Raw genomic sequence first — 56060 nt, forward strand, 5'->3', positions numbered from 1 at the left:
GTCGAATGCCATCTTGCGCCGGACGCGCGAGCTGGTCGATGCACGCAATTCCATGGCCTTCATTGCCGTGCATGACGGGCTGACCGGCCTGCACAACCGTACCTTCCTGACCGACCATTTCGATACGTTCATCAGTGGTGCGCAGCGAAGGCGTGAGCGGGTCGCCGTAGTGCAGTTCGACCTCGACCGGTTCAAGCAGATCAACGACACGCTCGGCCACGCCGCTGGCGATTATGTGCTGGTGGTGGCCGCGCAGCGCATGCGCGATTCCTGCCGGACGTCGGATCTCAACGTGCGTCTCGGAGGCGACGAATTCGTTGTCGTCCTCAACGACGCCGGCAGCACCGCGGACATCGATATCGTCGCCAGACGCATGCTGGCCAAACTCAATGAGCCGGTCATCTTCCAAGGCACGACGATCCATCCAGGCGTAAGTGCCGGGATTGCGGTCTACCCCGTCGACGCCGACAATGCGCAGGACCTGCTCGTCCATGCCGATCTGGCACTCTATTCAGCCAAGAGGCAGGGCGGCGGCAGTTTGTCGTTCTTCTCCGATGAGCTGAGGCGCGAACTTGATAATCGCAAGCAGCTCGAACTCGACATCAGGATCGCCATCTCTGAGAAGGCGTTCGAAGTCTATTTCCAGCCGCAGGTGTCGCTGTCGGATGGCGCTATCAGTGGCATCGAGGCTTTGGTTCGCTGGAGGCATGCCGAGCGCGGCATGATCGCGCCGGGCGAGTTCATTCCGATCGCAGAAAAATGCGGCTTGATGCCCGAGATCGGCCGCATCGTTATTGCCAAGGCGATCGACGAAGCAGCCGAATGGAACCGCGCAGGCATCGCCTTCGGACGGATCGCCGTCAATGTGTCCGGCTCGGAGCTGCGCGAGACAGATTTCGAAGTCTTCCTGTTCGGTACGCTGGAGAGGGCTGGCCTGCCCGCGCACAAACTATCGCTGGAGATCGTCGAATCCGTTATTCTCGATGACGAGAAGACCGGTATCGCGGCAAAGCTGCGGCACATCCGCGCCGCCGGCATCCATCTTGAGCTCGATGATTTCGGCACCGGCTACGCATCGCTCAGCCATGTCAATCCAAACGAGATCGACCGGCTGAAGATCGATCGCCGTTTCGTCCAGAACATCAACGAGAACAGCGGCAACACCAAGATCGTGCGTGCCCTCACCGAGCTCGCCCGCGGTCTCGGCATCTCGATCGTCGCCGAGGGCGCCGAAACCGAAGCGGAGCTCGATTCGCTGATGGCGATCGGCTGCGACCAGGTGCAAGGCTATTCCATCGCTTTCCCGATGCCACCGGACAGGGTGCGCGAATGGCTGGTGGCCCGGGCGCCCAAGAAGGCCAGGCTGACGGTGCTGCAGGGCAGCCGGGCGTAGATCCGTCATGGTTCGGGCTTGCGAACCGACCTGATGAGCCGAGGCGGAAGGTCATCCTCATCACCGGGAAATGCTGCCAGCAATTGTCCAATGTTGGGCACACGCGCCAGTTTTTCGTAGTCCTGAAATGACAAAATGACCGCCTGCTTGCGGCCGCGCCGCGTGATGGCCGCCGGTTCTCCCGCGACGACCTGATCGAGCAGCGCCGAGAGTGTAGTCCTGGCATCCTTCAGCGAAATTTCGCGCATAGCGTTTTCCTAGCCTAATTCTAACCTTCGACATTGGCCCGCAGCGCGGCCAGCACCTGTGCAAACTCCGCCAACCTGTCGTCGGATAATCCCTTCCGCAGCCGCTTGTCGAAGGCTAACGCGGCGGTGCGCAATTTCAGGAACAGCGCTTCTCCGGCTTGGGTCAGCTCCACCTGGTGAACCCGGCGATTTTCGGGATCGCGGCGCCGTATCAGCAGGCCTTGCGTCTCCATGGCGTTGAGATGATGGGTCAGTGTTGCGCCCCGAATACCGATCATGCCGGCGAGCTCGCGTTGGTTGGCCAGCTCCCGCGACTTGACCGACAGCAAAGTCACCCAGACCGGCAGCGTGCCCCCCGCCTCGACCAGGGCAGCGTCGAAAGCCTGCGCGACCAGCTTGGCGGTGCGGGCGAGATTCATCCCGATCGGCGGGCGGTCAAAGGGCGTCATGATCCGACACTAGAACAAGGGCAAAGCCTATGGAACCGGCTCGAGCTTATGCGTTGACATCTAATCATTTGATATCTATCCATATGGTTAGCGGTGGGCAAGAGAGGAAATGCGGTCATGCAATATGTCTACATCATCGTCCTCGGCCTTCACGTCATGGCGGGTGTGTTCTGGGCCGGCACCACCATCGCGGTTGCCCGCGAACCGGAGATCCGGGCGGAACGTTTCTTCCGGCCGCAAATGGGCGCGGCCGGCGTGGTTTTCCTCACGGGTTTGCTGCTCTGGTATTTCTTCCACAACGGCTCCTTCGGCTCGATGGAGAAGGTCCTGGCGCTGGGCATCTTGACTGCCTTGATTGCCGCCGGGGTCCAGGGCGCACTGGTGGGTTCCGCCAGCAGGCAGTTGGCCGGCGCTGATGCGGCGACGCAAACCCAGTTGCGCGCGAAGATGACAAAAGGCGAACGCATCGCCGGCGGGCTGCTGGTCATCACCGTGTTCTGCATGGCTACCGCCAGGATGTTTTGAGCGGCCTGCCGCAATCGCAAGATCGTACGGTGTCCGGCCGCAAGCCGGCGGCGTGCGCGGCGCGCAGAACGAGCCGAAGTACCGTGGTGGCTCTCCGTACGGAGGTTCGGCTGCGCGCCACCAATCAATCCAAAATATTCCTCAGATTCGCAAGCCGAACCTGATGCCGTCATAGATGGCGGCGTGGATGTTGCGCGAGGCTACTGCATCGCCGATGCGGAAGAGCACGAAACCGGCGTGAGGATTGCGCACGGGAAAGATGTCGCCGCCATTGACCAGCTTTTCGTAGTCGATCGCGCCGGCGTTCTTCGACAGCGGCTTCAGCGCCAGATAGAGATCGTCGAGCGGCAGCGTGCCGTGCTCGACCACCACCTGGTCGACGCGGCGCTCTCCGCGCCAGCCATCAGCGAAGTCGGAGGCGAGCTCGGCGATCAGCTGGTTGCCCTCGCGCCGCACCGAACGCAGCCGTGTGTTGATGGTCACCGTGACACCCTTTTCCTGGAAGGCGCGCATGTAAGGCACATGGTTCATGCCGCCCATTTCCGGCGCGAAGAAGCGCTCTGGTGAAACCAGCTCCAGCCTGGCGCCGCTGTTGGCGATCAGTTCGGCAGCACCCATGCCCTGATGGCCGCCATTGTCGTCATAGAGCAGCACGTTCTCGGCCGGCTTGACGCTGCCGGCCATGATGTCCCAGCTCGAGGTGACGAGATCGTCGCCCGCAGTCAGAGGCGGGTTCTGCGGCAGGCCGCCGGTGGCGATCACCACCACGTCCGGCGACAGCGCCAGCACGTCGTCCTTCTCCGCCCAGGTGTCGTAGCGGATCTCGACGCCGAGCCGGTCCAGCTCGGCCAACCGCCAGTCGATGATGCCGATCAATTCCTTGCGGCGCGGGTTCTGCGTTGCCAGCCGCACTTGGCCGCCGGCCTGGCTCGATGCTTCCAGCACCGTTACCTGGTGCCCGCGCTCGGCGGCGACCCGCGCTGCCTCCAGCCCGCCGGCGCCGGCGCCGACCACGACCACCTTTCGCTTCGGTCCCTCGGTTTTCGGGATGATATGCGGGATATCAGCCTCGCGGCCCGTTGCCGCATTGTGGATGCACAGCGCCTCACCGCCCTCATAGATGCGGTCGAGGCAGTAGGTTGCACCGACGCAAGGACGTATCTCGTGCTCGCGGCCCTCCATCACTTTTTTGACGATGTGCGGGTCGGCGATATGGGCGCGCGTCATGCCGACCATGTCGAGCTTGCCGGTGGCGATGGCGTAACGCGCGGTGGCGACGTCGGAAATCCGCGCAGCATGGAAGGTCGGGAATTTCGTCGCCGCCCTCACCTCGCCGGCGAAGTCGAGATGCGGCGACGACCGCATGCCGGTCACCGGAATGACTTTTGTCAGCGCGGCATCAGTCTCGATCGAGCCACGGATGATGTTGAGGAAATCGACCTTGCCGGAGCCGGCCAGCCGCCTGGCGATTTCGACGCCTTCCTGTTTCGACAGGCCTTTCTCGAAATCCTCGTCGGCGACCATGCGGATGCCGACGACGAACTTTTCGCCGACCGCGGCACGCACCGCATCGAGCACCATTCCGGTGAAGCGCAGCCGGTTGTCGAGCGAGCCGCCGAAATCGTCGTCGCGCTGGTTGGTGGCCGGCGACCAGAAGCCGTCCATCAGGTGGCCGTAGGCCTCGAATTCGATGCCGTCGAGGCCGGCAGCCTGGCAGCGCTGGGCGGCCGCCGCGTAGTCGGCGACGATGCGCTCGATATCCCAGTCCTCGATAATCTTGGGAAAGGCGCGATGCGCCGGTTCGCGCACCGGCGAAGCCGACAGCACCGGCAGCCAGTCGGCCTTGTTCCAGCCGGTGCGGCGGCCGAGATGGGTGATCTGGATCATCACCTTGCAGTCATGCTCGTGGCAGGCATCGGTAAGCTCGGCGAGCCACGGCACGATGCGGTCGTCATAGACATGCAGATTGCCGAAGGCGGCCGGGCTGTCGCGCGAGACGATCGCCGAGCCGGCGGTCATGGTCAGCGCCATGCCGCCCTTGGCCTTTTCGGCATGGTAGAGCCGGTACCGCTCCTTTGGCATGCCGTCCTCAGAATAGGCCGGCTCATGGCTGGTCGACATCACCCGGTTCTTCAGCGTCAGATGCTTGAGCTGATAGGGCTGGAGGAGCGGGTCGTTGTTAGTCATCGTCTTCCTGCTGTTTCAAATTGTGCTAATGAGCGGCAAATTTTTGTTTTTACGCATGTCGCTATCCCAAAATCGCTGCGCAGTTTTGGGCGACATGCAGCAAGGAACCTGCTCATGACCGATACGAAAAACCTCACCCAGCTCGGCACCAACGTCGAGGCGCCACAGAGCCCTGAAGCGGCAGTCCTGGAAACCGTGCCATTTTCGCGCGGCGACGGCCCGCCGGCCATCGTTCGCTTCACCTGCCCGGAATTCACTTCGCTCTGCCCGGTCACCGGCCAGCCGGACTTCGCCCATATCGTCGTCGACTACGCACCCGATGCGCTGCTGGTGGAATCGAAGTCGCTCAAGCTGTTCATGACCTCGTTTCGCAACCATGGCGCGTTCCACGAAGAATGCACCGTCATGATCGGCCGCCGCATCATCGCCGCGACCAAGCCATTGTGGTTGCGCATCGGCGGCTACTGGTATCCGCGCGGCGGCATTCCGATCGACGTGTTCTGGCAGACGGGCGCCCCGCCGGAAGGTGTGTGGCTGCCCGACACCGGCGTCGCCCCCTATCGCGGGCGCGGGTGAGCCTGAGTTTCTGAGGAAAATACGTTGCATCAGTTGAGCGGGAGCCGCCGGTAGCGGCCGGGATTGTTCGGGTCGCTGAAATGGCCCATCGGCCCGTGTTCGGCGAAGTGGCCCGCCCAGCGTTTCATCGCAGCCGGATCGAGTTCGACGCCCAGCCCGTCACCCTCCGGCACGCGCACCGTATTGCCCGTCTGGCGGAAAGGACCGTCCTTGATGACATCGCCGATCTGCCAGCGAAACAGCGACTGCGATGCTTCGGTGATCCACGGTGTCGCCGCCACGACGTGCAGATAAGCCGATGTCATGATGCCGAGATCGTTCGAATAGCACCAGAACCCCTTGCCCATCGCCTCACAGGCGGCGATGAATTTCAGAGTTTTCGACAATCCGCCGAGTGCTGCGAAATTGCAGACGAAGTAATCCGGCGCACCGAGCGCGACTGCCCGTCTGAGATCCGGGATGTGCGTGGAGAACGGAATGCGCGAATGCTGGCGCAGCGCTGCCATCTCCTCGAAGGTCGCGACCGGATCCTCGTAATTGCGGATGTTGAACGGCTCGATCTCGCGCAGTACCCAGCGCGCTGTGGTCAGCGACCACTGCATGTTGGAATCGAGTTTGATCTGCGCCTTATCGCCAAGCGCCTCGCGCAGCATGCGCACTGTCCTGATCTCGAGCTCGGGATCGCCCATGATCAGCTTGCCCTCGAAGATCGTCGAGCCGTGCTGTTCTCGCATGCCGAGACAATAGTCGACGATCGCTTCGGCGGTCATCTCGCCGCCGGCTCCGCCTTGAGCGGGGCGAAAGGCGAAATATTCCGAAAACGGAATGTCCTTGCGCACCGCGCCGCCGAGCAGCTTATAGAGCGGCATGCCGAAGACCTTGCCTCTTATATCCCAGAGCGCCAGTTCGATGGCGCCGAACGCCACCGTGGCTGCGTTCTCGCCGGTGTTGGCGGTGATCTGCCAGGGCGGCACACAGCGCGCCTCGCAGTCGGCGATGTCGAGCGGATCGGCGCCAATCAGCGCCGGCGCGATCTCGGCCTTGATCACCTCGCCGAAATGCCACCATGGCGCCTCGCCCAGTCCGACCACGCCTTCGTCCGTCTCGACCTCGATGATCGATTTCGAGGCGCCGCCGTAGAGACCAGCCGTCCACCAGAACGGAGCATCGAGCGGGACGTTGACGTGGGTGACGCGGATGTTGCTGATCTTCATCGGTTCCGTTCTCACTCACACTGGTATTGGCTGAGCGCCCATTCGCCTGTCACCGAGAGCAGGTCCGATATCTTCCAGTCGCCGTCGACCTTTTTGAGCTTCCATTCCAGTCGGTGCGGATTGCCGGAGGCGACGAAAGCGACAACGACCTTGGCCTGGTCGCCCTTGACCGCTTCGATGGTCTTCAGGCTCTTGTCGATCTCCGCCTCGTCGTATTCGGCATTGTCGAGCGCCATGTTGGGATCGAGGCACTCGCCCTGCCCCGACTTCCGCAGCGCATCGCTCTTGTCGAGCACCGACTTCGCCGGATCGGTGAAATGGCCCCGCTGAGCCGGATCGACCTCGAGCCCGGCATGCTCGTAGAACGGCCTCACCACCGCCGTCGGCGAGCCAGGCTGCACGGGTGCGGCCGGTGCGTTTTCTGCCGGCGGCTCTGCCGGCGGAGGTGCCGCGTTGTCGGCCGGCGCGTCTGCGGGCGACGCGCCCAACAGGCCCTGAGCGGCGGCGCTGCTCAATCCGGCCAGCAGGCACGCAGTCGCCAGAACCCAGGGACGGCAGCGGAGCACGGCATCACTCCGGGGTCTGCCCGGCCAGACATTCGAGCGCACTCAGCGTCCAGCCGCTGGTCTTCGAGGTGATGTCGGCGACCTTCCACTGGCCATCGATCTTCCTGAGTGACCAGACCATTTCGCGTTTGGAATCATCGCCTTCCGGGAAAAGGCTGAACGTCGCCGTCACCTCGGCGCTGTCGCCATCCAGCGTTTCGGCCAGCGTCAGCGTCTTGGCCACGGTCTTCTCGTCATAGTCCTGCGCATCGAGACCAGGGGCGAAGTCGATGCAGGGAACTTCATCCGGATGGTTCTTTGCCGCGTTGTCGTTCAGTTCGAACAGTTTCGTCACCGGCGCGGTGAAGCGGTCGCGATATTGCGCATCGGCCTCGAATTTGACCGACGGGACATAGAAGAACTTCACGGCGTTGGCAGCAGGGCCGGCAAACGCGGCCGCCGGCAAGGCCATCGAAAGCGCGGCAACAAAAAGTGGCAGTTTCATGCGTGTCCCCGATTGTTCACTGACGGAAGCTATCAGTACCACGCATCTTGCCTGTCGGCTTTCTTGCGGTCCATGAAATCCTGCAACGCGTCCTCTGCTGGCAACTCAGGCGTTCAGCCAGACGTTCTGGAGATCCATCTCGAAGGTTTGGTGGACAGCGTAGTTCTTCACCTTCTCGTTCATGTGGCTGAACAGCTTCTGCCAAAACGGCTGAATGATGACGCCCGAATCCTGGAGGATCTGCTCGATGTCCTTCATGACCTCGCGGCGCTTTTCCACGTCGATGAGCGAGAGAGCCTGCTTGAGCTTGGCGTCGAAATCAGGATTCGAGTAGCCGGTTTCGTTCCAGGCCTCGCCGGTGCGATAGCCCAGCGCCAACACCTGGACGCCAAGCGGGCGCATGTACCAAATGGTCATGGAATAAGGATATTTGGTCCAGTCGTTCCAGAAAGTCGAACCCGGCAGCACGGTGCGCTTCACCTTGATCCCGGCGTCGCGCAACTGGCCGGCAATAGCGTCGCCGGTATTCTTTTGCCAATCGTCCTCGACGGTGATCAGTTCATGCTCGAAGTCGGCCTGCTTGGCCTCGGCCATCAGCTTCTTGGCGCCCGCGGCGTCACGTGTCTTCTTGGGCAGCGCGAAGTATTCCGGATGAATCGGGCTGACGTGATGGTTTTCACCAACAGTCCCTCGCCCGGCATAGCCAAGTTCGAGCACCGCCTGGTTGTCGACGGCCATTTGCAGGGCGTTGCGGACGCGCTTGTCATCGTAGGGTTTGTGCGTGACGTTGGTCCGGGCAACGAGCGTGGTCGCTGTCGCGACCTCCGATTTTACCAGCCCCATCTTGTCGAGGATGTCTATGAAGTCGGCGGGCGTCTCGAAGTTGAGATCGATTTCGCCGGAGTCGAATGCATTTATCGACGCGTTGAAATCGGTTCCGTAGTCGATGAATTCGACGCCGTCGAGCAGCGCTTCACCGCCCCACCACTTGCCAGTCTCACGACGCTTGACGACCGCTTTCTGGCCGACCGCATAAGACACCAGTTCGAACGGCCCGGTGCCAATCGGCTTCTCGATCGGATTGGCACCGTCGGCGTCGAAGTTGCGATGGACCACCAGCGCCGGATAGTCGGTGAAGTTCGGGATCAGCGAGATGTCCGGCTCGTTCAGCTTCAGCTTGACCGTGTTGTCGTCGACCTTGGTGATCGCGCCATCCCTGGCCTTGCCGGTTTTTGCGTCGATCAGTGCACCGACGCGCGCGGCCATGGAATTGCCGGCTGCAGCCTTTTCGCACCAGCGCGTCAGATTGTAGGCCACATCATCGGCGCCGAAAGCATCACCATTGGTCCAGGTGATGCCCTTGCGCACATGCAGCACATATTCGGTGGCGTCGTCATTGACCTCCCAGCTTTCAAGCAGAACCGGCTCGAAAGTGAACTGGCGGGTGTAGCGGACAAGCGGCTCGAGCCAGCAGCGTGAAATGTTCGCAAGTTCCACCCAGTCGTAGGTGCGCGGGTCCTTTTGTGCCTTCACCGACATCGAAACATGCAGCGTGCCGCCTTTCTTCGGCTCTTCAGCCAAAGCCCGTTCTGGCACGGCAAGACCGATCATGCCGTAGGCAAGGGTCGTCGATGCGCCGAAAGCGCTTGCCAGAGCCAGAAACTCGCGCCGATCCACACGACCTGCACGCGCCTCGCTGGCCATCGCTTCGATGGCGCTCGGTACGCGATCACCATTGCTTCTGAAGAGTGTCATTTTTTCCTCCGTTATGGTTCCCATCGGGTCTTCGCCCGTTATCAACTAACGCTGTCCGGTAGTTTCTCCTCGCGCCGCGCAATCAAATCTTTGAGACCATCGGCGATGCCCTCATCGAGCTTCGGCTCCTCATAATCGGCGAGCATGTTGCGCGCTTTCTCGCGGCCGCGGGTGTCGTGGTCCTTTGCTCCTTCCGCCTTCCACTGTTCGAACGAATTGAAGTCCATGATGCTCGGTATGAAGAAGGCGGACTCGAAATGCTGGAGCGTGTGTTGGGTGCCGAGGAAATGGCCCTGCGGTCCGACCTCGCGGATAGCCGCCATAGCCTCCTTGAAATCGTCGAATGGCAGCCCGCCAGCATATTTGTACCAGCCGACAAGCTGCTCGCAGTCGGTGGCAAATTTCGAATAGCCGCAGGTCAGGCCGGCCTCGAGCCAACCGGCGGAGTGCCAGATGTAGTTGGCGCCGGCAAGGATGGCGGCATGCATCAGCATGTTCGCCTCGTAGCCCGCCTGGGCGTCGTTCAGCTTCGAACCGACATGGAAACCGGACGTGCGCCACGGCAGCCGATACTTCCGCGCCAGCGCGCCCATGAGATACATCATCTGGGCCGCCTCCGGCGTGCCGCCCATGGGAGCGCCGGTCTTCATGTCGACCGTCACCATGAACTGTCCGTAGATCTGCGGCGAACCCGGACGCAAGAGCTGTGTGAACGCGACGCCCGCCAGCGCTTCGGCATTGACCTGCGCGACCGCACCGACTGCAGAGGCCGAAGTCGAGGCGCCGCAAAGGGCGAAGGGCGCGAGGATCAGCGGCTGGTTGTGGCGCGCATAGACTTTCATCGCGTCCAGCATGGTGGCATCCCAGACCAGCGGCGAATTGCAGTTGGTGATCGCCACCAGGACCGGGTTGTCGCGGACATAGTCCTCGCCGAACACGATGCCTGCCATCGCCATCGTGTCTTCGGCTCGATCTTTGGAGGTCACGATGCCCATGAACGGCTTGTCGGAGTGCTTCAGCGCTGAATGGATGATGTGGAGGTGACGCTTCGGCACCGCGATTTCCATCGGCTCGCAGATGATCGAGCTCGACGAATGCAGCGCCGGCGCCATGTAGGCCAGCTTGTGGAAATTGTTGAGGTCGGCGAGTGTGCCGTAGCGCCTGTTGTTGTCGAGGTCGCGCACATAAGGCGCCCCGTACATCGGCACGAAGATGGAGTTGTTTCCACCCACACGTACGGAACGCTGGGGATTCCTCGCATTGAGCGTGAACTCCGACGGGACCTTCGAGACGAGGTCCATCAGCAGGGCGCGGTCGATCCGGACCCTTGTCTCGGAGACATCGGCGCCCGCCGCCTTCCACATTGCGATAGCCTCGTCGTCGCGGAACTCGCATCCCACCTCTTCGAGGATGCTGAGCGACTCCTGGTGGATGAGCTCCACCGCCTCGTCCGGGACCATCTGATACACAGGAATCTTGCGAATCAGGGTCGGGAATGACGCTACGGGAGCTCCCCGCAGCGCCTTGCGCCCCAGGCGGCCACCCGCGCGACGATTGGTATGTTCGCTCACTTCAACGGCCGGTGCGTTCATGGAGGCTCCATCTTCCTGTCTCGATCAATCTAGCCAGACAAAATGCAGCTGTGACGCTGGAAAATCCTGATCTCTTGTATAAGCTCAGCTTATGCGAAGCTTGCGCCATCTGCTGCCCTCGGCCGGCAGCCTGATCGTTTTCGAGGCCGCCGGCCGGCTGTCGAGCTTTACCGCCGCCGGGCGGGAGCTCGGCATGACGCAGGCTGCCGTCTCCTATGCGATCCGTGGGCTCGAGGAGCAGCTCGGCGCCAAACTCTTCCAGCGCCGCCACCGGCAAGTCAGCCTTACCGAGGCCGGCGATCGCTTTCACGCCGACGTCTCGCTCGGCCTGTCGCACATCCGCAAGTCGGCGGAAGATCTGCGCCAGATCGCCGTCGGCGCTCACGTGACGCTCGCCGCCTCGACCGCATTCGCCTCGTTCTGGATGATGCCGCGCCTGCAGCAGTTTCGCGACGAACTGCCGGGCATCGACCTGCGCATCCAGACCGCGGACCGCGATCTCGACATCATCGCCGAAGACATTCCGCTCGGCGTCCGCGGCGGCGAGCCCAAGGAATGGCCGGATTATCATTCGCTGCCGCTGGCCGATGAAGTGATATTCCCCGTCGCCGGCGTTAGTTATGTGGCCCGGTTCGGGCTGCCGGCGAACGTGAAGGACCTTCCATCGCATCGTCTCATTCATCTCGAAGAGCCGTTTCGCGAGGCCGCCAGCTGGGACGAATGGTTCGCCTCGGCCGGTGTCGACATCGCCGATGCGGGGCGTGGCTTGCGCATCAACGACTATGCGCTGGTGATCCAGGCAGTCATGGAGGGGCAAGGCATCGCGCTCGGCTGGGGTCATCTCGCCGAGCGGCTGCTGGCATCAGGGCTGCTGGTGCGCGTCACCGGCCACACAATGACGACCGGCAAGGGCTTTCATGTCATCTGGTCGAGGAACCGCGAGCTCAGCGACAACGCCCGCAAGGTGCGGGACTGGCTGGCGGCGCAAGCGTGAGGCTATCCCACAATGCCCGGTCAAACCGTCACGACGATCTTGCCGAATTGTTCGTTCGACTCGAGATAACGATGCGCCTCGACGATCTGATCAAACGGAAAGGTTCTAGCGATTGCGGGCTTCAGCGAACCCGATTTCAGTCCATCAAGGATGAATGTCTTGGCGGCCTGTAGCCGGGCCGGATCGCGCACGATCTCGTGGACGAGATAGCCGCGCAGCGTCAGCGTCTTGCCTAGCACTGCAGGTAACGGAAAAGGTGTCGGGTCGGGGCTCAAGCCGCCATATTCGATGAGAATGCCGCCTGGCGACATCGCTGCCGTCAGAGGCTCGAAGATCGGCCCGCCGACCGCGTCGAACACCACGCGCACGCCGTCCGGGCCGGCGATTTCCTTCAACCTGGCTTCCAGATCCACCTCTGCCGAGGCGATGACGTGGGCCGCGCCGAACTCAAGCAGAGTCCGCTTCTTGGCGGACGTCCGTGTGACGGCGATCGGCGTCGCGCCAACCAGGTTGGCAATCTGGATCGCCGCCAGTCCGACGCTGCTCGATGCCGCAGTGATGACGACAAAGTCCTTCCTGCCGAGTTTGGCAATGTCGATCAGCGCACCGTAGGCGGTGAGATATTGCATCCACGCAGCGGCGGCCTCTTTCCAGCTCAGCGATGGTGGATGCTTGACGACGAGCTCGGCGGGATATGTGGCAATCTCACCATAGGCAGGCCAGCGGGCCATCGACACTGGCGGCACGATGCTGACGGCATCGCCCGGCGCAAACCCGTCCACGCCTTCGCCGACCGTTTCGACGAGGCCAGCGGCCTCAAGCCCAAGACCGGAAGGCAACGGCGCGGTTTGGATATATCTGCCTGAACGCAGCAACGCCTCGGCCCGGTTCAGACCCAACGCCTTGACACGGATCTGGATCTCGCCTCGTCCCGGCGCAGGCATGTCGACATTCTCGATGCGCAGAACCTCGGGACCACCAAGCTCATAAAAACGAACGACACGCGCCATCGGTCACAACTCCAAAATATTTGAACTGAATAGGCTATGCCAGCGGCGATCGGGCAGATAAATAGCCGCTTGAGTAGATCAGCAGAAACTGTGGGTTTTGAATATGGATCGCCTTACGAGCATGGCCGTGTTCGTCAAAGCCGTCGACCTGGGCTCGTTCGCGGCGGCGGCGGCGGCTCTTGATCTATCCGGGCCGATGGTCGGCAAGCATGTCCGGTTTCTCGAGGAGCGCCTGGGCGTGCGCCTCATCAACCGGACCACGCGCCGCCAAAGCCTGACAGATTTCGGGCGCGCCTATCATGAACGCTGCCGGCTGGTGCTTGCCGAAGCAGAGGCCGCGGATGCGCTCGCCGCCGACCAGCTTGCCGAACCGCGCGGAAAGCTGCGCGTCCTCATGCCGGTGCATTTCGGCCGGCGCTGCGTTGCCCCGATCCTGTTCGGGCTTGCGCAGCAATATCCGGCGCTGGAACTTGACCTGTCGTTCAGCGACGCCCTCGCCGACCTCGCCGAGGACGGCTGCGACCTTGCCATCCGAACGGGCGATCTGGAGGACCAGGCCGGGGTGATGGCGCGGCGCGTCGCGCGCCAGCACATGGTCGTCTGCGCGTCGCCATCCTATCTCGACAGGCACGGCCAGCCGCAGGCGATAGATGACCTCGGCAGCCATCACGCGATCATCTACCGCCGTTCCGGGCGTGCCGTTCAGCCGTGGCTGTTTCCACGCAATGGCCAGCCTGCGACGGAGGTCAGGCTCGCCGGCAGATTGCGGCTCGACGATCTCGATGCCATCGCCGATGCCGCGGCCGCCGGCATGGGGCTCGCCTGGCTGCCATACTGGCTGGTTCGCCAGCGCATTCAGGCGGGCGTACTTGTCCCGCTATTGCCGGAACAGCCGAGGTTTCTCTATGACGCCCATGCGCTGTGGCTGCAGACGCCACATCTGCCGATGAAAGTCCGCCTTGCCGTCGATGCACTGGCGGCAGCGCTGCCCAAGCTCATGAGTTGAAGGCACGGTCGCGGTCAGCTGCGTGGATTTCCTCGAGAACGACCCGACGATTGAACAATAATCTATATGGTAAGATTTCGAATATACAGGAGGTAAACCAGAACAACTGTTAGCGATATCGAAATAAACGTCCAAATAGTGAACAAAATTACTCTTGCAATACGACTCTTTCGACGCTGTATCCATCGAGCGAAGTTTACCATTAAGTAATCTAGGATGACGTCCAAATGTCGCCTCCAACGGCCATTCGCTTCAGATTTTGGCCTTCGCCCGACTAAATCCACTAAGTCAATTGGGGGCCAAGCCCATTCACTTCAACAATATTCCTATCTCTACATCGTGGCGGGACAGCACCCCCCTCTGGCCTGCCGGCCATCTCCCCCGCAAGGGGGGAGATTGGCGGTTCATGCGTCCCGCCAACCTTTGAGACATTGGAGACTGGCGGAGGCCGAGGCGACGTCCGATCTCCCCCCTTGCGGGGGAGATGGCCGGCAGGCCAGAGGGGGGTGGGACGGAGCGCAACGGAGCAGTCTCCCTGCCTTGCAACAATCAACGCTATTCTCCCCCTCCCGCATCGGCCACGAATCCGCCTATAGTGCTGCCATGCCCATCCGCCAGCTTTCCGAAACGATGATCAACCAGATCGCCGCCGGCGAAGTCATCGAGCGTCCGGCAAGCGTGGTCAAGGAACTGGTCGAGAACGCGCTCGATGCCGGCGCCACGCGTGTCGAGATCGTCACCGCTGGTGGCGGGCTGAACCTGATCCGCGTCAGCGACGACGGCTCGGGCATTCCGGAAAAGGAACTGGCGCTGGCGATCGCGCGCCATTGCACCTCGAAGCTCGCCGACAATATTCACGACATCCGCTCGCTCGGCTTTCGCGGCGAGGCCTTGCCGTCGATCGGCTCGGTGGCGCGGCTGTCGATCCGCTCGCGCACAGCGTCCAGTGAAAACGCCGCCGAGATCGGCATCGCCGGCGGCCGCGTCTCCGCCGTCAGGCCGGCGGCGGCCAATCGCGGCACCACGGTCGAGGTGCGCGACCTGTTCTTCGCCACGCCGGCGCGGCTCAAATTCATGAAGGGTGAGCGCGCCGAAGGCTCGGCCATCGGCGACGTGGTCAAGCGCATCGCCATCGCCTTTCCCGCCGTGCGCTTCACGCTGGCCGGCCCGGACCGCTCGACGCTGGAGCTGCCGGCGACCGAGGACAGCCCGGAAGGCCGGCTGCGCCGGGTGGCACAGGTGATGGGCGCCGACTTTCCCGACAATGCGATCGCCATCGACGCGGTGCGGGACGGCGTGCACCTCGCCGGCCATGTCTCGGTGCCCTCCTTCACCCGCGCCAACGCCCTGCAGCAATATGCCTATGTCAACGGCCGCCCGGTGCGTGACAAATTGATCGCCGGCGCCATTCGCGGCGCCTTCGCCGACGTGCTGCCGCGCGACCGCCATGCCGTCACCGTGCTGTTCCTGACGCTCGATCCGGCGATCGTCGACGTCAACGTCCATCCGGCCAAGGCCGACGTGCGCTTCCGCGATCCGGGGCTGGTGCGCGGCCTGATCGTCGGCGCCATCCGCGAAGCACTGGCCCATGCCGGGATCCGCGCCGCCACCACCGGTGCCGCCGGCATGATGGCAGCGTTCCGGCCGGGCGCGGCATCCTATGCGCATGGCGGCCCGGCCAACGGTCACCGCAGTTACGAGGCCGCCTATCGGGCGTCGGGCTTTGCGGGTTTCGACCCTGCCCGTTCGCCGCAGCGGCCGCTCGATATGGGCTCTGCAAATGGCGGCTTCGGCGAGGACGAGCAGGCGGCCTTCGACGCCGGCCCACTGCACAGTGCCGACGCGCGCGCCGGACAGGATCAGGCGGCAGAGACGCTGCTCGGCACGGCATTGGGCGCGGCGCGCGCGCAAGTGCATGAGAACTATATCGTCGCCCAGACCAGGGATTCGCTTGTCATCGTCGACCAGCATGCGGCGCATGAGCGACTGGTTTACGAGGCCTTGAAGAACGCCCTCCACTCACGCGCGGTGCCGTCGCAGATGCTGCTGCTGCCCGAGATTGTCGACCTGCCGGAGGAAGACGCCGAGCGGCTTGCCATGCACTCCGAGACGCTGGCCCGCTTCGGCCTCGGCATCGAGCGCTTCGGCCCAGGCGCCGTTGCGGTGCGCGAGACGCCGTCGATGCTCGGCGAGACCAACGTCCAGCAGCTGGTGCGCGACCTCGCCGACGAGATCGCCGACAATGACACGGTCGACACGCTGAAGGAGCGGCTGGACAGGATAGCCGCGACCATGGCCTGCCACGGCTCGGTACGTTCCGGCCGCCTGCTCAAACCGGAAGAGATGAACGCTCTGCTGCGCCAGATGGAGGCGACGCCCGGCTCCGGCACCTGCAACCACGGCCGCCCGACCTACATCGAGCTCAAGCTGGCGGATATCGAGAGGCTGTTCGGGCGACGGTAAGCATTACCTGCGCAATGCCAAGCGAGGCACCCGCTCAGTTCACCAATTGATGATACTTCTTAGTTTTAAGAGAGAAAACATAGTCCATTGTATAGCCAGCGCCGCCGCCACGAAAGTTTACTGAAATGATCTCGGCGATTTTTTCCGTCTGTTTTTGAACATTCCTGTAGATTGGCGTCATCAGCATTCCCGCGTCGCAATTGTCGTCATCGAACTCGATCTCTTGATAGACTTTCTTGCTTCGCTTGCCGATGACTTGCAATTTTCGCATGCAAATTCCGGCTTCGGTTTTCGCGTAGATGCCTGAAAACCTGTCGGTGGCGGTCTGCGCCCAGAACGGGATCTCAACGGTTCCGTCAATCTTCCCGTCGCCGGTATCGTCCAGGCTCGCAACTTTCTTGAGCGTGACGGGATGTTTGTCCGCACCCTTGCTCCAGGTTCCTGTTGCGCCGCTTTCACCAATGTCGAGAGAAAATGGGCATCCACTGGTGTCGACGGGCGTTTTCGAACCCATGACCAGCACCCGGTCGAATTCCTTGTCGTCCGCAATCTCGCAAAGGGATACGCTGGTGCCGTTGATCTTGCCGTACACTGCTATCGGGCTTTGCTTCGCGTCGTAGAAATAGCTCCCCTCGACCGTAATCCCGCTGCCGAAACTGTCATTCCTCTGCAGCGACAGATGGACTGGGTTAGGCCCAATGAAACCTTCGTAGTTTTCGATCTGATACCAACCCGCGACGGCATTTTGGCTGAACAGCAACAAGAAAAAAATTGCGGAGATAAACTGCATTCCCATGTCGACCCCTCGCCATGCTTCGCAAACGCAATCAACATAGACGCCGGCCTGGCTCATGTCTGCATCGCAATGGTCGTCAGTAACGGCTCATGGTTTGAGTCGGGAAAAAGCTTCAATTATCTGAATCATCTCTTCAAATTCACCACGATAACGCCGCCGAGCGCCAGTGCGCCGCCGAGGATGCCGAACAGCGTCGGCACCTCGCCAAGCCAGAAGAAGCCGATCAGCGTCGCCACCGGCGACACCAGATAGAGGAAGTTCGAGGCACGCGCCGCGGGCAGTCGGGAAAGTGCTGTTGCCCAGGCAGCGTAGGCGATGAGGCTGGGCACGATGCCGAGAAAGATGACGGCGCCGAGCCCGGCGGTATCGGCGACCGCTGCCTGCGCCAGACCGCTCGGCAGGAATGGCGACAGGCAGAGCGCGCCAAGCACCATGTTCGAGGCCGAGATGGTCAGCGGGTGGTGGCGACCAAACAGCGGCTTCTGAACGATGGTGTTGACGGCCGAGCACAGCGCCGAGCCGAGGACAAGCAGCGCACCATTGTTGAAATGCAGCCCCTGCCCCTCGCCCATGGCGATGATGCCGATACCGGCGAAGGACAGGAATGTGCCGGCCCAGGCCAGGCCTGAGAAGCGTTCGCCGAGCAGCGCCATGGCCATGATCGCAGTGAAGATCGGGCTGACATTGATGATGAAGCCGGCCGCACCTGCCGAAACAGTCAGCTCGCCGAAATTGAGCATCACCGTGTAGAGCGCGACGAAGACGGCACCACCGAAGGCAAAGCGCCAGAGTTCGTCGAGCCTGGGCAGCGCCGGCCGCTTGACCGCGAGGAAGATCGCCGCCGGAACCGCGGCGATGGCAAAGCGCAACGCGCCGAGTTCCAGCGGCCCGAAGGCGGCAAGGCCGGCGCGGATCGCCGGAAAGGCGGAGGCCCAGCCGACCACCGTCAGCGCCACCGCGATGGCCGCCGTGGCATCCATACGCTGTGTCGTATTCAACGTCCCGGTATAGACGCTCATCTCGGTGTCCTCGCGATCCAATGCCATGAAGTAGAGAAACGCTATTGCGCGTCGATTGACAAACGAACAAATCGAGTATCACCTGTGACTATGGATCACAGCTCAGACTCGATGCTGCCGCTTGAAACCCTGCGCGCCTTCGATGCCGCGGCGCGGGCAGGCAGCTTTTCGGCGGCGGCCGAGAAGCTCAACATCACCCATGGCGCCGTCAGCAGGCAGATCGCCAAGCTCGAGAACTGGCTCGGGCTGAAAGTCTTCGATCGCGGCGCGCGCGGCGTCTCGCTGACCGTCGAGGGCAATCGCCTGCATCTGCGCACCACCGAAGCCTTCGCCCTGATCGCCAGCAATTCGGATCGCTGGGTCGAGCCGCGCGGCACGGCGGTGGTGCGGCTGACCTCGATCCCCTCGGTCAGCGGGCTGTGGTTGATGCCGCGCATGGCGGCGCTGGAGAACCACCCGTCCAAGCTGCGCATCGTGCTCGACGTCGACATCCGCCAGGGCGATCTTGCCGACGAGGGCATCGACCTGTCGATCCGCTGCGGGCGCGGCCGCATTCCGGGCCGGATCTCGGTGCAGCTTTTCGAAGAATATGTGTTCCCGGTCGCCTCGCCGGAATTGGCCAGGGAGATCGGCCGCGGCGATCCGGCCCGGCTGCTCGAATTTCCGGTGATCAACGATTCCGACGCTTCGGCGTGGCGGGCCTGGTTTGCGGCGCAGGAGATGGACTATCGGCCGCGGCCGCACGACCGCCGTTTCGAGGATTACAACCTCGTGCTCGACGCCGCCGCGCACGGGCTCGGCATTGCGCTGGCGCGTCCGCCATTGACGGTGGACCAATTGAAATCGGGCCGCATCGTCGCCGTAGACGAGCGCGGTGCCCTCAGCCCGATATCCTACTGGCTCGACCGGCCGCTGGGGCGGCCGCGCGCCGCGGCAGCCGAACTTGCTCGTCGCATCGCAGTCCAGGCCGGGCTGCCAGCGGAGAGGATCGAAGAGTTTATCATCGCCGAAGAATGAGATGCCTGAAGCGCGTCGCGTTCGACCGGCCTCATGCGACGCGCTTCAGGTTCTTGTGTTTATGCATGTCGTTATCGCAAAACCGCTGCACACTTTTGCGCGACATGCATTGGCATCCGCTTTGCCGGCTTGTTCGAGCAAGTGTCACCAGAAACAGAGGCAGGCAAAGCCAACCAAGCTTGACCTCGCCGCAATTTGTGGCGATGACATCGTCATGAATTTCGGCTCCACCCCATGATGAACCGTTTCGAAGGCCCCGGCGGCAAGGAAGCCCGCATCCGCTATCTCGACGGCGACTTCCAGGTGACTAGCCCCGGCGCCTTCGTTCGCTGTGCGGTGACCGGCGAGAGCATCCCGCTCGACGAGCTCAAATATTGGAGTGTCGCCAGGCAGGAACCCTATCTGAATGCCGCTGCATCATTGCGCCGCGAGATCGAAGCGCATCCGGAACTGCGCCGCCGACGGTAGTCTGACGCAAATGCAAATCGCTCCGTTGCGATCCTTCGCGCGCCGTCTCCTGCCGCGACGTCAAGCCAGCGACACCGAAACCTTAGAAGTTATCTTGAAATAAAAAACCCGCCTCGGGGCTCGAGGGCGGGTCGTCGGCGAATCATCGCCATATACAAATTAGTAGCATAGCTGCCGGCACAAAGCAAGAACAAAATACACTCGACCGGCGGAAAAATTCCGGTCCCCGCATTGCCTCGGCCTCAAGCTGCCGGTCAGCCTTTAAGCCTGCGCTGCCGCCAGGCATCCAGCGTTTCGTCGATGATGCGTTGCGGCACATGGTCGAGCTCGAAGACGGTGTCGATCTCCAGCACATCGAGCCGGTCGAGGAATTCCGGCGGCGCTGCGCCGTGACGCAGGCGGGCAGCATCCTTGGCAGTGGTAATCAGGCCAAGCCCGGCTTTACGTGCCGTCGCCGCCAATTCGGCAAGCTCGTCCGCGCTGTAGAAATGATGGTCAGGAAACGGTCGGGTCAGCGCAAGCTCGCCGCCGGCCTCGGCTACGGTGTCGAAAAACTTGTCGGGATGGCCGATGCCGGCGAACGCCAGGAACCGCCTGCCGGCCAGCGTCACCGTGCTGCTCGGGGCGGTGTGCGCCTCGAAGATCGGCCTGCCGGCGCGCGCTGCCTGGCGCACGACCGTATCGGCCGCGGTGCCCTCGCCCATCTTCAGCAAGCCGCTGGTGAAGACCAGCTGGTCGACGATGTTCGCCCGCAGCGGTCCGCCGGGGATGACGCGGCCATTGCCGATGCCATGGCGCGCGTCGACGACGACCAGCGCATAATCGATGTGGATGCGCGCGCTCTGAAAACCGTCATCCATGATCAGGAAATCGCAGCCGAGCTTCTCCAGCAGAAGCCTGGCGCCGGCGGCCCGGTTCGGCGTCACCGCGACCGGCGCATGTTCGGCCAAAAGCAGCGGCTCGTCGCCGACATGCTTGGCGGCGTCGTGGTGCGGATCGACGACATGCGGCTGCGCGAAGGAGCCGCCATGGCCGCGCGACAGGAAACCGGGATTGAGCTGCATGCGCCGGGCCTGCTCGGCCAATGCGATCGCCACCGGCGTCTTGCCGGTGCCGCCGACCGTGAAGTTGCCGATGCAGAGCACCGGCGCCTCGACTTTTTCGCGCGGCGCGTGCCGCATGCGGCGACCGGCGATAAGCGCATAGATGGCGGAAAGCGGCGACAGCGCCACGACCCGCCAGTCCGGCTCTTCCCACCAGAAGGGCGGCGCTTCCGAGGTCACGTCAACGCCCGTTCGCGCCCTTCAGGCGCGACTTGACGACCAGCGGCTGGATATAGGGCTCGAGCGACCTGAGCGTGTGCGCCAGCGCACCGCGCATCTCGTCGACCGTCGCCGCACCCGCCGCCATCATTTCGTGACGAGCCACCTCGTTGGTCAAAAGGAAATTCACGGCGCCGGCCAGCATATCGCGGTCGCGCACCAGCTTGGCGCCGCCACTGTCGAGCAGGCGCTGATAGGCCTCGCGAAAATTCTGGACGTTGCGGCCGGCAAGCACCGCTGTCTCCAGCATGGCCGGTTCCAGCGGGTTCTGGCCGCCCTCGGAAGTCAGCGAACGGCCGACAAAGGCAATTTCCGTCAGCCTCAGATAAAGCCCCATCTCGCCGATCGTGTCGCCGAGCAGAATATCGGTATCGGCGGTGATCCTGTCGCCCTTGCTGCGCTGCGCCAGCTTCAGGCCCATGCCGGAAATCTGGGCGGCCAGCTGCCCGGCGCGTTCGGGATGGCGCGGCACGATGATCGTCAAAAGCCCGTGGTGCCGCTTGTGCAGCATGGCGTGAACTTCGGCCGCGACCGCCTCTTCGCCGTCATGGGTCGAAATCGCCGCCCAGGTCGGGCGAGCGCCGATCTGGCGTTTCAGCGCCGCCAGTGCCCGTTCGTCGGCCGGCGGCGGCGCGGTGTCGACCTTGAGATTGCCGGACACGGTGACCGGCCGGGCGCCGAGCGAAAGGAAGCGCTCGCCATCGAGATCCGACTGGGCGACGACATGGGCGAGATTTTCGAACAATGCTTCGGCGATGTTGGCGCGCTTCTTCCAGGATTTGAAGGAGCGGTCGGACAGCCTGCCATTGACCAGAACCTGCGGCACGCGGCGGGCGCCGAGTTCCAGGATGGTCATCGGCCAGATCTCCGATTCGGCGATGATCGCCAGGTCCGGTTGCCAATGATCGAGGAAGCGGCTGACCGCCGGCTTGAGGTCGAGCGGCACATATTGGTGGATGATGCGGCCGCCCAGCCGTTCTTCGGCGACCTGCGCCGAGGTGACGGTGCCCGTCGTCAGCACGATGTTGACGCCGTAGTCGAGAATGCTCTCGACCAGCGGCACGACGGCGATGGTCTCGCCGACGCTGGCTGCATGGATCCAGATCACCGGGCCTTCGGGGCGCTCGCGTCCGGCGACGCCGTAGCGCTCGCGCCGGCGAATGCGATCCTCCTTGCCTCTGGATGTGCGCCAGGCGACATAAGGTCCGACCAGCGGGTACGCGGCGGCCCCGGCGAAGCGGTATGCCGTCAGGAAGGCGCGCGCCCAGCGCATACTCATTTCGAACCGTCCACAAGGCGATAGGCCTCGGCGGTCGCGGCATTGAGCGAGGCCGTGACCTCCTGGCGCTTGCGTTCCATTTCCGCGGCGTCTGCGTTGGCCGGCACGAAGACAGGCGTGCCGACGACAATCGAGGAGCGGCCGAAGGGCAAGTTGATCGTCGTCTTGTCCCAGCTGCCCTCGATCACCTTGCGGCGGCTGGTGGCAATCGCGGCAGGCAGGATCGGCCGGCCGGACAGCCGCGCCAGGAGGACGACGCCGAGCCCCGCATCGCGCGGCGTGCCGTGGGGAATATCAGCAATCATGGCGACATTCTTGCCGGTGGCGAGCGACTTTTTGAGGGCGATGAGCGCCTTGGCGCCGCCCTTGTCGAGATGCCTTGCGCTTTCGCGCCCGCCAGAGCCGCGCACCGCCTCGATGCCGAATTTCTCGACCATCAGCGCGTTGAGCTCGGCATCGGCGCTGCGCGACACCATGGCAACCAGTGGCCGTCCCTTGGGATAATAGGCCGGCGTCAGCAGATGCTGGCCGTGCCAGAGCGCGATGATGCCAGGCTCGAGCTGCGCATAGGCGCCGCCGGAAAACTTCGCCGATCCGTCGACCATGCGGTTGGTCAGGCGGACAAGGCGGACGAAATACGCAAACAGCGCGGCAAGCGCATTCTTGACGAATCGCGACTGCGCCAGCGGTTCGCGGATCTTGCGCCAGAACGTCTTCGGCTTGCGACGTCTGACCGCCGACCGCGGGGCTGATCGCTTGACCGCTTCATGGTTCATCGATGTCAACCGGGAGCCTTGTTTTCGGGGTCGAGCAGGCGGTGCAGGTGAACGACGAAATAACGCATATGGGCGTTGTCGACGCTGGCTTGCGCCTTGGCCTTCCAGACGGCGTGCGCCGATTGATAGTCGGGATAGATGCCGACTACGTCGAGCGCGTCGAGGTCGCGGAATTCGGTGCCGCCCAGCTTCTTGAGTTCGCCGCCGAACACCAGGTGCAAAAGCTGTTTCTTTCCGTCTTCAGCGGCCATGTCGATCCTTCACATATCGTGAGTTTGGGACAGGTCTAGACCAAAGCCGCCGACTTTGGAACTATTGATGATGGTCAATTGTCCAGCCCGGCGATGACGCCGGCGAGCACAGCGAGGAGTTCGCCGCTGCCGGCGGCAAGCGCGCCGTGGCGGATCACTTCGCCGGCATAGAGCGGCGCGCGGCCGTGCCGATCGAGCACGGCGCCGCCTGCCTCGCGCAGGATGAGGTCGGCCGCGGCGATGTCCCAGTCATGCGCGTTGGCCTTGACGAAGGTGGCATCGAGCTGGCCGCCGGCGATCATCGCCAACCTGTAGGCGAGCGAAGGAATATAGGGCACGCGCTTCAGCCGTTTGTGCCATTTCGCCGGCATCAGGTCGATCATCGCCTTCGGTCCGGCGATTTCGGCCGTTTCCGACGGCGGACGCACGCCGATGCGCTTGCCATTCAGGAATGCGCCCTCGCCCGGCAGCGCCCAATAGATTTCGCCCTTCGCCGGGCAGTCGAGCACGCCGGCAAGCGTGCGGCCGTTCTCGACCACCGCGACGCTGACGCACCATGTGGGCAGGCCTTCGAGGAAGCCGCGCGTGCCGTCGATCGGATCGACGACGAAGGTGCGGCGCGCGACAAGCCTTACCGGGTCGTCGACGGTTTCCTCCGACAACCAGCCATAGTCCGGCCGGGCCGCCAGCAAGGTCTCGCGCAGATATTTGTCGGCGGCGTGATCAGCTTCGCTGACCGGCGAGGCGCCGCCCTTCATCCACACTTGCGGATTGTTGTTGAAGTACTGCATGGCGATGAGCCCCGCCTCGCGGGCAGCGTCGCGCAGCAGCTGCAGGTCTTCAGTAGCGCCGGCCGAGACGGCCGGATCAAGCTCCGGCAAGGGTCATCCCTTCGATCAAAAGCGTGGGCGCGGCAGTGCCGAAATTGCGGTCGAGATCGCTCGCCGGAACCATGTTGAGGAACATCGTCTTCAAATTGGAGGCGATGGTCACCTCGGCAACGGGATAGGCCAGCTCGCCATTCTCGATCCAGAAGCCGGAAGCGCCGCGGCTATATTCGCCCGTCACCATGTCGACCCCCTGGCCGAACACTTCGGTGACGTAGAAGCCGGTCTCGAGCGACTTGATCAGCTCTTCCGGCGTGTTTTCCCCGGGCTCGATGGCGAGATTGGTCGACGATGGCGAGACCGACGAGCCGCTGCGCGAGCCGCGCCCATTGGTGACGAGGCCGAGTTCCCGCGCCGCCGAGGTCGACAGGAACCAGTGGTTGAGCACGCCCTTGTCGACCATGAACAATTTCTCGCCCTCGACGCCTTCGCCGTCGAAGGGGCGCGAGGCCTGGCCGCGGCGCCGGAGCGGCTCGTCGGTGACGGTGATTGCGGCCGAAGCCACCTTCTTGCCCATCATGTCGCGCAGAAAGCTGGTCTTGCGCGCCACCGCGGCGCCATTGATGGCACCGGCGAGATGGCCGGCAATGCCGCGCGCGACGCGCGGATCGAACACCACGTCGACCGGCCCGGTCGCAGCCTTGCGCGCGCCAATACGGCGTACAGCGCGCTCGCCGGCCTTGCGGCCGATGTCTTCCGGCGCGTCGAGATCGGAAAAATGCTGGCGCGAGGAGAATTCGTAATCGCGCTCCATGCCGGTGCCCTCGCCGGCGATCACGCTGGTCGAGCGCGAAAAGCGCGACGCGACATAATGGCCGACAAACCCATGCGAAGTGGCGAGCACAAGGCCGCCGAGCCCGGCGCTGGCGCCGCTGCCGGCCGAATTGGTGACGCCCTTGACGGCAAGCGCCGCCGCCTCGGCGGCAAGGGCTGCTTCCTTCAACTGGTCCGCCGATACCTCGGTGGCGTCGAACAGATCGAGATCGCGCGGCTTTTTGACCAGCAAGGCCGGATCGGCGAGACCCTGATAGGGATCTTCGGGCGACACTTTGGCCATGGCGACGGCGCGCTCAGCCAGCATATTGGGGTCGGATGCCGCCGTTGCCGAAACGCTCGCCACGCGTCTGCCGACGAAGACGCGCAACGAGACGTCCTCGCTCTCGGACGCCTCTGTGCCTTCGACCTTGCCAAGCCGCACCGACACACCGGTCGAGCGGCCGCGTACTGCAACCGCATCGGCGGCATCGGCCCCGGCCCGTTTGGCAGCCTCGACCAGGGCCGCGACGCGATCGGTCAGTTTCGCTGCGTCGAGCGTATCGGTCATGCGCATAATCCTGTTATTTCCGGCCGGCTGAAGGGCAGCCGCTGCTGCACCATCTATTGTCCCGGTGCGGCTTCTGCAATGGGAGAAGGCGCAAAGCGGTGTCAGGCGGGTGAGCGGCAACGGCGAGATCGACAATCCCTCAGGAAGCGGCCACCGGCGTCCAGATCACGTCGTCGATCCTGAGCGCGCCGGTGGCGAGCATCACCAGCCGGTCGAAGCCGAGCGCCGCGCCGCTCGCTTGCGGCATGATCGCGAGCGCGGCGAGGAAATCCTCGTCGATCGGGTAGCGTTCGCCATAGACACGCTGCTTTTCGTCCATTTCGGCGGCAAAGCGCTGGCGCTGCTCGGCCGGATCGGTCAACTCGCCAAAGGCGTTGGCGAGCTCGACGCCGCAGCAATATAGCTCGAAACGCTCGGCGGTGCGCGGATCGTCGGCGCTCGGCCTGGCCAATGCCGCCTCCGAGATCGGATATCCGAAAAGAATGGTGGCGCGCCCCTGCCCCAGCACCGGTTCGATTTTTTCGACCATCACCCGGCTGAACAGGTCGGCCCAATTGTCGTCGGGCGCGGTCCGCAATCCGGCCTGGACCAGGGCGGCATGCAATCCCGCGCGGTCGGTGGTGCCATCGGCTGCAATCGTCGCCAGCAGATCGATGCCGGCATGGCGCATGAAGGCTTCGGCGACGCTCAACCGTTCCGGCTCGGCGAACGGGTCGGCCTCGCGGCCGCGGAAGCTAAAACGCTTTGCGCCCGCCCGTTCGGCCGCCAGCGCGACGAGCTCGGCGCAATCGCGCATCAGGCTCTCATAGGTCTCGCCGACGCGGTACCATTCGAGCATGGTGAACTCCGGATGGTGCAAGGGGCCGCGCTCACGGTTGCGCCACACAGCAGCGAGGCTGAAGATGCGCTCCTCGCCGGCGGCAAGCAGCTTCTTGCAGGCGAATTCCGGCGAAGTGTGGAGGTAGAGCGGCTGGCGCTGCCCGTCCGGCCCGATCGCCTCGGTGGCAAAGGCCGACAGATGCGCTTCATTGCCGGGCGAGATCTGCAGGGCCGATGTCTCCACCTCCACGAAGTCACGGCGGGCGAACCAGTCGCGCATGCCGGCGGCAATGGCGTTGCGCAGGATCAGCCGCGGCCGGCGGTCGGCATGGACATGCGGCGTCCACCATGGCGAAGCGGCGGTCATCGGCTTCAGGCGAATTGCACAGAGGGCTGGCGATTGCGGCCAAGATGCGCTAGGCCGCACCCAACGGCCTCTCCAGCCGATTTGCGCCAACAAATTTTATCAGGATGGAAACCCGTGAAGGTCATCGCCAGCTCCTTACGCAAAGGCAACGTCGTCGAAAAGGACGGCAAGCTTTATGTGATCCTCTTTGCCGAAAACATTCATCCTGGCAAGGGTACGCCGGTCACCCAGCTCGACATGCGGCGTATCTCCGACGGGGTTAAAGTTTCCGAGCGTTACCGCACCACCGAGCAGGTCGAGCGCGCCTATGTCGAGGAGCGCGAGCACACTTTCCTCTACCAGGACGGCGAAGGCTTTCATTTCATGAACCCGGAGAGCTACGACCAGGTGGCGGTGCCGGAGAGCGTGGTCGGCGACATGGCGCCCTACCTGGTGGAAGGCATGCCGGTGCAGATCTCGCAATACAACAGCATCGCCATCTCGCTGGTACTGCCGCAGCGCGCCACTTTCGAGGTGGTCGAGACCGAGCCGGTGACCAAGGGCCAGACGGCGTCCTCGTCCTATAAGCCGGCAACGCTGTCCAACGGCGTGCGTACCCTGGTGCCACCACACATCAGCGCCGGCACCCGCGTGGTGGTGATGACGGCGGATGGCGCGTATGTCGAGCGCGCGAAGGATTGAGGCGCGAAGCCTGAAACGCCTCGCCCTAGCGCGCCGAGGCGGCCGGTCATCGTCGACCGCTTTGTGCCAGGGGGCTTTCGAGCATTGGGACGCGGCACGCAGACCGCAGCGTCAACGCCCGGCCAGTTCTTTCCTATTGCACGACGCCAGCGGGCAATCTTTGAGCCTCGAGCAACGCCGACCGTCCCTTTCGCCAGGTGCCAGGTGGAATGCCGACGAACTTTTTGAAGGCGCGATTGAAGGCGGCTTCCGACTCGTAGCCGACGTCGGCACCCGCTTGCGCGATGCTCATTTCGGGCCGTTCGAGCAAACGTCCCGCCAGTTGCAGACGCCAGCGAGCAAGATAGTGCATCGGCGAGACCTCGACATAGTGGGTAAAGCGGCTCGCAAACGCCGTGCGCGAGAGCCCTACTTCGCGGGCGAGCCGGTCCAATGTCCATTCCTCCCTGGGGCGAGCGTGGATGAGCCGGAGCGCCTCGCCGACATGTGGATCCCGTAGGCCTGACAGCCAGCCGCGCGAATCGCCGGGGAGGGTCTCAAGATGGCGGCGGATGATCTCGACAAACATCAGCTCGCTCAGCTTGGCGAGGATCGTTTCACCGCCCGCCCGCCCACTGCCACCTTCGGCCAGCGCCAGCCGAAACAGGTCGATAACCCAGCTGCTTCCATCGGCGGGCTTGCGGGCACACAGGATGGCCGGCAATGCAGCGAGGAGAGGATTGAAGGGACGTGCATCGCAGCCAAGATACCCGCAAATGAACCGGGTCCGCTCGTCTCCCCCGCCACCATGGATCACCGCGAACGGCAGGCTCTCGTCAATCGGCCGATAATACATCGCCATATTGGGTTCGCCCCGCGCTCCGGGCGAAGAGCTCAAGACGTTCGGAACACCACCGGGGAAGACAACGACATCACCGGCGTTCACGAGCACCGGGGGCACCGAATCGTCTGCCAGCGCGGCCCAGCACGAGCCCGACATCACGGCATGAAAAGAAATGATGTGCTCTGCCTCCGGCATGATGGCGGCGGCAATGTCGGCCGTGCCCGGCGACTCGCCGACCCAGGGAGAGCTGGCGTCGACGTCGAAATAGATCGCACCGGTGAGGCGAACGGCTCGGAGCACATCGGAAAGGACATCCATGCACTACACCTCCGGAAACGATCGGCTACTCCCTTTGACAACGAGTTTTTCGGCCAGGCATCTCGAACTATCCGGCAATACAGCCGCCCGAGCAACTACCCATCCGGTCTAATCCCACTCTGAACGATCGGGCAACAGAAATGGACGATGTGACATTTGCGGGAACAGCGGACGGGATTAGCGTTTCATCGACCGGCCGACAGGTCCAATAACAGGGAGGAATGTCATGCACGATGAAGACATCACCAAATTCGCAGCAAGCCTGCGGGGCGAAGTCATCCGGACCGGCGACGCCCGCTATGATGAGGCCCGCAAGCTCTACAACGGCATGATCGACAAGCGGCCGCTGATCATCGCCCGCTGTGTGGACGTGGCCGACGTGATCACAGCGGTGAATTTCGGCCGCGACAACAATTTGCTGGTTGCGGTACGTGGCGGCGGCCATAACGGACCAGGATTGGGGAGTTGCGACGACGGTCTGGTGATCGACCTGTCGGCGATGAACGGCGTGCGTGTCGATCCGGATGCCCGTACGGCGCGGGTGGGTCCGGGCTGCACTCAGGGCGACCTCGACCACGCAACCCATGCCTTTGGCCTGGCCGTACCGGCGGGCATCATCTCGACCACCGGGGTCGCCGGACTGACGCTGAGCGGCGGCCATGGCTATCTGACGCGCAAATATGGCCTGACCATCGACAATCTGGTCGAGGCCGATGTCGTGCTTGCCGACGGCAGCTTCGTCACCGCCAGCAAGGAGCGGAACCCTAGCCTGTTCTGGGCGCTTCGCGGCGGCGGCGGCAATTTCGGCGTCGTCACCAGCTTTGTGTTCAAGCTCCACCAGGTCAGCATGGTCTTTGCGGGGCCGATCGCATGGGATCAGCGCCAGGCCCGCACCATCATGCAGCATTATCGCGAGTTCCTGCCGCGCGCGCCCGAGGAACTCGGGATCTTCCTCGGGCTCAAGACGATCCTGTCGAGCGCACCGTTCCCGGAAGAGTTTTGGGGAAAGCGGATGTGTCTGCTGATGTGTTGCTACAACGGCCCGGAGGAAAAGGGCAGAGAGGCGCTGGCTCCGCTACTCGATGCGCTCCCCGCGCCCTGGTTCAATTGGATGGGAATGATGCCCTATCCCGCGGTGCAGAGCATGTTCGATGGGCTCTACCCGAAGGGGATGCAGTGGTATTGGCGGGGCGATTTTGTCAAGACGCTGTCCGACGAGGCGATCGACGCTCATCTCGAGCAGGCGGCGAAAACACCGAGCGAGCTATCGCTCATGCATCTCTATCCGATCGACGGCGCGGTCCATCGCGTCGGCAAAGACGAGACACCCTGGAATTACCGTGATGCGACCTGGTCGATGGTCATCGCCGGGATCGATCCGGACCCACAGAAAGCGGGGCCGGTGACGCGCTGGACCAAGGCCTACTGGGAGGCCGTGCATCCGTTCGATCTGGGTGGCGCCTATCTGAACTTCATGATGGATGACGAGGGCGAGGGAAGGCTCAAGGCGGCTTATGGCGATAACTACGAGCGCCTGGCCTCGCTAAAGAAGAAATACGACCCGAACAACCTCTTCCGGGTGAACCAAAACATCCGGCCGGCCGCTTGACGGCCGCCCTCGTCTGGCCAGCAAGTGTTGTATCGTACCGGCCGGACCAGCTAAGGCCCGGCCGGTACGATAGGTTCCGGCCAGGACGCTCGGCGGCCTACAAGCGCGATACTCGGCCGGGCTCGGCGACCATGTTCCATGAGCCATGTCTGACATGCGTCGAAGCGGTCGGCCCGCACGCTCAGGTCACCCGTAGTGCTGCTTCAACAGGCAAGTCCGGGAGCAGGCAATGCGGTCAACGGGTTATGCCTCAGCGACTGCTTCTCGCCAGGCCGATCGCGCCGGCAGCCTACCGATAATTTCACGCTTCGATGCGGACGTCCGACGTCACCACGACACCCTTCAGTCCTCCTCGAGGATCGGTATCCCCTTCAGAACTAACTAAATTAGCAGTTTCTTAATTGCCTTTGGAACTTTGTAGCTTGCGTTCCATTTTCAACCGCATGCGAGAGTCTGTGGTCCAAGGCCCGGGAATAACGGTGAACAGGTCACCGCCGCGCTACTCGCTGGTCCTGCCCGTATACAATGAAGAACAGGTGCTGCCTCGGCTGATCGAGCGGATCAGTTCGCTTATCGGCCGGCTGGACGGCGAAACGGAGGCCATCTTCGTCGATGACGGAAGCCGCGATGGAAGCGTCGAATACCTTCAAAAAGTGGTCGCCGCCGAGCCGCGCTTTCGGCTGATCGAATTTTCCCGCAATTTCGGCCACCAGGTGGCGATTACCGCCGGCATGGACGCCGCTGCGGGCGATGCCGTCATCGTCATGGATGCGGACCTGCAGGATCCGCCGGAAGTCGTTCTCGATCTGGTGGCTAAGTGGAAGGAAGGTTTCGAGATCGTCTACGCCCGCCGGGTCAAGCGCGAGGGCGAATCCTGGTTCAAGCGCTTTACGGCAAGTCTTTTCTATCGCCTGCTGGAGAAAATGACGTCGGTCGATATTCCGCGCGACGTCGGCGACTTCCGCCTAGTCGGCCGCAAGGCGCTGGAAACCTTCAAGCGTATGCCCGAACATGACCGCTTCGTCAGGGGCATGTTCGGCTGGATGGGGTTCAAGCAGACGGCCGTGCCATTTGAGCGCCACGCACGAACCCTGGGCCAGACCAAATACCCGTTCTGGAAGATGATGCACCTTGCGGTTCACGGCATCGTCAGTTTCTCCGAGAAGCCGTTGCGCCTGGCGCTCTGGGGCGGGTTGGTCATTTCCGCGCTTGCGGGGGTCTTTGGCGCCTACGCCATCTTTGCCTGGTTTTTTGAAACCGGGATCATTGCCGGGTGGACATCCACGGTGGTGATCGTGTCGCTCCTGTGCGGGATCAACCTTTTCATGACCGGCGTGGTCGGACTCTACGTCGGCAGCATCCACGCCGAGGTGAAACGCCGCCCGCTTTATGTCATCGATCGGCTCACCGGCTTCGACGAGTCGATGCGTGCCGCCTCCGGTGAGCGCCGCCGATCGTTTCACAAACCCAGGAGTGGAGTCCCCGCCAATGGCCGAACTCTTCGACAGCTATAAATCCAACTATGGCGAGGCGGTCGAAGGGTCCATCCGGTTTTCCGGACTCAGCCACGACTTCTTCCTTGTCGCCAAGGCGGATCTGCTGCGGCGTCTGGTCTTCGAGCGAAAGCTTCGGCAGGGTGGGTCGGCTGTAAGGGCGCTGGATGTCGGCTGCGGCGTCGGTTCGCTCCACCCCTACCTCGACGGTGCTTTCGACAGCGTCGATGGTTGCGATGTCTCGCAAGAATCGATTTTGCACGCCAGCCAACACAATCCGCGTGTGGCCTACAGGACCTGCAGCACTCAGGGGCTGCCTTACGAGGACGGCACGTTCGATCTGGCTTTCGCTAGTTGCGTCGTCCATCACGTTCCGCCCTCCTCCTGGCTCGATTTCTTCCTGGAAATGCGGCGCGTCGTACGGCCGGGCGGCGTCGCCTGCATTATCGAGCACAATCCCTACAATCCACTGACGCGCCTTGCTGTGTTCCGGTGTCCGTTCGATCACGACGCGGTTCTGCTCAACGCCGCCAAAGCGAGGTCCGTTTTTCAGGAAACAGGCTTCCGGGACATCCGCTCCGAGCATTTCCTGCTGCTGCCATCGGCAAGGTCCTTGGCCAGAAGGGTCGAGCGGGTATTCGCGCCTTTGCCGCTTGGAGCGCAGTATGCGTGTAGTGCGCGTGTCTGAGCGCCGTTCAACCGGCGACGCCGGGCTGAGGGTGCTGGCGCGCTTCGGGTCGGTCGGCATCGCCGCAACGATCCTTTATGCAGTGATGGCCACCGCTTTGGTAAAATGGCAACGGTTCGGCCTCTCGCCGGTCGGTGCCTCGCTCGCGGCTTACACCGCAGCCGCCCTGTTTTCTTATCTCGCGCATAAGTTCGTGACTTTCGCGTCGAGCGGATCGCATCGATCGGAAGCTCCGCGTTTTTTCTTGCTGACGGCGACAGGCTTCGCCGTTGCCTACTCGGCGCCGGCGGTTTTGACGGCCAAACTCGGCCTGCCGCCGATCATCGCCATTCTGGTTACATGCTTGCTTGTTCCAGCGGTCAATCTTCTCATGCTCGACCGGTGGGTTTTTGCGCAGCGAAGACCCGGCCAGCAACGTGATCGCCCGCCCTAACCCGGCTCAACAGGATCGAGCCGGAACGACAACAATTTGATGGCGCGCTTGTAGATGTTGCTGGCGGCCGAACTTGGCGGAATGCCGTCGAGGTAGTCGAAGGCGACATCGAGTATCCTGGCCTCGGCGAGGGCCGCCGTTGGAATGAGGAACGAGACCGTTCGCGGCTCTTTGCCGGACAGCGTCACCGCATGCACCCGAACGCCATTCACCGAAATAATAATCCGCTGCGTGACCTGCGGCGGGCGAATGGCGGCGGCCATTTGCAGCGTGGCCGTCACACTGTCGTGGAGCGGCGGTATCTTCAGCCGAAGCCGCGAGGTCTCGCCTAGGGAATGGGTGCCGTCGGCAACGGGTCCCGACCAGCCGCAGACCCTCATGCCGGCTGCCTTTTTGGCTCCGTCGGACCGGAACGACACCGTCTCGCCTAGGGTATAGCTGCCGACCGCATCGCGATTGAGGCAGGTCGTCGTCCGGTCAATGTAATAGGCGCGATAATCGGCGTTGACATTCGGATTGAGAGCAAGCGCAAGAATGACGATTTCCGTTCCCGCCAGAACCGCCGCCAGCGCGTAGCTGGCAAGCCTGGCCCCGCGCAGATACCGGCCCGAAATGTCAGACCAGGGCAAGATAGCCTCCGATCCATGCCACGGTCATGAAATAACAGGCGCCCAGGAAGAGAGCCAGAGCCGCAAGAAAAGTCAGCTTCGACGCCGACGACAGCATGGCCAGCAATATTGTCAGAGGTGCAAGCCCAACGACGTATCTGACCATCGAGGCCAGGTTCGTGATCAGCGGCAGGATGATGCAGCAGGCGCAGAACAACGCGGCGCCATATTGCCTGCGAACCGCCAGAACCGCCGATAGCGCCAGTCCGATGAGTGCGGCGAGCGCGCTCCATTGCGGCGCCGTGGGCAGCCATCCAGTTGTCGGAACGGCCGAAAACCCGTCCCATATAAAGGCGAGCGGATTGCCCGGCACCCGTCCAAACGCGCGCTGCACGTGCAGGAAGGCAAAGCCGTCGCCGACGGTCAGATAGAGAAACAGGATGTAGGCGAATAGGCCGGCTGGCGAGATGAAGATGGCGACGAGCAGATCCGGTCGGCCAAGCAGCCAACGCGGGAACGACAGCGTCGATCCGCCCTTTGCGCGGTAATCCGTGAACATCTGAATGACGGTCGCGAATACAACGAGCACCCCGACGAGCCTGGTTGCCGACAGGAGAGCCGATGACAGTCCCGCAGCCAGATAGCTGGAGCGTTTGAGCGCCAGAAAAACGCACGAAGTCAGGAGTACGAAAAGAGGTTCGGTCAGGAAAGTCGTGAAGTGATAGGAGAACGGGCCGCTGAGCAGGAAGGCGCAATACAGAACATAAGCGCGCATGTTCTTCTCGAGCAGTGGCCACGCCACCAGACAGGCGGCATAGCTGCACGCAATCGATGTGATCGACGCGACGAGTATCGTCGGAAAGCGGAAAACAGACCGGATTGCCGCCACCAGCATCGGATAGAGCGGGAAAAAGCCCCAGCGTCCGACATTGCTCTGGCCTGGAATGGGAAAGCGCTCATAGCCGTGTTCGGAAATGCCGACATACCACGCGCAATCCCAGCGGCAGAGCGCCTGGGCATAGGCCGCGAAGCCGGGTTCTGCCGAAACCGAAGCAAATGCGGCATAGCGAATGGCCAGCCCACTGACGACGAAAGCCAACGGCACCGCGACGACGGCTACCGCAACAAAGCGGCCACCGGCGTTCGGACGCGCGACAGCTTCGAGCGCCAAAATCTGCCTCCACCCGTTCAAATGGCAGGCGCCACTCAAAGCTAGATGACGCGCGCCCCGGCGAATTCAAGGCGTTCACGCGGCTCAAATTGGCGATACCGCTATCCGGCGCTTCTGAGCCAGACCAGCATCTCGCCGGGGTCGCGGTTGTGCCAGGCGAAATGCGGCACGGCGCCGACTTTCACTTCCTCGACCGCCGGCGGTTCGGTGCGGTAGAGCCCCCTTTCCAGTTTTCGAAAGTCTCCTTTTGGCAATCGCCGAAAGCGTGACGCCGCCGCCCAGACGGTTCGCTGCTTGTGTGCCTCGATCTCAGCCGTTCGCGGCAGAGCGATGCGGTGCCGTGGCTGGAATTCGACGCGCAAAAGTCCGCCGGGTATTTTGTGCGATTCCGTCAAGCTGTTGTACACGACAGTTTTGAACCCTGATGCCGCGCCCGCGTACTCGGCCCTTGAGAATCCTCCAGCCTTCGGCAACATGGCGGCAAAGCTGAGAGTGTGAGGATGAGCAAGGTCATTTCCGCCGCATCGCGGCGTCAGTCGGCGCCGCGCAAGTCACCGATGGCGCTGACCGAGGCGCTGGTCGCCCGCACCTTGCGGGCGGTCGAGGACGCCGGGCCGACGCCGGGCATGGTCTACATGACCGATGCCGATTACGCGCGCATTCGCGACGAGGTGCTGGCCGGCGCGCCGGCCGGGCCGGTGAAGCTGTTCGCCTATGGTTCGCTGCTATGGAAGCCGGCCGGCGAGGTCAGGGGTGGCGAACGGGCCGTAGCGACGGGCTGGCACCGTTCGTTCTGTTTTACGGTGCAGCGCTTCAGGGGCACGGTGGAGCAGCCCGGCCTGATGATGGCGCTCGACCGCGGCGGCCAATGCCAGGGGATGGTGTTCGAGATCGCCGAGCCAGTGGCGGCCAATCTCGAAGCGCTGCTGCGCCGCGAGATGACCATCCTGCCGGCCGTCAACGTGCCGCGCTGGCTGCAGGTCAGGACGGGCGATGGCATGCGCCAAGCGCTTGGTTTCGTTGTCGATCCCGCCAATCCGCGTTATGCCGGCAAGCTCGAAAAGCGAGCGATAGCGGCGACCCTGGCCACGGCCGTCGGCCATTGGGGTTCGGGCGCCGAATATCTGTTCGAGACCATTCGCCATCTCGACGCCTGCGGCATCCGCGACCGCAATCTCTGGCAGCTGCAGGAACTTGTGGCCGAGGAGATCGGCCGGGCGCCGCCGTCGGGCTTTATTCGTCCCTGAGCCAGACCAGCATCTCGCCGGGATCGCGGTTGTCCCAGGCGAAGTACGGCACGGCGGTGACTTTCGCTTCCTCGACCGCCGGCGGTTCGGTGCGGTAGAGCCCCTCTTCCCAGTTTTCGAAAGCCTCCTTTTTGGCAATCGCGGAAAGCGTGACGACGCCGCCCAAAAGGTTCGGCTGCTTGTGTGTCTCGATGTCGGCCGTTCGCGGTAGAGCGATGCGGTGCAGCTGGCTGGAATTGTCGGTCTCTTCGATGCAATAGATCAGCGGTCCGCGCGCCAGTGCGACGCGGCCGATATCCTGCCGCACCTGCGGGTTGGCGTAGAGGCGGTCGACGGCCATTTCGAGATCGAGCTCGACGCGGTCGCCCTTGCGCCATTCGCGGCGGATCGCGGCATAGCCGTCACTGGTGACAGCATCCAGATCGATATCGGCGCCGTTGACCTTGAGCGTTGCCTTGCGGCACCAGGCCGGCAGCCGCAGGTGCAAGGTGAACTCGGTCGGCGCTTCCGGTTCGACGGAGATCGAGACCGCGCCGTCCCAGGGATAATTGCTGGTCTGGGTGAGCTCTATCTGCGCCCCGGCGATATCGAAACGAGCCGTGCCGTTTCCATAGAGGTGGACGGCAAGTGCTGTGTCCGACAGGCCATAGAAATAGCTGCCGATCGAGGCGACCATGCGCCCGACATTGGGCGGGCAGCACGGGCAGCGGTGCCATTTCCAGCGGTGGTGGGCGCCGCGGCTTTCGAGCGGATTTTCGTAGAAGAACAGCGAGCCGTCGAGCGACAGGCCCGAGATCGAGCCGTTGTAGAGCGCCCGCTCCATGATGTCGGCGTAGCGCGCATTTGGGCCCATGCCGAGCATGCGGCTTGCCCAGAACACCAGGCCGACCGAAGCACAGGTCTCGGCATAGGCGGTGTCGTTGGGCAGGTCGTAATCGGCGGTAAAACCCTCGTTGTGCGACGATGGCCCGAGACCGCCAGTCACGTAAAGGTTCTTGGTCATGAGATCGTCCCACAGCCGGTCGAGCGCCACCCGCAGCGTGTCGTCGCCATATTCGGTGGCGATGTCGGCCATGCCCGAATAGAGGTACATCGCCCGCACCGCATGGCCGACGACCTTGTCCTGCTCGCGAACGGGCTTGTGCGACTGGTTGTATTCGTAGGTCTTGAAGTGATAGGCCTTCGGGTCGGCGCCGCGGGCGCGCGCCTCCTCGTCGAAATAATGCGGCTGCTGGCCGCGCTGATCGATGAAGTATTTGGCAAGCTCCATGTATTTGCGCTCGCCCGTCACCCGCGCCAGCTTGACCAGCGCCAGCTCGATCTCCTCGTGGCCGCAATAGCCCTTCTTCTTGCCGGGCTCGGCACCGAATGTTTCTGCGATATGGTCGGCGTAGCGGCACATGATATCGAGCAGCTTGCGTTTGCCTGTGGCCTGGTAATAGGCGACCGCGCCTTCGATCAGATGGCCGGCGCAATAGAGCTCGTGGCAATCGCGCAGATTGGTCCAGCGCAGGCCGGGCTGGATGCGCTGGTACCAGCTCGACAGATAGCCGTCGGGCTGCTGCAGCTTGCCGTACATGTCGATGACGGCGTCGATCTTCTTCTCCAGCTCCTCGTTGCGGCGGCGGTAGAGCGAATAGGCGGCGGTCTCGATGGTCTTGCCCCAGTCGCTGTCCCAGAACATCTGGGTCGTCACCGTCGATCCGGTGAATTCGTTGCCGGCGGTGGCTGCCTCGTCCGGCGACGGTGAATGGAATGGAATGACGACGCCGGGCGACGGCCGGTCCGGATCGATCTGCTCGAGCATGCGCGCCTCGACGCAGCGATCGTAGAGGATGCCGGCGGTTTTGCTCGCGACGGCATCGACGCGGTCGCCCCAGAAGCCGCGCACGTCGACCTGCGGCACCGGCAGCGGACGGAAGGCGAGTTTTGGCTTGGCGCCCTGACTGGCGGATGGCGATGCGGTCATCAATTTACTCCGGTTCGGTTCGATTGGTCACTTGACGGCCCCTGCCATCAGGCCGCGGATGTAGAAGCGCTGCAGCAGCAGGAAGAGCACCAGGCACGGCACCATCATCACGGTGACGCCGGCCTGCACGGCGCCCCAGTCGATGGCGCCGAAGCGGCCGGACTGCAGTGCGGTCATCATGATCGGCAGCGTGAATTTGGACTGGTCGGTCATCAGCACGAGGGCCGCCAGAAACTCGTTCCAGGCGCCAAGGAAGGCAAACAGCGCGATGGTGACGATGCCCGGCCAGACCAGCGGCAGCATGACCCTAAGCAGCATGGTGACATTGTTGGCGCCGTCCATGCGCGCGGCCTCCTCGATCTCGCGCGGCACCGCGTCGAAGGCGTTGCGCATCATGAAGATTGAGAACGGCAGCTGCAGCGTGACGTAGACGCAGACCAGCCCGGTCAGCGTGTTGTGCAGGCCGATTTTTGTCAGCACCAGGAAGATCGGCGTCAGGATCGACTGGAACGGGATCATGATCGTCGACAGGATGACGACGAAGAGCAGGTTCTTCAGCGGAAAGCGGAAGCGCGAGAAACCGTAGCCGGCGAGCACGCTGACGATCACCGACAGCACCACCGTCATGACCGAGACATAGATGCTGTTTTGCGCCGGCAGCCAGAGGCCATCGCCGAAGGTGTTGAGCGTGGCGTAATTCTCTAGCGAAAAGCCCGTCGTCGGCCAGGGCGGCAGCGGCGGCTGGCGCGCCTCCTGCGCCGGCTTGAAGGCCGAAAGCACCGTCCAGGCGATCGGTGCCAGGAACAGAATGGATGCGATGATGCCGGTCGCATGCTCTGCGAACTGCATACCTATCCGGCGTTTGCGGCTGCGGGCCTGCGCCATCAGTCGACCCCCTCTGGCTGGCGCAGCAGCCGCAGCTGGATGAGGCTGAGCGCCACCAGGATGACCAGCAGGACCATCGAAAGCGCCGCGCCGTAGCCGAGCTTGAACGACACGAAGGACTGGTTGAAGATCCAGTAGACGGCGGTCAGCGTCTGGTTGCGCGGGCCGCCGCGCAGGATGATGTAGAACTGGTCGAAGGCAAGGATCGAGCCGGCCACCGACAGGATCAGCGCCAGCGCCAGCGTGCGGCGCATCAGCGGCAGGGTGATGGCGCGAAACCGCGCGAATGGCCCTGCCCCGTCGATCATCGCCGCCTCCTGCAGATCCGGCGGGATCGACTGCAGGCCGGTCATCAGGATGATCATGGTGAAGCCCGCCACCTTCCACACCACCATGGCGATGATCGACCAGAAGGCCGGCTGGAAGGTCGCCAGCAGATTGAATTTCTTTTCGGTCAGGCCAAGCTCGAAAGCGGCCGGGCTGAACAGGCCGGAATCGACATTGAGCAGCCACGACCACAAAAGGCTCGCCGAGGCGAAGCCGATGACCGCCGGCATGAAGAAGGACGTGCGGTAGAAGCCGGTCAGCTGCCGCGGCCTTTCGATGAACAGCGCCAGCGGAAAGGCGACGGCGAAAATCGCGATCGTCACCACCACTGTGTAATAACCGGTGAACTTCAGCGCGTTCCAGAAGCGGGTGTCGCGCAGGATCGCCCAGTAATTGTCGAGCCCGACAAAGCTGTGCGCGCCCATCAATGGCCAGTTGTGCAGCGACATCCAGGCGGTCATGCAAAGCGGCACGATGAAGAAGACGACGACAAGGGCAACGGCCGGCGCGACATAGAGCAAGCCGATCCACTGCCGGCGCCCGGCGCCGACCAGTTTGTATGCGCGTGCCGGGGTGGCGGTGGTTGCTGTGATGGTGGTCATGCGCGGTTCTTGCGGTTGAATGGTTGCAAATCTTCGGTCTCCCGCCCCAAGTCAATCGCGTCTGGTTTGCGCTGCCCCTCATCGCCCTGCCGGGCACTTCTCCCCGTATAGTGACGGGGAGAAGGGTGCCTTCGCAAAGGATTTCGCCAACATCCCGCGTTGCAGAAAGGGTGCCAGGGTCGCGGCCAGCCCCTTCTCCCCGTCACTATACGGGGAGAAGGTGCCGGCAGGCGGATGAGGGGCGGTGCCGACATTAACAATCGGTCCTTCCAAGGTGAGTTGCGGGCGGTCTTCCGATGCAATGTCCGGCCACCCGCCCAGGGAGACAGGCGGGCGGCCGGAGCGCCGGCGCTTTACTTCTGCGGCGCCGAATCGATGATCGACTGCATGGTCTCCTGCGCGTTGGCGATGGCGCCGTCGACGTCTTCGCCGAAGAAGACCTCGTTCATCATCTGGTTCCACGGACCGTTGGCGGAGTTGATCAGGTCGTTGAACACCACCGAATAGGGCGTGCGGCCCTTGGCCATGGCTTCGGCGGCGACCTTGTAGCGCGGGTCGAGGTCTTTCAGCGCCTCATTGGCGATGTCGCCGCGCACCGGCAGGCTGCCGTATTTCGCCAGGATGGTCTGGCCCTCGAGCGAATAGGCGAAGTCGAGGAACTCCTTCACCACCGCGACCTTGGTGGTGCCCTTGGTGACGACGAAATTATCGCCGCCGGCAAATGACGACCAGGCGCCGTCCTTGCCGGGCAGGAAGGTGATGCCGTAGTCGATATCGGGATATTGCGTGTTGAGCGCGCCGATGGCGAAGGCGCCGGACGGCGAGATGCCGACATTGCCGGTGGCGAAGGCGGCAAAGAAGTTGGAGCCGGTGTCGGTCTGCGCGCCTGAAGGCACCAGGTCCTTCTTGACCATCGAACGGTAGAAGTCGATGGCGCCGCGCATCTGCGGCGTGTCCAGTGTCGCCTTGGAGCCGTCCTCGGTGAGGATATCGCCGCCCGAGGCCCAGATCAGCGGCGTGAAGGTGAAGATGTTGCAGCCGCCGCAATTGCCGGAGAAGTAGAAGCCCTTGATGTCGCCGCCTAGCGCGTTGACCTTTTCGGCGTCGGCTTCGATCTCGGCCCAGTTGGTCGGGCCCTTTTCCGGGTCGAGGCCGGCCTGCTTGAACAGCTTCTTGTTCCAGATCAGCACCGAGGAATCGGCCGAGAACGGCAGCCCGTAGATGCGGCCCTTATAGGTGCCGGTCTTGACATGCGCCGGCGACAGGCTGGCGAAATAGGGCAGCGATTTCGCCCAGTCGGTGATGTCTTCGAGCTGGCCGGCGGCAGCGAAGGACGGCGTGTAGATCAGGTCGAGCGACAGCGCATCGGGCGCCGTGCCGCCGGCGGCGGCAGCGCCGTATTTCGGGATGATTTCGGCGTTGGGGATGATGTCCAGCTTGATCTGGTTCTGATGCCCCTTGTTGAAGGCATCGACGATGCGCGGCATGAAGTTCGAGCCGTCGGCGCGAACCCAGATGTTGGCGGTATCGGCGGCGGCCGAGCCGACCGTCGCAAGCGTGCCGAAAATGCTCGCGGCGATGGCGAGCCCGGTAATGGTGGTTCTCATGCTTCTCCTCCACATGGTTTTAATTTAGCGTCTTAATTTAGCCGCGCCCCCAAGCGGGTGACTATCGACACGGCCCGTTTCGTTCAGCCGTCCGGCGGACGGCCGCATGACTGACGCACCACCAACCGGCACGGCAGTTTTCTAATGCCCGGCAGAGCGGGTTCGCCGCCGACGAGCGAAAGCAAGGCAAGGCCGGCCTCGCGGCCAAGTGCTGCGAGATTCATGTCGACCGAGGTCAGCGGCGGGCGGGTTGCCTCGGCGACGATCTGCCAATTGTCGAAACCGATGACGCCGACCTCGTCCGGCACGCCGATACCGCGCTCGCGCAAAGCGTCGATGACGCCGCGCGCGATCTGGTCGTTGCCGCAGAACACCGCATCGGGCTTTTCGCGCGTACCGTCGAAACCCTCGCCGTCGAACAGTCTTCTGACCGCCTCGTGGCCCCAGGCTTCCGACCATGGGCCGAGCAGCGGCTCCAAGACCGGCAGGCCGTTCTCGGCCAGCACCTCGCGATAGGCTTCGGCCCGGGCATGCACCACGGCAAAGCTCGCGGGACCGCTGACATGGGCGATGCGCCGTCGTCCGAGCCGGCAAAAATGCTCGACCGCCAGCCGCGCCCCGCCGGCATCGTCCGACACAAACGCGATGGCGTTGGGATCGGGCTCGGTGAAGGCGTAGATCGCCGGAATGCCGAGATTGGCGAGGTCGACCGGAAGATGGCGATCGATGCGCTTGCCGGTGGCGATGATGCCGTCGACGCGCTTGTCGAGCATGGCATCGACATGCAGCTGGGCAAGGCGCGGGTCGTCCTCGACATTGCACAAAAACACCGAGACGCCGGCATCGACCAGCGCATCGGAAACGCCGGCCATCAGCGGCAGCGAAAAGCGGCCATAGGTGTCGTTGGTCAACAGCCCGACGGTAAAAGAGCGCCGCCTGAGCAGGCTCTGCGCCAGGCTGTTCGGGCGAAAGCCAAGCCGCTGCGCCGTCTCGCGAATCCGGGTCCGCGTCTCGGCCGTCATCCGACCCTGCCCGTTCAGCGCTTTTGACGCCGTGGCAACGCTGACGCCGGCAATGGCTGCCACCTCACGCAGGGTGACGGGCTGTTTGACAGGCGTTGGCTGCGCATCGGACGCCATGATTTGGATATCGATCCTCCCAGATGGGAAAAGCTTTTCTCTTATGGTCCGGCAGGGTGCTGATTGGTGGGATCAGCGGATGCGGGGCGATTGGGAAAAGGTTTTCTCAGATGGAAATTAGAGGAATGATGCGGAGATGGCAAGGGGTATGGTTGCGCGACCCGTCTGGGAGCGGAATATGCGGCTATTGAGCGAACGACGCTTTCACGCGCCACCAATCCGGAGAAGAAACCAAAGTTCGCCATTCTCCTCACCAGACGAGATCACGCCATGATGATCGGTTCTGGCGAAATGCGGGATGTCGATTTTGGCCATGGGGTCCGTGCATCTGACCAGCATGGTGCACCCCCGCGTCAATGTCTTCGCCGCTCGCCTAGCCTTCAGCACAGGGATAGGACAATTTAAGCCGCGCGTATCTACTTCGGTGGTGGTGGACAGCGGCGAAACTGTAGTGGAACAGTTCATATCATCGCCTCCACGTCGGTTAAACTAAGAAAGAACCCATGCGCTCGTTCCAGCTCTTCGCCGGGACGCTTTATAAGCATGTCGCCCTTGCCGAGAAGATCTTCGGCCCCAGTTTCGTCAAGAATGATCTGCGATTCTGTACTCTTCTGGACCGTAAGCGCGATGCGGGACGGAATGTTGCTGCGAATGAGGCCGCTGAACGTCTTGGCGTCAGGCCTTTGAGTTGCCAGAACTAGATGAATACCTGCCGCCCGGGCGGCTTGAGCGAGCCGTACGATCTTCGACTCAACGGTCCGATCCTGAATGATAAGATCGGCTAGTTCATCGATGAACGCCACAATAAACGGAAATCCGCCTGCTTTCCGGCGTGCATCTAACACATTATTCACGCCCAGAGCTTTGAGCTGGGCGTAGCGGCTGTCCATCTCGATGACTAGGGCATCAATCGCATTACGGGCTTGGTTTACGCCGGACGCGACTTCGTTGTTCCAGAGGTACTTGCTGCCTTCATAGACCGCAAACTCTACCTGCTTGGGATCTATAAGACAAAGTTTCAGTGTGTCCGGCGTGTGGCGCGTGATCAGCGAAACTATTAGGACATGCATGCATACACTTTTACCCTGTCCGGTCGCTCCGCCAACAAGCAGATGCGGTGCGGTGGCGAGATCAAAGTGGACGTTCTGACCCGTAACGCCCTGGCCGGGGAATACTTCCAGCGTGCTGTCTTTGCGCGGCATTGAATCGAGCGCCGCTTCGAGTTCCTTGCGCCCGGCATTGATCCACGTCGTTCTTGGGCGCGGAATGTCTAGAGCAAGCGTGTTGGCCTCATCGGAAGTGCCAAGCGTGGGCATCATGTTTTGTAGATTCAGGGCCAAAGCCAGCCGCTCTAGCCCTTTTCGAAGCTTGTCAAGCTGATTGACGTCCCGCAACAGCACTTTGTAGCGCGACACGCGCGGCCCATGCACGACGCCTTTGACGTCAGCGCTCACGCCAATGTCGGAGAGAGCCTTTATCAGTAGCTTGGAAATATCCTCCGTTGCGGCGGCCGGAACCATATCTCCGAGTGCGCGTACGCCATTGTCAGCGCGCGTATCAGGCAAGTCGGAACGTCGTTTCAGCAAGATCCCGATGAAGGCATCGTAGTCCTCATTCACGTCTTTCCAGTCATTCATCAGAAGGCTGGCGCCCCGATGCCAATGCCGCCGAACAGCAGTTCTAAAACTGTCCATGCTGTCGAAAGACCCACCGCCATGAATCGATGCATGCGTGGCTAGAAGACCGACCCACGTTGTCACGTCGACCTGGGTAAAGAGCGAGGTGGCTGGAATTTCAAGCCCCTTTGCGTCAACAGTGTCATCTGGCAGCGCCCCAGCGGCCAGCGACCGCCCAATGGCCAGCCGAGCGACATTGGCCTTGGTAGAAAGGGCAAGTCCTTCCATCAGCGCCTTTGTTTTTACATCGGCGTCGGCACTAGTCCGGAAACGCGATGACATAATTTGCTGGACCGTGAGCGCTGTCATTCGGCCGCTTCCATGAAATAACGATCCTCGCGGGCGCTAGTGCGCCCCACGCCGTCACCTACATCCATGTGCTCCAGAAGGTATGTCTTCGAAACGTGTTTCGCGATCCGGAGATAAAACTCAGGGTCAATTTCTTTGTCCTGGCTCAAAAGAATTACCTGGCGGGATGCATCGCTCGTCCAAAATTGCAGAATGTTGCGGCGGTGGCGGCTGTCGAGCCTGCCCAATGGGGTATCCACGACAAGGGGCGCATTGATACCAGACACTTTAGCGAGGCCAGCGATCAGAGCCGTCGCAAATATCTGGTTCTCTCCAGCAGACCGGTCGAAAGTTATGGCCTTGCCGGACTTTCCCAATATCTTGGACGTGCCATCGTTGGCGATGACGATGCGTGAAACTTGGTCCTTGTGCGCAAGCTGCCGGTAGACCTGGGTCATGGAACTGCCGAGTTCCTTAACCTTTAGAGGGAAGAGAGCCGGCACCAGGTCCTCGATCACAGCGCGGATGCGTTCGGACTTTGTGATGATCGACCTGAGCGGCGAGGACTCATCGAGCTTCTTCTTCTCTCTTTCAAAATCCGCGCGCTGCCGCAAGATATCCGTCTCGAGCGCGGTCTTGCGGCGCTCCTCAGCGCGCATGTCCTCGTCGCATTTTTCAATCCTCTGCTGAACAGCTTTTAACTCCTGGGTCAGAGCCGCAAGCGTTCCGTCGCGGTCGATGCCTTCCAACTTCGAGATCTTACGGCCGAGGTCATCGATACGCTGCGTGAGCTGTCCGTGCTCCGACAATAAGTCCTGCACCTCGCGGTGGCTGACTGCGATCGAATCGAGAAATTCAAGTGTTTTAGTCCGGTCGGCGGGAGATAAATACGAATGAACGATTCTGTCTGCACAATCATCGGGTGGGGGGTAAAACAGCGCGCCCCACGCAGCGTCGATCCGCGCATTGAGCGCGGACTGCTGACCGTCGGACAACGGGGGATCGATCGAAGGGAACGCCTGTCGGTCGAGTGCTGTACGGAATTCGTTTTTCCGTGGTTCAAGTGCCTGCTTCTCACCTTCCCACTTGAAGTAACGCACCTCAGCTTCGAGTTGGTGGCGCATCGTCTCCAATATGGACTTTGAGGCCAGATGAAACGGCAGACGACCGGAAAGGATCTCTTCTTGCGCACGTAAATTCTCGCGCTGGGCATTCCGGAACTGTTCACGCTCCTCGACCAATTCTTTATAAGTCGCGGTGTCCCCTCCGCCGCCGCCGGCGGACGTCACGCGCTCCAAAATTGACTGGAACTCGGCCGTGAGAAGCCGTTTCTGCTCCTTGGCGGTTTCGATCTGCTGAACGACTTCCCGTTCCAGCCTTTCATTCTCGCGCAGACTGCGCTCCAAAACCGCAAGCCGTTCTTCGTCAACGGTAACCACGCCTTGCCGCCGTGACTGCTCGAACTGCCGCAGCCGATCCGATAATGATCGCAGCAGCACCACGCCAAGCAGGCCTTCGAGTCCCTGCTTGACCTGCTCGATACGGCTTTGATCGGCGAGCTTCTTCACTTCCTCACCGTCGAAAAAGAAAAACGGCGCGATATGCGCAGGGACGAAAAAATCGTCCAGCATGTCGGCCAGATTAAAGCCGTTCTTTCCATCCGAGCGCGGCATCTCGGGCACATTCCGGGTAATCGCTCGCACAGTGGTTTCCTCGTCAGTCCAACTGCCGTTGCTTCGGAAATACCATTTGCGCGTGATCTCAATAGCTTTAAGCTTGCTACGATGTACTGTTACACGCACCAGCATGGTGTCGCGGCCATCCCGCAGTGCCTCGCCATTGAAGGCCTTTTCGAGAAAAGTAGGATAACCCCGCACGTCGTCGGTCTTCAGACCGGCGCGCGCGAGGTGGGCCAGGGCATCCTTGCCGTAAAGACAAAGATACAGCGCCTCCAGAATCGACGTTTTCCCATAACCATTGAGGCCGCCGATCAGGACGACATTTTTGCCATTACTTGGCTCGGGAAAAGTGAACTCCTGATGTTGATACGACTTAAAGCAGACCAGTTCGATTTTTGATACCCACATGCCTCCCCCACTCCCCTGCCAGTCAGTCCATGCGTCCCAAGATTTCTTCGATGCGGGGATATATTCCCGAGGCCCGCTCTTGGTGCTGGCGCTCACGTTGTAGACTGACCAGTTCCGTCAGCACGTCAACCGGCACGTCGTGCTGCTCACAGATGCGATCCAGCACCTCACGCGCATCCTCATCCGCCCACAAGGGCAGATCGCTAAGCGCGAGTTCGGCGGCAGCAGTTGTGTCAGACATTTGCGAGACTCCCGATTGCTTGCAATTCGTCCGCCCAAATCTGGCGGATTTGCCGAATCTCCAAATCAGAGATTAGCACGCCTTCAAACTTCTGCTGTACAGCTAGCAGGCGGTCAAATATTTCTTTCCTAGCCTGAATGGTGAAAGGCCCCGGAATATGTTTGCCATTCGTATCGAACGTCAGGCGGCCGTTACGCCGGAAGGCCTGACGCATGTCCGCACGGTTGCGGATCGATTTTAGCCAGTCACGAAATTCTATGAGTGGCTGATAATGCAGCATTCCCGAATCAACGAACCCCTGAAGGCTCTTGTCCTTTTCGACAACTGTACAGGTCCAGCAACCGAAGCGGCTATTGGACGTGCCGCATCCGGGTGCTTCGTCGGCCGAGAGAACAACCGGGCATTCTCCACCCTCAGAGTCTCGGTAAAGCTGAATTAGGGGTACATGATCGCCACCCCAAGGTGCGAAGTTCGTGCCGAGAATTTCCCACACATCATCGATGCTAAGGTCGATGATCGGACGGAAGATGAAAGCACCCGGCAGGCGATCATGTTCGGACAGGTGTTCGCCTCGGACATTGCGGCGGCGATCAATCGAGCGCTGGCGGCTCTGGCTTTCATCGCGGCGCACGCCCAGCACAACGATCGCTGCACCAGAGGCTGAAACCTGGCGCTTAATGTAGCCGCTGGTGGGCTGTATCTTGAGTCGGTCGGTGCACCATCGCATAGTCATGTTCGGGCTGGGATAGCCTTTTCCGATCAAAAGAACCCAGAAAGTCTTGTCGGGGTCGGGGTGGGTGCGCGCGACCGTGATCGGCAAGCCGAGCGCGACTGCCGCGTCCTCAATCTGCCGCGTTACGGTGTTCAGATGCGACATGACCAGAGGCGATTCGACAAGCGTGTCATTGGACACGATGTGAATGGGCCGGGTCCGTTGAGAAGGCGCAATTTCCAGCAGCATCTCAAAGATGGCGTGAGTTACCAACGTACTGTCCTTGCCGCCGGAAAAGCCGACTATCCAAGGAAAGTTTTGATTCTGCGTCAGATACTCCTCTTTGATGTGCTCCAACGTATTGCGCCAGATCTCCTCTATAGAGGTTGCCGGATTGTCCTCAAGTAGTGCCATGCTCATGGTTCTAAACGCTCAATTCTGACAAAAAAATGCATATTTAAGGCCGTCCGACATGGTCAGGAACTATCACAAGTGGACGTCACGCTACTCCGACCTAAGTCTATTCTTTAGGTTCGAGCAGCTTTGATTGCTGACCAATTTTTACAACTGCGACCCGCTGCCACCGAATGCCAGATCTGGAGAGCAGATCTGGCGCCTCGCTGATGGCTGAAACGGCTAGTCCCTCTTTTCCTGCTGCTTGCTGAAGTTCGTCGAAGGATACAGCGTAAAGGCCTCGCTCGTCATCTGATGGTCCGAGACGCAACGTCAGGTATAGGAGGCCGTCGTCTTTGAGCAGTTGGGACAGCCGTCGGATCGCATCGCCGCGTTCGGCAGTTGGGAGATGCATCCACACCGCACTCAATATGATCAGATCGAACTTCCGATCCGCCACGTCAGCAAGTTTCGGAAGCTTGTCCTGAAACCAAGCGATGGATGCCGAAGGATGAAGGGTCTTGGCGAGTTGTAGCATGCTCCCTGAAGGTTCGACAGCGAATACCTTGTGTCCCTGCTGGTCCATCCAGGCCGCATCACGGCCGGTACCTGCGCCAATATCCAATACGTCGATAGGCGCCAAGTTCACCAGCCCTCGATAGAGTTCAGGATGAGCTTGCTGGAAGGAAATAGCCTCATAAGCGTCAGCTAAATCCTCCGCGCGTTTGTCGTAGTAGCTGATCGAACGCGACTTCGTAGAGTACATCTCAAACCCTGTCATGACCAGCAGCGCTAGACTTAATGCTGCTGCCGCGCCGAGCACGCATTGGAACACACGTTGAACAATTTTGCGGCCCGAAAAGAGTCCATCACCCCGAATTTTTCCATTACCCTCGGCTTTGACGTAGCCTCTTGGGTAGCTTTTCTCGAACCATTCAAGGTAGCGCCCCATGATGAACCTAATTCGACTTAACGCAACAAACAGCCCAAAATTTCCGATGGTAGCCAATCCAAGTAGGCAAATCTGAATAACTCTAGATGACGGAGAGGTCGAAACGCCGTACCAAAGGCCGCCTGTAAGCGTCATCGCAATGAGTGGCACTTGCCACATCAAAGTATTCAATGAACGAAAATGCTCCGCATTCTGGTTGAATGCCGCTAGAAACAAATCGTGCTCTATTTGTTCCTGACTCATATCAGCCCGCGCGAATCACCCATTTTGTTCGCTAGCGTAGCCCAGTATCGCCGCTGATGCACCGCTGGCGGTGCGTGTAAATTAATCGCAGTTTTAGAAAACAAGCGCCAGGGAGCGACCGCGTCCTGTCCTTGTTCCACCCCTTCACCACCTTCCTTACTCCCGTGTTTCAGCTCGTCCTTGATAGCAGCGTCTCGCTGATCAGGATGTCAAGTTTTATGAAACCGAGCACGCGACGTTTCGATACTGGCGGGCGGATCAGTACGTCGAATAAGTTTGTTTTAGCTTGCTGGTGATGGCCGACTGCATCACCACTTGGCAACGGGCGTCAGTTTCATATGGCAGTTCGCACAGCCAGCGCCGTCCGGTCCTCTGCCAGAAAGGAACCCGCCATGAGAAAACTCATCGTCACCGAATTCATCAGCGTCGATGGCATCGCCGAGGTCGAGAAGCTGCCGAGCGTGACCTGGAACGATGAGATGCAAAAATTCAAGGACGACGAGCTTGCCGACAGCGGCGCCATGCTTTTGGGGCGCACGACCTATGAGATCTTTGCCGGCTCGTGGCCCAAGGAGACCGGAGATTTTGCCGACCGGTTCAACGCGCTGCTGAAATATATCGCCTCGACGAGCTTGACGCCGCGCGGATCCCCCCGCCATTGACGCGATCGAGTTCGCAGCCACCTGGCGGAAGGCGGAAGGTTCTGATCCGCCCTTTCTGGCTGCTGCTGCGGTAGGAAGACTTCTTGATTCAGCCACAAGCCCAAATTGCTGGATTTGGCGGCCCAGGAAGTATAGGCTTGGTTTTTGGTTCAGCGATGGAACAGAGACTAGCCGCAATTCTGGCGGCCGATATGGCGGGCTACAGTCGGCTAATGGAGGCCGACGAATCCGGCACGCTCGCACGCCTTCGGACCCATCGCATAGAACTGGTCGATCCCGCCATCGCGAAGAACAAGGGCCGGATCATCAAGACCACCGGAGACGGCATGCTCGTTGAGTTCCAGAGCGTGACCGATGCCGTGAAATGCGCCGTGGAAATCCAACAGCGCATGAAACGGCGCAATTCGGATGTGCCGCAAGAACGGCGTATCGAATTCAGGATCGGCATAAATCTCGGCGACATCATTTTCGACGATGAGGATATTTTCGGCGACGGCGTCAATATTGCCTCGCGCATCGAGCAACTCGCCGACGTCGGCGGTATCTGCGTGACCGCAGCGGTGGCGACCCAAATTGCCGACCGTCTCGAAATTGCCATGGAGGACCTGGGCGAGAAGACGTTAAAGAACATCAGCCGCCCGGTTCGCCTCTATCGCGTTGGGTTTGACGGTCCTGTCCTGCCACAAGTCGAGGCAAAGCGATCCATCTCGAAACCTTCGATAGTGGTGCTGCCATTCAGCAACATGAGCGGCGACCCCGAGCAGGAGTTTTTCGCGGACGGACTGACCGAGGACATCATCACCGAACTGTCCCGCCACCATGAGTTGTTCGTCATCTCGCGCAATTCCAGCTTCGTCTACAAGAACCGCGCCGTGAATGTGCGCGAGGTGGCCGAGAAACTCGCCGTCCAATACCTGGTGGAGGGAAGCGTCCGCAAGATCGGCGACAGGGTGCGCGTGACGGTTCAGCTCATCGACACGGCGAATGACGCTCATATTTGGGCAGACAAATATGACCGCAAGCTGGATGACATATTCGCGATTCAGGATGAGGTGACCGCGGCGATCGCAGCCACGCTGCCCGGTCGTGTCGAGGCGGCTCAGCGGGACCAGCTCGCGCGGGCGAAACCTGCAAACATGGCCGCCTATGAATGTGTGCTTGCTGCCAAGGTGCTGCATCACCGAAGCACGATTGCGGATAATGAACGCGCGCAAACCTTGATAGAAAGGGCCGTCGCGCTCGACCCCGATTATGCCCATGCCCATGCCTGGCGGGCCTGCATTCTTGGCCAGGCCTGGGTTCATAACTGGTGCGAAGACAGGGATGCCGTCTGGAACAACATTTCGGCAGCGCTGGACAGGGCGCTGGCGCTGGACAACAACGATGCCGATGTCCACCGCATCCTCGCGGCAGTGAACGTGAACAACAATGAGCTGACCACAGCGCGCTACCATCAAGAGCGGGCGCTGGCCCTCAATCCCAATTACGACCTCGTGGTGGTGCAGCAAGGCGAGTTATTGACATGGCTGGGGAGGCCGGAAGAGGGAATCGAATGGATCCGCAAGGCAATGCAGTTGAACCCGCACCACCCGGAGAGATTCTGGAGCCATCTGGGAAAGGCGCATTTCGCCGCGCGCCAGTATGGCGAGGCGATCGAAGCTTTCATGCATCTGTCAACCATGGACTCGGTTCAGCACGCTTTCGCCGCTGCCTGCTACGGCTGGCTCGGTGACGAAATCGCGGCTGCGGCGCATCTGGGCAAGATCAGAACGCTCGATCCCCAATTCGACCTCGATCCATTTATCGCCACCCTGCACTATGCCCAGGAGCCTGATGTGCAGCACGTCCGCGAAGGACTGCTGAAAGCCGGTATTGCCAAGCTGTAGGCAGCCCGTAATTACGAACCAGATCCAATCGGGGACAGGCAAAAAGACCGCCCCCCACCCGACGCGGACCTTGTGGCATGGCCGAACGACGGGCGGCTTAGGGAGCAGAGGCGGCCATCGCTCTTTGGAAGCGAACCGGGGAAAGCCCTCCCCCTGAAAAAGCGGCGCGCTAGTTGATGGCGCAGTTCGCATAAGGCCCGCACGGCCGCCCCAACAGAAGGGAACCCGCCATGAGAAAACTCATCATCACCGAATTCATCAGCGTCGATGGGATTGCCGAGGTTGAAAAGCTGCCGAGCGTGGCCTGGAACGATGAAATGCAAAAATTCAAGGACGACGAGCTTGCCGACAGCGGCGCCATGCTTTTGGGGCGCACGACCTATCAGATCTTTGCCGGCTCGTGGCCCAAGGAAACCGGAGACTTCGCCGACCGGTTCAACGCGCTGCCGAAATATATCGCCTCGACCAACTTGACGGCGCTCGACTGGCAGCCGGCCGAGTTGCTGCAGGGCGCCTTGCCGGACGCGGTCAGGCAGCTGAAGCAAGGCAGCGGCGGCAACATCTATGTGCATGGCAGCCTCAGCGTCGCACAGGAATTGCTGCGCCATGGCCTGGTCGACCGCATCAGGCTGCTCAGCTACCCCGGTGCCGTCGGCCAGGGCAAGCTGCTATTCCCGCCCGGCGCGCAATTGCCGCTCGAACTGATCTCGGCCACGCAGTTCAGCAACGGCGTGGTGGCGCTGGAGTATGCGGCTGGGAAGGCGTGATGAGCCAATCTCCCCCCTTGAGGGGGAGATGCCCGGCAGGGCAGAGGGGGGCGCGAAAGAACGCCGGCCTTCGTTTCAACTGTAGCAATCGCATAGGGGCAAGTGCCCCCTCACCCGGATTGCCAACCGAATTGCGAAGGGCAATTCGGGGCAATCCGACCTCTCCCCGAGGGGAGAGGAGGTCGCCGGCGTTAACGCCAGCCTCTTCTCCCCAGCGGGGAGAAGGTGGCCGCGAAGCGGCCGGATGAGGGGGGCCCCCTATGCGATAGCCCTGCCGTTGGGGGGAGATCGCTGCTTCGCCCATCAGCGCCCCCGCCCGCCTGCCTCCAGCTTCTGCTCGGCCGCAATCAGCATCTCGACAAACCTCGTCACCTTGGGCGGGCGGAAGCGGGCGGCGGGGTAGACTGTGTAGATGCCGCCGGAGGGCAGCCGCCACTCGGGCAGGACCTGCACCAGCCGCCCGGCGGCCAGCTCGTCCCGCACCAGAAAGTCCGGCAGCACCGACAGGCCGGCGCCGGCGCGGACGGCCGCCAGCACTGCCGGCGTCGCGTCAATGGCGATCGTTGCCTGCATGCGCACGACCTGCTGCTCGTTGTCGCCGCGCGAAAATTGCCATAGCAGCGGTTCGCGCAGCGCCATGTTGGCGATGAAGGGCAGCCCGGCAAGGTCTTGCGGTTCCCCGGCCGTGAACCGGCCTTCAAACCCGGCGCCGCACACCATGAATTGTTGGAAGGTGCCGATGCGCCGCGCCTGCAGGCTGGAATCGGCCAGCCAGCCGACGCGGATGGCCACGTCGATGTGGCCGGAAACCAGGTCGATCGTCTCGTCGCCCAGCGTCAGCTCCACCCGGCAGGCGGGATAGCGCGCGCTGAAGGCGGCGACCACCGGCACCACCGCCGACGTGCCGTAGTCGTTGGACGCCGCGATGCGCAGCGTGCCGGTCGGCTCGGCGGCGGCCTGCGCGAGCTCGTCGAAGGCATCCTCGGCCTGCTGCAGAACCTGCAGGCAGCGGGCATGGAATGTCCGGCCGGCCTCGGTCGGATGGACGCGGCGCGTCGTGCGGATCAGCAGCGTCGTTCCGACATCGCGCTCCAGCCGCGCCACCTGTTGGCTGACGACCGCCTTGGTGATGCCCAGCCGCTCGGCGGCCCGCGTGAACGAGCCGGCGTCGACCACCGCCGCGAAATAGGCCAGCCGGTTCAGGTTCATGCGTGGCTCATGGCAGATGCAGCCCCATTGTCAGGCGAAAGCATACATTACGTCTATTTTGTCGGCCTTCAATATGCATTCCGTTTTTGCCATCTTGCGGGCATCGAGGCCGCCGAATTCCGCATTCCCAGGAGACATCCATGTTCACACGGAGAAGCATCATGAAAACCACCCTCGCCGCCGGCGCTGCCGCGGTCTTTGCTCCCGCCGGGCTTGGCCATGCGGCCAGCGGGCTTTCCTGGAAGCATTTTCCCGCCGGCGAAAACGGCTTCTTCCGCGCCCCGGTGCTGGTCTCCGGCGCCACCGAAGCCGTGCTGATCGATTCCGGTTTCACCTACCCCGACGGCCGGGCCGTGGCCGAGGCGATCAAGGCGACCGGCAAGACGCTCACCACCATCTATGTCAGCCAGTCCGACCCCGACTATTATTTCGGCCTCAAGCGGATCAAGCAGACGTTCCCGCAGGCACGGGTGATCGCCGCAGCCGAGACGGTGGCCGCCATCAACGGCAATGTCGAAAAGAAGCTCGCCGTCTGGGGGCCGCAGCTGAAGGAAAATGGCCCGCAGGCGCTGGCCGACGTCGTCATCCCGGAAGCGTTCGACGGCAAGACGCTCAGCGTCGACGGCGAGAGCATCGAGATCGTCGCCGCGGAAGGCCTCGGCAACCGGCGCTATCTGTTCGTGCCGTCGCTGAACGCGGTGTTCGGCGGGGTGATGATCTTTGCCGGCGTGCATGTCTGGACCGCCGACACCCCGACCAGGGAACTGCGCGCCGCCTGGCTGGCCAACCTCGAAAAGATCGCGGCGCGCAAGCCGGCGATCGTCGTGCCTGGGCACATGACGCCTGGGGCGGCGACCGACCTTTCGGGCGTCGAGCACACAAAAACCTATCTCATCGCCTTCGAGGAAGAACTGGCCAAGGCCAAGGACGCTGCCGCGCTGAAGAGCGCCATGGAAGCCCGCTTCCCCGGCCTCGGCATGGGGGTTGCGCTCGACATCGGCTCCAAGGTCGCCACCGGCGAGATGAAGTGGGGCTGAGATTGGCGCCAATCTCGAGCTGATCCGCACCACTTACGAAGGATACGCTCATGGTCCAGCGGGCGTTGACGCCGGGCGCCTGACGGCTGTCATCCGCCGAGACGGTTGGTGCGCTTGCTGGCTTCGGCCTTGGCCCGCGCCTCGACCGCCCTTTCGATCTCGCGCTTCAGCTCGTCCTTGATCGCCACCGTCTCGGCCATCAGCGCCTCGACCTTCATGAAATCGAGCACGCGGTATTTCGACACCGCCGGCCGGATCAGGATGTCGGGCCGGCTCTGGTTCAGCTTACTGGCGATGATCGACTGCATCATCAGCTGCGTGGCGCCGAACATCAGGTCGACGGAGGTCGGGAATTTGCGCCCGGCCTCGGTCGGCGCGCCGACCACGTCGACGGCGATGATGATGTCGGCGTCGAGCTCGATCAGGTCGAACGGCACGGGATTGTAGATGCCGCCGTCGATCAGCAGCCTGCCGTCGCGCATCACCGGACGGAACACCGCCGGGATCGCCGCCGAGGCGGCCAGTGCCGAATGCAGCTCGCCTTCGTCGAACACGGCGAGCTGGTGGCCATAAAAGTCCGTTGCCGTCACCTTCAGCGGTATCTTCAATTCGGCGAAGGTTTCGGGAATGGCGTCGGGCAGGAACGCCTTGAGGATGCGCTCGACATTGAACTGGCTGACCCGCAGGCCGCCCTGCAACGCTTCGGCAAAAGTGCCGGGCCGCGCCCGCCACATGCGCGTCGCCACTTCGGCGCGGCGGCCGAGGATCGAGCGCGTATAGTCGTGGATGTCCTTGCCGGTCATGCCCGAGGCCATGCCGGCGCCCATGATGGCGCCGATCGACGAGCCGGCGATTGCTGCCGGCCTTATGCCCAGCTCGTCCAGCGCCTCGATGACATGGATATGCGCCAGCCCACGCGCCCCGCCGCCGCCAAAGGCGATGCCGAAGCTAGGGCTCATCCCTTGTTGGCCGCGCCGAGCTTCGGCCCGACCACCATGACGGCCGGCTCGGCGGAAAGCAGCTTTTTCGCCACCGCTTTCACCTGGTCCAGCGTCACCGCGTTTATCAGGGCGGCGCGGCGCTGCATGTAGTCGATGCCGAGCTTGCCGAGCTGGATCTCGAGCAGCGTTGAGGCGATCGCGCCGGAGGAATTCAGATTGTTGATGGCATAGGCGCCGATGATGTATTTCTTGGTCGCCGCCAGCTCGGCTTCGGTCGGCCCCTCCTCGGCCATGCGCTTGACCACGTCGCGCACCACGGCCAGCGTCTCGGCCGCCCTATCGGCGCGGGTCGAGGTGGTGATGGACAGCGCCTCGGAATGCTGGTGGTCGACGAGGTCGGAGCTGACGCTGTAGGCCAAGCCGCGCTTCTCGCGCACCTCGTCGAACAGCCGCGAGGTGAAGGTGCCGCCGCCGAGGATCTCGTTCATCAGCACCGCGGCGAAGAAATCCGGCGCATTCCGCTTCACGCCGGGATAGGCGAGTTGCAGCGAGGCCTGCGGCTGGTCGTAGACGACCTCG

Annotated in this window: 54 protein-coding genes (2 of these 54 cut by a window edge); 18 read left to right on the forward strand and 36 right to left on the reverse strand. The window is 62.3% G+C overall.

What is annotated here, in order from left to right; genetic code table 11:
- Positions 1-1393, forward strand: the 3' portion of a protein-coding gene (locus NKH05_RS23080; RefSeq protein WP_023717186.1) for a putative bifunctional diguanylate cyclase/phosphodiesterase. 680 nt of this gene lie to the left of the window's left edge; the window shows 1393 of its 2073 coding nt (coding positions 681-2073); its start codon lies beyond the left edge, outside the window; the stop codon is at positions 1391-1393.
- A gap of 5 nt (positions 1394-1398) precedes the next feature.
- Here the strand turns inward: NKH05_RS23080 and NKH05_RS23085 are convergent, their stop codons facing one another.
- A complete protein-coding gene (locus NKH05_RS23085) occupies positions 1399-1641 on the reverse strand; it encodes a type II toxin-antitoxin system Phd/YefM family antitoxin (protein WP_023717185.1) in 243 nt (80 codons plus the stop codon).
- Positions 1642-1661: 20 nt separating this feature from the next.
- Entirely contained in the window at positions 1662-2090 is a 429-nt protein-coding gene (locus NKH05_RS23090; RefSeq protein ID WP_023717184.1) for a MarR family winged helix-turn-helix transcriptional regulator, read from the reverse strand.
- A gap of 117 nt (positions 2091-2207) precedes the next feature.
- Between NKH05_RS23090 and NKH05_RS23095 the strand changes: the two genes are divergently transcribed.
- Positions 2208-2615: a hypothetical protein gene (locus NKH05_RS23095; RefSeq protein WP_023717183.1), complete on the forward strand. Its 408-nt coding sequence runs from the start codon at positions 2208-2210 to the stop codon at positions 2613-2615.
- Between the two features lie 141 nt (positions 2616-2756).
- Here the strand turns inward: NKH05_RS23095 and NKH05_RS23100 are convergent, their stop codons facing one another.
- Positions 2757-4802 carry an oxidoreductase gene (locus tag NKH05_RS23100; protein WP_352640007.1) on the reverse strand — a complete coding sequence of 682 codons (2046 nt, stop codon included), beginning with the start codon at positions 4800-4802 and terminating at the stop codon, positions 2757-2759.
- A 114-nt stretch (positions 4803-4916) separates the two neighbouring features.
- Here NKH05_RS23100 and queF point away from each other — a divergent pair, with 114 nt between their 5' ends.
- Positions 4917-5378 carry a preQ(1) synthase gene (queF, locus tag NKH05_RS23105; protein WP_023717181.1) on the forward strand — a complete coding sequence of 154 codons (462 nt, stop codon included), beginning with the start codon at positions 4917-4919 and terminating at the stop codon, positions 5376-5378.
- 29 nt (positions 5379-5407) lie between these two features.
- Here queF and NKH05_RS23110 read toward each other — a convergent pair whose 3' ends face one another.
- From NKH05_RS23110 to NKH05_RS23130, 5 genes are all read right to left on the reverse strand, one after another.
- On the reverse strand, positions 5408-6592 hold the full coding sequence (locus tag NKH05_RS23110) for a mandelate racemase/muconate lactonizing enzyme family protein (RefSeq protein ID WP_023717180.1): 1185 nt from the start codon (positions 6590-6592) through the stop codon (positions 5408-5410).
- Positions 6593-6603: 11 nt separating this feature from the next.
- Positions 6604-7158: a hypothetical protein gene (locus NKH05_RS23115; protein ID WP_353026154.1), complete on the reverse strand. Its 555-nt coding sequence runs from the start codon at positions 7156-7158 to the stop codon at positions 6604-6606.
- Positions 7159-7162: 4 nt separating this feature from the next.
- Positions 7163-7642 carry a DUF3828 domain-containing protein gene (locus tag NKH05_RS23120; RefSeq protein ID WP_023717178.1) on the reverse strand — a complete coding sequence of 160 codons (480 nt, stop codon included), beginning with the start codon at positions 7640-7642 and terminating at the stop codon, positions 7163-7165.
- Positions 7643-7747: 105 nt separating this feature from the next.
- Positions 7748-9397, reverse strand: coding sequence for an ABC transporter substrate-binding protein (locus NKH05_RS23125; protein WP_353026157.1), 1650 nt, complete (start codon positions 9395-9397; stop codon positions 7748-7750).
- 41 nt (positions 9398-9438) lie between these two features.
- Entirely contained in the window at positions 9439-10989 is a 1551-nt protein-coding gene (locus NKH05_RS23130; protein WP_353012262.1) for a trimethylamine methyltransferase family protein, read from the reverse strand.
- Positions 10990-11080: 91 nt separating this feature from the next.
- Here NKH05_RS23130 and NKH05_RS23135 point away from each other — a divergent pair, with 91 nt between their 5' ends.
- Positions 11081-11983, forward strand: a complete 903-nt coding sequence (locus NKH05_RS23135) for a LysR substrate-binding domain-containing protein (protein ID WP_023717175.1) — start codon at positions 11081-11083, stop codon at positions 11981-11983.
- 20 nt (positions 11984-12003) lie between these two features.
- On the opposite strand, the gene NKH05_RS23140 is transcribed toward NKH05_RS23135, so the two are convergent.
- Complete coding sequence (locus NKH05_RS23140) at positions 12004-12993, reverse strand: zinc-dependent alcohol dehydrogenase family protein (RefSeq protein WP_023717174.1); 990 nt, start codon at positions 12991-12993, stop codon at positions 12004-12006.
- Positions 12994-13096: 103 nt separating this feature from the next.
- On the opposite strand from NKH05_RS23140, the gene NKH05_RS23145 reads away from it, so the two are divergent.
- Together NKH05_RS23145 and mutL are read left to right on the forward strand one after the other, a co-directional pair.
- Complete coding sequence (locus NKH05_RS23145) at positions 13097-13999, forward strand: LysR family transcriptional regulator (protein WP_023717173.1); 903 nt, start codon at positions 13097-13099, stop codon at positions 13997-13999.
- A 603-nt stretch (positions 14000-14602) separates the two neighbouring features.
- A complete protein-coding gene (gene mutL / locus NKH05_RS23150; protein WP_352845216.1) occupies positions 14603-16462 on the forward strand; it encodes a DNA mismatch repair endonuclease MutL in 1860 nt (619 codons plus the stop codon).
- 34 nt (positions 16463-16496) lie between these two features.
- Here mutL and NKH05_RS23155 read toward each other — a convergent pair whose 3' ends face one another.
- Together NKH05_RS23155 and NKH05_RS23160 are read right to left on the reverse strand one after the other, a co-directional pair.
- Complete coding sequence (locus NKH05_RS23155) at positions 16497-17315, reverse strand: hypothetical protein (RefSeq protein WP_352962239.1); 819 nt, start codon at positions 17313-17315, stop codon at positions 16497-16499.
- Positions 17316-17383: 68 nt separating this feature from the next.
- Positions 17384-18277: a DMT family transporter gene (locus NKH05_RS23160; protein WP_353026160.1), complete on the reverse strand. Its 894-nt coding sequence runs from the start codon at positions 18275-18277 to the stop codon at positions 17384-17386.
- A 111-nt stretch (positions 18278-18388) separates the two neighbouring features.
- On the opposite strand from NKH05_RS23160, the gene NKH05_RS23165 reads away from it, so the two are divergent.
- Complete coding sequence (locus NKH05_RS23165; protein WP_353000946.1) at positions 18389-19294, forward strand: LysR family transcriptional regulator; 906 nt, start codon at positions 18389-18391, stop codon at positions 19292-19294.
- 234 nt (positions 19295-19528) lie between these two features.
- Complete coding sequence (locus NKH05_RS23170) at positions 19529-19762, forward strand: DUF2093 domain-containing protein (RefSeq protein WP_031193470.1); 234 nt, start codon at positions 19529-19531, stop codon at positions 19760-19762.
- Between the two features lie 254 nt (positions 19763-20016).
- Here the strand turns inward: NKH05_RS23170 and lpxK are convergent, their stop codons facing one another.
- From lpxK to epmA, 7 genes are all read right to left on the reverse strand, one after another.
- Entirely contained in the window at positions 20017-21045 is a 1029-nt protein-coding gene (gene lpxK / locus NKH05_RS23175) for a tetraacyldisaccharide 4'-kinase (RefSeq protein WP_023717168.1), read from the reverse strand.
- A 1-nt stretch (position 21046) separates the two neighbouring features.
- Entirely contained in the window at positions 21047-22363 is a 1317-nt protein-coding gene (waaA, locus tag NKH05_RS23180; protein WP_023717167.1) for a lipid IV(A) 3-deoxy-D-manno-octulosonic acid transferase, read from the reverse strand.
- Entirely contained in the window at positions 22360-23139 is a 780-nt protein-coding gene (locus NKH05_RS23185; protein WP_023717166.1) for a lysophospholipid acyltransferase family protein, read from the reverse strand. Before NKH05_RS23185 ends, waaA begins: the two co-directional genes overlap by 4 nt.
- Positions 23140-23144: 5 nt before the next feature.
- Positions 23145-23390, reverse strand: coding sequence for a DUF4170 domain-containing protein (locus NKH05_RS23190; RefSeq protein WP_352588488.1), 246 nt, complete (start codon positions 23388-23390; stop codon positions 23145-23147).
- Between the two features lie 74 nt (positions 23391-23464).
- On the reverse strand, positions 23465-24271 hold the full coding sequence (locus NKH05_RS23195) for a 3'(2'),5'-bisphosphate nucleotidase CysQ (protein WP_353026163.1): 807 nt from the start codon (positions 24269-24271) through the stop codon (positions 23465-23467).
- Positions 24258-25601, reverse strand: a complete 1344-nt coding sequence (locus NKH05_RS23200) for a TldD/PmbA family protein (protein WP_023717163.1) — start codon at positions 25599-25601, stop codon at positions 24258-24260. Before NKH05_RS23200 ends, NKH05_RS23195 begins: the two co-directional genes overlap by 14 nt.
- A 139-nt stretch (positions 25602-25740) precedes the next feature.
- Positions 25741-26787 (reverse strand): EF-P lysine aminoacylase EpmA, encoded by a 1047-nt coding sequence (gene epmA, locus NKH05_RS23205; protein WP_353026165.1) that lies wholly within the window; start codon positions 26785-26787, stop codon positions 25741-25743.
- Positions 26788-26901: 114 nt separating this feature from the next.
- On the opposite strand from epmA, the gene efp reads away from it, so the two are divergent.
- Positions 26902-27468: an elongation factor P gene (efp, locus tag NKH05_RS23210; RefSeq protein ID WP_023717161.1), complete on the forward strand. Its 567-nt coding sequence runs from the start codon at positions 26902-26904 to the stop codon at positions 27466-27468.
- A 133-nt stretch (positions 27469-27601) separates the two neighbouring features.
- On the opposite strand, the gene NKH05_RS23215 is transcribed toward efp, so the two are convergent.
- Positions 27602-28609, reverse strand: a complete 1008-nt coding sequence (locus tag NKH05_RS23215) for an AraC family transcriptional regulator (protein WP_023717160.1) — start codon at positions 28607-28609, stop codon at positions 27602-27604.
- A 226-nt stretch (positions 28610-28835) separates the two neighbouring features.
- On the opposite strand from NKH05_RS23215, the gene NKH05_RS23220 reads away from it, so the two are divergent.
- The 4 genes from NKH05_RS23220 (at position 28836) to NKH05_RS23235 (ending at position 32832) form a co-directional block, all read left to right on the forward strand.
- Positions 28836-30218 (forward strand): FAD-binding oxidoreductase, encoded by a 1383-nt coding sequence (locus NKH05_RS23220; protein ID WP_352481291.1) that lies wholly within the window; start codon positions 28836-28838, stop codon positions 30216-30218.
- Between the two features lie 443 nt (positions 30219-30661).
- Positions 30662-31732, forward strand: a complete 1071-nt coding sequence (locus tag NKH05_RS23225) for a glycosyltransferase family 2 protein (RefSeq protein WP_156948034.1) — start codon at positions 30662-30664, stop codon at positions 31730-31732.
- A complete protein-coding gene (locus NKH05_RS23230) occupies positions 31707-32399 on the forward strand; it encodes a class I SAM-dependent methyltransferase (protein ID WP_353026168.1) in 693 nt (230 codons plus the stop codon). The genes NKH05_RS23225 and NKH05_RS23230 overlap by 26 nt, the downstream gene beginning before the upstream one ends.
- Positions 32377-32832: a GtrA family protein gene (locus tag NKH05_RS23235; RefSeq protein WP_353026170.1), complete on the forward strand. Its 456-nt coding sequence runs from the start codon at positions 32377-32379 to the stop codon at positions 32830-32832. Before NKH05_RS23230 ends, NKH05_RS23235 begins: the two co-directional genes overlap by 23 nt.
- On the opposite strand, the gene NKH05_RS23240 is transcribed toward NKH05_RS23235, so the two are convergent.
- The 3 genes from NKH05_RS23240 to NKH05_RS23250 form a co-directional block, all read right to left on the reverse strand.
- A complete protein-coding gene (locus tag NKH05_RS23240; RefSeq protein ID WP_353026172.1) occupies positions 32829-33461 on the reverse strand; it encodes a hypothetical protein in 633 nt (210 codons plus the stop codon). The genes NKH05_RS23235 and NKH05_RS23240 overlap by 4 nt on opposite strands.
- Positions 33448-34611, reverse strand: a complete 1164-nt coding sequence (locus tag NKH05_RS23245) for a putative hexosyltransferase (protein ID WP_352818341.1) — start codon at positions 34609-34611, stop codon at positions 33448-33450. Before NKH05_RS23245 ends, NKH05_RS23240 begins: the two co-directional genes overlap by 14 nt.
- Before the next feature lie 101 nt (positions 34612-34712).
- Positions 34713-35006 (reverse strand): hypothetical protein, encoded by a 294-nt coding sequence (locus NKH05_RS23250; RefSeq protein ID WP_353026174.1) that lies wholly within the window; start codon positions 35004-35006, stop codon positions 34713-34715.
- A 105-nt stretch (positions 35007-35111) separates the two neighbouring features.
- Between NKH05_RS23250 and NKH05_RS23255 the strand changes: the two genes are divergently transcribed.
- The gene (locus NKH05_RS23255; protein ID WP_352496162.1) at positions 35112-35858 is read left to right on the forward strand and encodes a gamma-glutamylcyclotransferase; all 747 of its coding nucleotides are present in this window, start codon (positions 35112-35114) and stop codon (positions 35856-35858) included.
- Here the strand turns inward: NKH05_RS23255 and NKH05_RS23260 are convergent.
- From NKH05_RS23260 to NKH05_RS23310, 11 genes are all read right to left on the reverse strand, one after another.
- Positions 35845-37827 (reverse strand): glycoside hydrolase family 127 protein, encoded by a 1983-nt coding sequence (locus NKH05_RS23260; RefSeq protein ID WP_352481295.1) that lies wholly within the window; start codon positions 37825-37827, stop codon positions 35845-35847. The two genes, NKH05_RS23255 and NKH05_RS23260, sit on opposite strands and share 14 nt — an antisense overlap.
- 27 nt (positions 37828-37854) lie before the next feature.
- Positions 37855-38712: a carbohydrate ABC transporter permease gene (locus NKH05_RS23265; RefSeq protein ID WP_352481296.1), complete on the reverse strand. Its 858-nt coding sequence runs from the start codon at positions 38710-38712 to the stop codon at positions 37855-37857.
- On the reverse strand, positions 38712-39641 hold the full coding sequence (locus NKH05_RS23270) for a carbohydrate ABC transporter permease (RefSeq protein WP_352962254.1): 930 nt from the start codon (positions 39639-39641) through the stop codon (positions 38712-38714). The genes NKH05_RS23265 and NKH05_RS23270 overlap by 1 nt, the downstream gene beginning before the upstream one ends.
- A gap of 353 nt (positions 39642-39994) precedes the next feature.
- On the reverse strand, positions 39995-41248 hold the full coding sequence (locus NKH05_RS23275) for an ABC transporter substrate-binding protein (RefSeq protein WP_353026176.1): 1254 nt from the start codon (positions 41246-41248) through the stop codon (positions 39995-39997).
- A gap of 83 nt (positions 41249-41331) precedes the next feature.
- Positions 41332-42387 carry a LacI family DNA-binding transcriptional regulator gene (locus NKH05_RS23280; RefSeq protein ID WP_353026178.1) on the reverse strand — a complete coding sequence of 352 codons (1056 nt, stop codon included), beginning with the start codon at positions 42385-42387 and terminating at the stop codon, positions 41332-41334.
- A 204-nt stretch (positions 42388-42591) separates the two neighbouring features.
- Positions 42592-42852 carry a sulfurtransferase TusA family protein gene (locus NKH05_RS23285; protein WP_353026179.1) on the reverse strand — a complete coding sequence of 87 codons (261 nt, stop codon included), beginning with the start codon at positions 42850-42852 and terminating at the stop codon, positions 42592-42594.
- Positions 42849-44372, reverse strand: coding sequence for an FtsK/SpoIIIE domain-containing protein (locus NKH05_RS23290; RefSeq protein ID WP_353026180.1), 1524 nt, complete (start codon positions 44370-44372; stop codon positions 42849-42851). Before NKH05_RS23290 ends, NKH05_RS23285 begins: the two co-directional genes overlap by 4 nt.
- Entirely contained in the window at positions 44369-46438 is a 2070-nt protein-coding gene (gene dndD / locus NKH05_RS23295) for a DNA sulfur modification protein DndD (protein WP_353026181.1), read from the reverse strand. The genes NKH05_RS23290 and dndD overlap by 4 nt, the downstream gene beginning before the upstream one ends.
- Positions 46439-46460: 22 nt before the next feature.
- Positions 46461-46679, reverse strand: a complete 219-nt coding sequence (locus NKH05_RS23300; RefSeq protein ID WP_352703328.1) for a DNA modification system-associated small protein — start codon at positions 46677-46679, stop codon at positions 46461-46463.
- On the reverse strand, positions 46672-47805 hold the full coding sequence (gene dndC, locus NKH05_RS23305) for a DNA phosphorothioation system sulfurtransferase DndC (protein ID WP_353026183.1): 1134 nt from the start codon (positions 47803-47805) through the stop codon (positions 46672-46674). Before dndC ends, NKH05_RS23300 begins: the two co-directional genes overlap by 8 nt.
- Before the next feature lie 106 nt (positions 47806-47911).
- Positions 47912-48979, reverse strand: a complete 1068-nt coding sequence (locus NKH05_RS23310; protein WP_353026184.1) for a class I SAM-dependent methyltransferase — start codon at positions 48977-48979, stop codon at positions 47912-47914.
- A gap of 392 nt (positions 48980-49371) precedes the next feature.
- Between NKH05_RS23310 and NKH05_RS23315 the strand changes: the two genes are divergently transcribed.
- The 3 genes from NKH05_RS23315 (at position 49372) to NKH05_RS23325 (ending at position 52294) form a co-directional block, all read left to right on the forward strand.
- Positions 49372-49641, forward strand: a complete 270-nt coding sequence (locus NKH05_RS23315) for a dihydrofolate reductase family protein (RefSeq protein WP_353026186.1) — start codon at positions 49372-49374, stop codon at positions 49639-49641.
- 155 nt (positions 49642-49796) lie between these two features.
- Positions 49797-51527, forward strand: a complete 1731-nt coding sequence (locus NKH05_RS23320) for an adenylate/guanylate cyclase domain-containing protein (protein ID WP_353026200.1) — start codon at positions 49797-49799, stop codon at positions 51525-51527.
- A 230-nt stretch (positions 51528-51757) separates the two neighbouring features.
- Positions 51758-52294 carry a dihydrofolate reductase family protein gene (locus NKH05_RS23325; protein WP_353026187.1) on the forward strand — a complete coding sequence of 179 codons (537 nt, stop codon included), beginning with the start codon at positions 51758-51760 and terminating at the stop codon, positions 52292-52294.
- 303 nt (positions 52295-52597) lie between these two features.
- On the opposite strand, the gene NKH05_RS23330 is transcribed toward NKH05_RS23325, so the two are convergent.
- Positions 52598-53503, reverse strand: coding sequence for a LysR family transcriptional regulator (locus tag NKH05_RS23330; RefSeq protein WP_352495531.1), 906 nt, complete (start codon positions 53501-53503; stop codon positions 52598-52600).
- Positions 53504-53643: 140 nt separating this feature from the next.
- Here NKH05_RS23330 and NKH05_RS23335 point away from each other — a divergent pair, with 140 nt between their 5' ends.
- Entirely contained in the window at positions 53644-54540 is an 897-nt protein-coding gene (locus tag NKH05_RS23335) for an MBL fold metallo-hydrolase (RefSeq protein ID WP_031193462.1), read from the forward strand.
- Between the two features lie 89 nt (positions 54541-54629).
- On the opposite strand, the gene NKH05_RS23340 is transcribed toward NKH05_RS23335, so the two are convergent.
- Together NKH05_RS23340 and NKH05_RS23345 are read right to left on the reverse strand one after the other, a co-directional pair.
- Positions 54630-55499 (reverse strand): patatin-like phospholipase family protein, encoded by an 870-nt coding sequence (locus tag NKH05_RS23340; protein WP_353026189.1) that lies wholly within the window; start codon positions 55497-55499, stop codon positions 54630-54632.
- Positions 55496-56060, reverse strand: partial view of a M16 family metallopeptidase gene (locus NKH05_RS23345; protein ID WP_502896907.1) — the end only. Its footprint extends 686 nt past the window's final position; 565 of the gene's 1251 nt are visible here — the last part of the coding sequence; the start codon falls outside the window, past its right edge — the gene reads right to left on this strand; the stop codon is at positions 55496-55498. The genes NKH05_RS23340 and NKH05_RS23345 overlap by 4 nt, the downstream gene beginning before the upstream one ends.

The organism is Mesorhizobium sp. M1399 (assembly GCF_040317735.1).
Lineage (GTDB): Bacteria > Pseudomonadota > Alphaproteobacteria > Rhizobiales > Rhizobiaceae > Mesorhizobium.

Bases quoted from the DNA above. Each gene is read 5' to 3' on its own strand.
- NKH05_RS23085 (WP_023717185.1), bottom strand. From the start codon at position 1,641: ATGCGCGAAATTTCGCTGAAGGATGCCAGGACTACACTCTCGGCGCTG.
- NKH05_RS23090 (WP_023717184.1), bottom strand. From the start codon at position 2,090: ATGACGCCCTTTGACCGCCCGCCGATCGGGATGAATCTCGCCCGCACC.
- NKH05_RS23095 (WP_023717183.1), top strand. From the start codon at position 2,208: ATGCAATATGTCTACATCATCGTCCTCGGCCTTCACGTCATGGCGGGT.
- NKH05_RS23100 (WP_352640007.1), bottom strand. From the start codon at position 4,802: ATGACTAACAACGACCCGCTCCTCCAGCCCTATCAGCTCAAGCATCTG.
- queF (WP_023717181.1), top strand. From the start codon at position 4,917: ATGACCGATACGAAAAACCTCACCCAGCTCGGCACCAACGTCGAGGCG.
- NKH05_RS23110 (WP_023717180.1), bottom strand. From the start codon at position 6,592: ATGAAGATCAGCAACATCCGCGTCACCCACGTCAACGTCCCGCTCGAT.
- NKH05_RS23120 (WP_023717178.1), bottom strand. From the start codon at position 7,642: ATGAAACTGCCACTTTTTGTTGCCGCGCTTTCGATGGCCTTGCCGGCG.
- NKH05_RS23125 (WP_353026157.1), bottom strand. From the start codon at position 9,397: ATGACACTCTTCAGAAGCAATGGTGATCGCGTACCGAGCGCCATCGAA.
- NKH05_RS23130 (WP_353012262.1), bottom strand. From the start codon at position 10,989: ATGAACGCACCGGCCGTTGAAGTGAGCGAACATACCAATCGTCGCGCG.
- NKH05_RS23135 (WP_023717175.1), top strand. From the start codon at position 11,081: ATGCGAAGCTTGCGCCATCTGCTGCCCTCGGCCGGCAGCCTGATCGTT.
- NKH05_RS23140 (WP_023717174.1), bottom strand. From the start codon at position 12,993: ATGGCGCGTGTCGTTCGTTTTTATGAGCTTGGTGGTCCCGAGGTTCTG.
- NKH05_RS23145 (WP_023717173.1), top strand. From the start codon at position 13,097: ATGGATCGCCTTACGAGCATGGCCGTGTTCGTCAAAGCCGTCGACCTG.
- mutL (WP_352845216.1), top strand. From the start codon at position 14,603: ATGCCCATCCGCCAGCTTTCCGAAACGATGATCAACCAGATCGCCGCC.
- NKH05_RS23155 (WP_352962239.1), bottom strand. From the start codon at position 17,315: ATGAGCCAGGCCGGCGTCTATGTTGATTGCGTTTGCGAAGCATGGCGA.
- NKH05_RS23160 (WP_353026160.1), bottom strand. From the start codon at position 18,277: ATGAGCGTCTATACCGGGACGTTGAATACGACACAGCGTATGGATGCC.
- NKH05_RS23165 (WP_353000946.1), top strand. From the start codon at position 18,389: ATGCTGCCGCTTGAAACCCTGCGCGCCTTCGATGCCGCGGCGCGGGCA.
- NKH05_RS23170 (WP_031193470.1), top strand. From the start codon at position 19,529: ATGATGAACCGTTTCGAAGGCCCCGGCGGCAAGGAAGCCCGCATCCGC.
- waaA (WP_023717167.1), bottom strand. From the start codon at position 22,363: ATGAGTATGCGCTGGGCGCGCGCCTTCCTGACGGCATACCGCTTCGCC.
- NKH05_RS23185 (WP_023717166.1), bottom strand. From the start codon at position 23,139: ATGAACCATGAAGCGGTCAAGCGATCAGCCCCGCGGTCGGCGGTCAGA.
- NKH05_RS23190 (WP_352588488.1), bottom strand. From the start codon at position 23,390: ATGGCCGCTGAAGACGGAAAGAAACAGCTTTTGCACCTGGTGTTCGGC.
- NKH05_RS23200 (WP_023717163.1), bottom strand. From the start codon at position 25,601: ATGACCGATACGCTCGACGCAGCGAAACTGACCGATCGCGTCGCGGCC.
- epmA (WP_353026165.1), bottom strand. From the start codon at position 26,787: ATGACCGCCGCTTCGCCATGGTGGACGCCGCATGTCCATGCCGACCGC.
- NKH05_RS23215 (WP_023717160.1), bottom strand. From the start codon at position 28,609: ATGGATGTCCTTTCCGATGTGCTCCGAGCCGTTCGCCTCACCGGTGCG.
- NKH05_RS23220 (WP_352481291.1), top strand. From the start codon at position 28,836: ATGCACGATGAAGACATCACCAAATTCGCAGCAAGCCTGCGGGGCGAA.
- NKH05_RS23225 (WP_156948034.1), top strand. From the start codon at position 30,662: ATGCGAGAGTCTGTGGTCCAAGGCCCGGGAATAACGGTGAACAGGTCA.
- NKH05_RS23230 (WP_353026168.1), top strand. From the start codon at position 31,707: ATGGCCGAACTCTTCGACAGCTATAAATCCAACTATGGCGAGGCGGTC.
- NKH05_RS23235 (WP_353026170.1), top strand. From the start codon at position 32,377: ATGCGTGTAGTGCGCGTGTCTGAGCGCCGTTCAACCGGCGACGCCGGG.
- NKH05_RS23255 (WP_352496162.1), top strand. From the start codon at position 35,112: ATGAGCAAGGTCATTTCCGCCGCATCGCGGCGTCAGTCGGCGCCGCGC.
- NKH05_RS23260 (WP_352481295.1), bottom strand. From the start codon at position 37,827: ATGACCGCATCGCCATCCGCCAGTCAGGGCGCCAAGCCAAAACTCGCC.
- NKH05_RS23265 (WP_352481296.1), bottom strand. From the start codon at position 38,712: ATGGCGCAGGCCCGCAGCCGCAAACGCCGGATAGGTATGCAGTTCGCA.
- NKH05_RS23270 (WP_352962254.1), bottom strand. From the start codon at position 39,641: ATGACCACCATCACAGCAACCACCGCCACCCCGGCACGCGCATACAAA.
- NKH05_RS23275 (WP_353026176.1), bottom strand. From the start codon at position 41,248: ATGAGAACCACCATTACCGGGCTCGCCATCGCCGCGAGCATTTTCGGC.
- NKH05_RS23280 (WP_353026178.1), bottom strand. From the start codon at position 42,387: ATGGCGTCCGATGCGCAGCCAACGCCTGTCAAACAGCCCGTCACCCTG.
- NKH05_RS23285 (WP_353026179.1), bottom strand. From the start codon at position 42,852: ATGAACTGTTCCACTACAGTTTCGCCGCTGTCCACCACCACCGAAGTA.
- NKH05_RS23290 (WP_353026180.1), bottom strand. From the start codon at position 44,372: ATGACAGCGCTCACGGTCCAGCAAATTATGTCATCGCGTTTCCGGACT.
- dndD (WP_353026181.1), bottom strand. From the start codon at position 46,438: ATGTGGGTATCAAAAATCGAACTGGTCTGCTTTAAGTCGTATCAACAT.
- NKH05_RS23300 (WP_352703328.1), bottom strand. From the start codon at position 46,679: ATGTCTGACACAACTGCTGCCGCCGAACTCGCGCTTAGCGATCTGCCC.
- dndC (WP_353026183.1), bottom strand. From the start codon at position 47,805: ATGGCACTACTTGAGGACAATCCGGCAACCTCTATAGAGGAGATCTGG.
- NKH05_RS23310 (WP_353026184.1), bottom strand. From the start codon at position 48,979: ATGAGTCAGGAACAAATAGAGCACGATTTGTTTCTAGCGGCATTCAAC.
- NKH05_RS23315 (WP_353026186.1), top strand. From the start codon at position 49,372: ATGAGAAAACTCATCGTCACCGAATTCATCAGCGTCGATGGCATCGCC.
- NKH05_RS23320 (WP_353026200.1), top strand. From the start codon at position 49,797: ATGGAACAGAGACTAGCCGCAATTCTGGCGGCCGATATGGCGGGCTAC.
- NKH05_RS23325 (WP_353026187.1), top strand. From the start codon at position 51,758: ATGAGAAAACTCATCATCACCGAATTCATCAGCGTCGATGGGATTGCC.
- NKH05_RS23330 (WP_352495531.1), bottom strand. From the start codon at position 53,503: ATGAACCTGAACCGGCTGGCCTATTTCGCGGCGGTGGTCGACGCCGGC.
- NKH05_RS23335 (WP_031193462.1), top strand. From the start codon at position 53,644: ATGTTCACACGGAGAAGCATCATGAAAACCACCCTCGCCGCCGGCGCT.
- NKH05_RS23340 (WP_353026189.1), bottom strand. From the start codon at position 55,499: ATGAGCCCTAGCTTCGGCATCGCCTTTGGCGGCGGCGGGGCGCGTGGG.